Consider the following 57,671-nt stretch of genomic DNA (forward strand, 5'->3'; position numbering starts at 1 on the left):
GTCTGTTGGAGCGGTGCTTGCCCGCGAAGAACGATGACGCGGTGTGTCTGCCAGAGCGAGGCGCCTGATTCGCGGGCGAGCACCGCTCCCACAGGTACCGGGATCGTCTGTTTGAGCCGGGCTTGCCCGCGAAGAAAGATGACGCGGTCTATCTGTAATATCGAGGCCCCAGATTCGCGGGCAAGCCTCGCTCCAACGGGACCGGTGATCGTCTGTTGGAGCCGGGCTTGCTCGCGAAGAACGATGACGCGGTGTGTCTGCCAGAGCGAGATGCCTGATTTGCGGGCAAGCACCGCTCCAACGGAATCGGTGATCGCCTGTGGGAGTCAAGCTTGCCCGCGAAGAACGATGACGCGGTGTGTCTGCCAGAGCGAGATGCCTGATTTGCGGGCAAGCACCGCTCCAACGGAATCGGTGATCGCCTGTGGGAGTCAAGCTTGCCCGCGAAGAACGATGACGCGGTGTGTCTGCCAGAGCGAGATGCCTGATTTGCGGGCAAGCACTGCTCCCACAGGTACCGGGATCGTCTGTTGGAGCCGGGCTTGCCCGCGAAGAACGATGACGCGGTGTGTCTGCCAGAGCGAGGCGCCTGATTCGCGGGCAAGCCTCGCTCCAACGGGACCGGTGATCTTCTGTGGGAGCGGTGCTTGCCCGCGATAAACGATGACGCGGTGTGTGTGTGGGTGTGTGTGGGTGTGTGTGGTGAACCGGGGTTGCGGGTTCGCGAACAAGTTGAATGCCGCCCCACGACAGGTTCAGCAGTCCTACAGGCAGGTTGCGCAGTTCCGCTCATGGTTGTACGATGACTGTCAACATAGTTGAGTTTAATGACTCACTTCACCGTAAGCCAACGGTGGGCAGATCTCTAAGACAGGCAACAGCCTGATTAAACCCGCAAATAAAAACAGGAGACACAGATGCCTAATGTTCTCGGCCACAACTTCATTGCAGGCGCGCGCAGCGCCCTTGGCGAGCCGCAACACAAAAGTCTCGACGCCACCACTGGTGAAGCGCTGCCTTACAGCTTCTACCAGGCAACTGACGCGGAAATCGATGCAGCAGCCCTGGCTGCCAAAAGCGCATTTGCTGAATATCGCCAACTGAGCCCGGCCCGCCGTGCAGAATTCCTTGATGCAATCGCTGACGAGCTGGACCAGCTCGGTGACGATTTCGTCGCTATTGTTTGCCAGGAAACCGCCCTGCCGACCGCCCGTATTCAGGGCGAGCGTGGGCGTACCAGCGGCCAGATGCGTCTGTTCGCCAAAGTGCTGCGTCGCGGTGATTACCTGGGCGCGCGCATTGACCTGGCCTTGCCGGATCGCAAGCCAATGCCTCGCGTCGACTTGCGTCAGTACCGCATCGGCGTAGGCCCGGTTGCCGTTTTCGGCGCCAGCAACTTCCCGCTGGCGTTCTCCACTGCAGGTGGTGATACCGCAGCAGCATTGGCTGCTGGTTGCCCGGTAGTGTTCAAGGCACACAGCGGTCACATGGCGACTGCCGATCTGGTAGGCACCGCGATCATCCGTGCAGCAGAAAAAACCAACATGCCTAAGGGCGTGTTCAACATGATCTTCGGCAGCGGTGTCGGCGAAGGCCTGGTCAAGCACCCGGCGATCCAGGCCGTTGGCTTCACTGGCTCGCTGAGCGGTGGCGATGCGCTGTGCAAGATGGCAGCCGAGCGTCCTCAGCCAATCCCGGTGTTTGCAGAAATGTCGAGCATCAACCCGGTCGTCCTGCTGCCTGATGCTCTGGCAACTCGCGGCGAGACCGTGGCCAAGGATCTCGCGGCTTCCGTGGTGATGGGCGCTGGCCAGTTCTGCACCAACCCAGGCGTAGTGATCGGCATCAGCTCGCCGACGTTCACCAAGTTCCTTGAGCAACTTCAGGAGCACATGGGCGGCCAGGCACCCCAGACCATGCTCAATGCGGGCGGTCTGCGCAGCTACAGCAAAGGCGTTGAGCACTTGCTGTCGCACCCGGGCGTAACTCATCTGGCGGGCAAACCGCAAGAAGGCAAGCAGGCTCAGGCTCAGCTGTTCAAGGCTGACGTGAGCTTGCTGATCAATGGCGATCCGCTGTTGCAGGAAGAAGTTTTCGGCCCGACTACTCTGGTAATCGAAGTCGCTGACGACGCGCAATTGAAAAGCGCCTTGCAAGCCCTGCGCGGCCAGTTGACTGCCACCTTGATTGGCGAGCAGAGCGACCTGCAGAAGTACCAATGGCTGGTGCCGGTGCTGGAAGAGAAAGTCGGCCGCATCCTGGTCAACGGTTACCCGACCGGTGTTGAAGTCTGCGAAGCCATGGTTCACGGCGGTCCATACCCGGCGACCTCCGACGCACGCGGCACTTCGGTGGGCACCCTGGCCATCGACCGCTTCCTGCGCCCGGTCTGCTACCAGAACTACCCGGATGCGCTGTTGCCGCAAGCGCTGCAAAACGCTAACCCACTGGGCTTGAAGCGCCTGGTGAACAGCGAGTGGAGCGATCAGCCAATCGCTTGAAACTGAGTCTGCTCAGCTAAAACGGCGCGGCCCAAAAGCCGCGCCGTTTTTGTTGGACCCCGGCTTGGAATGCATGATTGCCGGCGGCTGGAAGCCCGGCGTTGTTTATCAGGTGGAAAGCCATGAATCCCACCCCTGTTTTGAACGCAGAACCCGAATCCTCTGTCCGGCGCCCGCGTAATCTCGCCCTGGCGCTGGCCAATATCCTGACCAACATTATTGCCGATGGGCAGCTCAAGGTCGGTGACAAACTGCCTGCGGAAAAACACATCACCCAGGAACACGGCGTCAGCCGCACAGTGGTACGTGAGGCCATTTCACAGCTGCAATCCCACGGCCTGGTGGAAACCCACCACGGTATCGGTACATTCGTCGTCAGGCAACGCGCTGATCCCGTCGACCCACGAGCAGACCGCACGCTGAGCGATGTGTTAGCGGTGATTGAACTGCGCATCGGCATTGAAGTGGACTCGGCAGGTCTTGCTGCGATGCGCCGCAGCGAAGACCAATTGCTTCGCATGCAGCAGGCGCTTGCCGTGCTGGATGATCCGGCGTCCAGTCGTGATGACGCCGCAGCCGCTGATTATGAATTCCACCAGCAAATCGCTCTGGCGACCGACAACCGCTACTTTGCCGACATCACCGAACACCTTGGCATGACCCTGATCCCGCGTACGCGCCTGAATTCCGCGGCGCTGGCTCACATTGCCGTGGAGGACTACAGCATCCAGTTGCGCCAGGAACACCGTGACATCTACGCAACCATCGCCGATCGTGACGCCGACGGTGCCAAAGCCGCCATGCGTCGCCACTTGAACAATATCCGCGAACGGTTGCGCCTGGCGTATCAGCGGCGTGGGCGTTAATCGGAATTTACTGCAACACCGCGACATACCCTGAATCAACGCAGAACCTGTAGGAGCCGCCGGAGGTTACGACAGCCGCGAAGGCGGGCTGTCAGGCAAACCGCGATTCGCAGCCTGCGGCAGCTCCTGCAGGGACAGTGGTAGCCAGTCACCCATCGCCTGGCCTTTCACAACATTGAACTCGCGCCCCCAGCCCCTCTCGAAAACAGACAGGCAGGCCATCGCCCGCCACACATTCGGAAGGTGCAGTCATGGAGTTGAGTAAATTGGCCAGTCACGTGAAGGCGGGTGATGTCGAAGAAATCGATCTGGTGGCGATGGAGGGCGGTTCGTTCGTGATGCACGTGCTGGTTGCAGGCAAGTCCCAGCGAGTCATCAACGCCAAAGGTGGAACGTTACATGTCGCATCCATTGAGGAAGCGCGCAAAAATCTGGCTGGTGTACCGGAAGTCCCACTCTTTCTGGTCCAGCCTGCGGTACATGAAGAAATGGTCGGGCTGGACGACACGGACAAACAACCCAGCCGCGAACCTATCCCCTTCCGTTCAAGCCTGTGACGAGGGTTGCAACTCGGGACGGTTGACGCTGACGGTCGCCAGCTCATCGCGTAACTCTTCGACGAGGACAGCAACGTCCTCAACCGTTTTGACCTTGGACAAGGCGATGCCAGTGACCATCAAGTCTACTCGTCCCGTCGTGTCATCAAAGATACGCACAGTCAACGAGCCGTCGGCGCAAACGACACATTCACAAGCCAACGGTTTGAAGCTGTTTTCCACCATTTGGCGGACATGCACCAGCCAGCTCACTAGCACCTTCCTTTTGATCTGTCGTATTGAAGTTCGGCACCGACCCCTTTGAAGAGCTCAGGAACGGTCCGGAAAATTGGACCGTCAGGTTAGTAACTTCATGGTAGGCAGGACAGATCAATTTGCACTGGTTCAACTGGTGCATTTGCACTCGAAACGCGTCGTACTAGCTTTTTCCACGCCTGTCAGTGGTAAACAACGCACGTTCGCGCGCCCACACAATTGCCTCCGCCCGGCTGTGCAGGCCTAGCTTGGAATACATGGTGGCGACGTGATTGCGCACGGTATTGGGGGCCAGTTTTAGTCGAGCGGCGATTTCCTTGTCAGCCAGGCCTTCGCAGATCAAGCCGAGCACATCCCTCTCCCGAGCCGTCAGATCGGTCAAGGAAAGACCGGGCAGTTCCGCGGTTTTGACTTTCTTAACATTGGCCAGTTTTTCGATCAGGCTGCGGGTAAACCACGACGCGTCCTGCATGACCTCCTCGATAGCATCCACCAGCTCAAGCTCGGATCGCTTGCGCTCGGAAATATCCATCAGCACTAGCAGATAACAGGAAACATCCTGGATGCTTACCGTGTCGGCAGAAATCGCGCCGTCGATCAATTCATCACCGCGCTTGCGCACCTTGACTTCCATGGACTCCAGATGGCCGGTTCTGCGTAACCGGTCAAAGAGTTGCGCGCAATTGTGCGCACCGTCGATGAAGCCGATCTCATCCACGGATCGACCGGTCAGCTCTTGGGCGGTATAGCCAGTTGCATTGACGAATGCTTCATTGACTTCCACCACATGCCGCGACTCGGCGTTGCACACCAACGTGGGTACGGGGGTCAGGCGGAAGGCCTTCGCAAAGCGCTCTTCACTTTGACGCAACGCCGCCTCGACCTTGCGCCGGGGCTCCATGTCCATGAAGGAAAACAACATGCAGTCTGCGTCGTCGACGTCCAGTGGCTGGCCCGCGACGATCACCAGCTTGCTGCCACCGTCGGGCAACTTCAGCTCAGCCTGCATCTGAGGAATGGTTCCGCCATCGTTGAGGCGCTCGATGGCCAGTTCCTTGCGATCGGCATTTTCCAGCACGTCTACTTCATAGACGGAGCGGCCAATCACCTGTTCCCGGCTGTAGCCGGTCATCTCCAGGAAGCCCTGATTGACCTTGATGTAACGCAGGTCACTCAGACGGCAGATCACCGCCGGTGCCGGGTTGGCTGCGAATGCGCGCTCGAAGCGCTGCTGGGCACTGGCCCATTCCGTGGCGTCGCTCATGATCAGCACCAGCAATTGCGGCTCGCCGCCGCTGTCATCAAGGATCAGGCTGCGAACGCGGTGAACCCAGCAGGTTTCGTCATCCTTGGCAGGCCGGACTTCCACCACCAGATCACTAAATGTCTCCCCGGCGGCCACCCGGCTGATGGGATAGTTTTCGGGCGCGAGGACGTGATTGTTGCGATACCGCAAACTGAAACGCGAGGCGTACTCCTTCGCATTGCGTCCCAACTGCCTGACGCTCTTGACCCCGTGCATGGTGAGCGCGGCCTCGTTGGCCCAAAGGATGCTTTGATCCAGCTCGATCAGTATCACCCCATCCGACAGGCCGGCGATGATCTCCTGCAACTGTCGACGATTGGTTTCGTTTTCAAGAACTGCGCGACTCATTCTCTCTCCGTTTACCTGGCCAAGAGCGCTCTGGTGCTCGTCAGAATATTGCTCAACGCCGTTTGGACAGTCGGGTTGTGCGTTGAATTCCAACGAATTTACCAGGCTCGCAAATCTTCTCCCTGGCTAGGCGCCGCAACGTGCTGATTTCTCGTGCAGTCGGCATCAAACCTTTCACTCGGCCAGCGCTCAAACGCTCCGGTGACCCAGTCGTTGTTCCCAGCAGCCTGAATTCGAGAAGCCCATTTGGACGCCCATACCCAACGCCGTAATACTCGCTCACTCGACGGGCTAAATTTTTTCCTGGCTGATGTTCGCGACGGACTAGGGCCGTATCTCGCGATTTATCTGCTGGCCGTGCATCACTGGGATCCAGCCAGCATCGGCATCGTCATGACCGTCGCGGCGCTGGCTGGTTTGGTGACACAGGGACCGGCCGGGGCGTTGATCGATCGCACGCATTACAAACGGGCGGTGATTGCCTTGGCGGCGCTGCTGGTGACGGCCAGTTGTCTGGTACTGCCCTTTACATCGTCATTGAGTCTGATTGCAATCACCCAGGCCGTGAGCGGCGTGGCGGCGTCGGTTTTCGCGCCGGCCATCGCGGCCATTTCCCTGGGTATCACCGGCCCTAAAGCATTTACCCGGCGTACCGGACGCAACGAAACGTTCAACCATGCCGGGAATGCCTGCGCCGCCCTGCTCGCCGGCGGCTTTGCCTACCTGTTCGGGCCCATCGCGGTGTTCTACCTGATGGCGGCGATGGCACTGGCCAGCGTGGTTGCCGTCAGCTGCGTGTCGGCGGCAGCCATCGATCATGACGTCGCTCGCGGCCTGGATGCCGGGCATGCACCGCACGCCAACTCACCGTCGGGCCTCAAGGTTTTGATGGGCAACAAGACCCTTCTGCTGTTTGCCGCCTGTTGCGCCCTCTTTCACCTGGCCAATGCCGCGATGCTGCCTCTGGTCAGCCAGAAGCTGGCTCAGGTCAATCTGCAACTGGCAACGCCGCTGACCTCTGCCTGCATCGTCGCAGCCCAGTTGGTGATGGTGCCCGTTGCGTTGCTGGTGGGTGCCAAGGCTGACGTTTGGGGACGCAAGCCGTTGCTGCTTGCGGGCTTTCTGATCCTGCCCATCCGCGGCGTGCTGTATGTCCTGTCGGACAACCCCTGGTGGCTAGTGGGCGTGCAGTTGCTCGACGGCATCGGCGCAGGCTTGTTCGGGGCGTTGTTTCCACTGGTGGTCAAGGACCTGACCCAGGGTACCGGACGATTTAACGTCAGCCTCGGGGTGATCTCGACGATCTTCGGCCTCGGCGCGGCCTTGAGTAACAGCCTGGCGGGACTGGTGGTGCAGAGTGCGGGTTACAACGCCGCCTTTCTGACCCTTGCCGGTGTCGCAACCGCTGCCTTGCTGCTACTGCTGGCGATGCCGGAAACCCTGCTGGTTCAACAGCGGCCGGGGGAAGTCACAGACACGCCTGTCCCGGCCGCTTGAGTGGCGGGCTTGTCAGCTGCGGGTCGAGCGTTCACTGCGCACCCAGTCGGTCAACAGGCTGTAGGCCACGGCCAGCAGCGTCGGACCAATGAACAAGCCGATAAAGCCGAATGCCAGCAGGCCACCGAAAACCCCCAGTAGCACGATCACCAACGGCAGATTGCCGCCGCGACTGATCAGGTACGGCTTGAGTACGTTGTCTACACCACTGATTACAAAAGTGCCCCAGATGCCAAGGAAAATCGCCATGCCATAATCGCCATTCCACACCAGCCAGGCAGTAGCGGGGATCCAGATAAGGGGTGGCCCCATGGGAATCAGGCTGAACATGAAAGTCAGAATACCCAGCACCAGCGCGCCCGGCACTCCGGCAATCAGGAAGCCGATCAAGGCCAGCACAGCCTGAGCCGCCGCCGTCCCGATCACGCCGTTGACCACGCGCTGCACGGTGCCCGCCACCAGATCCAGATAATACTGGGCTTTCTCGCCAATCAGACGCTCCAGCAAGCTCAGCACAAAGGCCGCCAGCCGTGGACCATCGCGGTAGAAAAAGAACGCAAATACCAGGCTCAGGGTCAGTTCGAGAATACCGCCGCCGATCTGCGCGCTGCGCGCCAACAAAAAGTTACCCACCTGGCCCAGATATGGCTTGATGTTAGCCATCAGGGCCGCGCCCTGCTGGTCAATGCTGGTCCAGAAACCCACCAGCCGCTCGCCTACCAAGGGAATGCCCGCCAGCCAAGAGGGAGGATCAGGCAAACCGTCGACTTGTACGTCCTTAATGAACAGCGTGACATCGCGCACATGGTCGGCCAGGTTAAACCCCAGCCACACCAGCGGTGCGGCGACCAGCACCATCCAGCCTAGAGTCAGCACCAGCGCCGCCAGAGACTCGCGGCCTTTGAACCAGCGGGTCAGCAAGCGCATCAGCGGCCAACTGGCAAAGGCCAGCACCGCGCCCCAGAACAACGCCGACCAGAACGGCGCCATCACCCAGACACAAGCACCGAGCAGCGCCAGGAGCAGAATCTGCACCAACAGGCGATCGTTATTGAACATGGTCTATCCAGTAGTAAGCAGCCCAGGAGTCGGGCTCAGAAGCGAAGCATAACGGCGAACGAGGTTAACGTCGTGTTCGCCGTGTTTTATGTGCAGATAAGAGGCGGCTAATTATCGAATGACTTCGATCAGCAAACCCGAGCTGTCGGCGCTACCCGCCTCCAGCCGCGCCGCACGCACACCCTTGGCAATCAGCGCTTCACGCCAGGCTTCGCGGTCCGGCCCCGAGACCGTCGCGCGCAGGCTGCTGTCCAGATTCAGGCCGCGAGACAACAAGGTCACCCACTCGGCGGGTGGTGTACCCTTCAATCGTGGCAATGCCAGTTTGCCGGTGCTTTTCAACTGGCGAACCAGCGTGGCAGAGGTCGGCATCAATTCCCCCAACGGAGTGGCCGCCTCGAACTGCTCGACATGCAAGTAGGCCCGGCGGTTGCCTCGGGTGATGCCGTACAGCGCTACCAGCGTGTCGCTTTTCGGTTCCGCTAGACGCAACAGCAAATAGGCTTGTTGCTCGTCGGCGCCATACAGCTTGGCATTGCCGAACACTTCGTTGGCCCACAGACTGCTTTCGCCGCAATCCCGTGCCTGACACCAGAACAACAATTCGGCGCCCTGTGCCTGTAACGCTTCCCGAGCCGCAGTAAACGCCTCAGCTGAAGTCCGTTCGGACGGCAACTGGTAAGTTACGCCGGTGACAGTGCCCCGTGCGCTGACCTGCCCGTCAAAACGCAGTTGGCCGCTGATCTTGCGAACCGAACCCATGGGGTAGATACGCTCCAGCTCGGAGGCAGGCCGATAATCGACGATCTCGGCATCGGTGAGCCTCGGTACGATTTGCAGATCGCTACTGCCATCCACATCAGCCGCCATCACCGCAGTGCTCAGCAGGGAGACGCACAGTGTCGCCGTGAGCGCGCGAGTGAAACGGCGAGGCGTGCTGATAGCAGCGCATTCTTCAGAATGAGGGGCTTGGGCATGCAAGGCGGTCATTTGAACAAGATCGGCAGGTTGCCGACCAGGTAGTACCGGGGTTAGGTCCGTCATGATTGATTCCTGTTTCAACCCGCCCAGCCTCGGCAGTTGACTGCCGCAAGTCAAGGCATGGCGAAGAAGCGATTGAAACAGTCTGCAACAGCCCACGCCCCCGTTTCATCATCCAGATGCAGATGATGGCTACCTGACAGGCTTGTGACGGCAAAAGGCAGGCTCGACAGCAGTGTCTGGTTCTGCGCCAGCAAGCCTTGGGAAGCTACTACCAAATGTGTCGGACAACCAATCGCGGCGACGAATGCCATCGCCTGAGCCTGACTGATGCGGATTGCCGAAGGCAAAGTCAGGCGGTTGTCACTGCGCCACGTGTAACCGCCGGGTACTGGCATCAAGCCACGCTGTGCGAGAAATTCGGCCGCTTCACGCGTCACCGCCACCGCGCCCTTCATGCGCGCTTCAACGGCCTGGTCTTGATCGGCATAAACCGGTTTGCGTTTGCCGCTCAACCGCAGCTGCGCCAGTAAGGACCTGCCCAGTTGCTCCGGTGCGTTGTCGGCCTGGCCGGTGGGCGGAATCAGCCCATCGATCAGCGCCAGCCGCTCGACACGCTGCGGCAAAGCCCCGGCCAGAAACACCGAAATGATTGCGCCCAGCGAGTGCCCCAGCAGCGAAAATCGCTCCCAGCCCAGCTGTTCTGCTACCTGCAGCACATCATGGACATATTCAGGCAGCGTATACGCAGCCCCTGCCGGACGATGGTTCGAATGACCATGACCCGCCAGATCCAGGGCCACAATACGCAAGCCCTCCAGTTTCGGCGCCAGGCGGGCGAAGCTGTTGGCGTTGTCGAGCCAGCCGTGCAAGGCGATCACCGGTTGGCCGTCTTCAGGGCCGAACAGATGCGCGGCCAACTCGATATGCGGCAGGCTCAGGCGCACTTCCTCGACCGCATGGGTCATGGCCTGACACCCTCGGACCAGCGCCCCAACAAGGTTTTCAGCAGCAACGCCGTGGCATCCGGCTGTTCAAGGGGGAACATGTGTCCACCGGGCACTGAAAGGTATTCGCCTCGGGGCATGCGCCGCACCGAACGTGCATGGTGAGGCATCACCACCCGGCTTTGCTCACCGCGCACTACCGCCAACGGCACCTTGAGCAGGCGAGAGCTGCCGGGGCTGGTGTGGGGAACGCTACGGTAGATGCTGATCTCGGTCGCTGGATCGAAACGCAGGCGCAGCTGTTCGCCGTCGGCTTGCAGACCGTGCTGTAAATAAGCATCGAAGCATTCGGGATCGAAACGACGAAACAAGGTCTTATCGGCGAAATAAACTCGCGCGCAATCCAGATCGGCAAACGCCTCGCGCCGCCCGAGGGTGCGACCGGCCGGGGTAATCCGGTCAATGAAGCCAAAGCGTTTGGCGGCGCGGATCATCCACTGATCAGCAAGGGTCAGGACCGGCGAATCGAGCATCACCACACCGCGATACAACTCAGGGCAGCGCAACGCTGCATGGAAATGCAGCACACCGCCCAGAGAATGGCCCACGCCCCAGACCGGGCCGTCTTGCTCGCGCAAATGATGAATCAGCTCGTCCACCAGGTTCAGCCAGTTGTCGTCCACCGGGAAACGCGGATCATGGGCATGCTGCTCTAGATGACTCACGACATAATCCGGCGCCAGGGCCGTGAATAACTTGCCGTAAGTGGCCGACGGAAAACCGTTGGCGTGAGCGAAGAACACCTGTTGCGACATGCCGAAGACCCAATAAGCAAACCAGTGGCGATTGTGCGCACCGACTGGCTATCCGGCAATGACTGTAAGTGCCATCGAGCATGACACTCTGGTCATTTGTTGTGAGCCCTGCACAAACCTGTGGGAGCCGGGCTTGCCCGCGAATCAGACGCCTCGGTCTGCCTGATACACCGCGTTATCGTTCATCGCGAGCAAGGTGGAGCGCCACCCCGGTCGATCCTACAGAGATCTCGGTCGTCCGTTGGAGCCGGGCTTGCCCTCGAACCAGGCGACGCGGATTACCAGACATACCGCGTTTACGTTCATCGCGGGCAAGCGCGCTCCTACAGACGAGCGCCGAAACCTGTGGGAGCGGTGCTTGCCCGCGATTTGGGCGACTCGGTTCTTCAGACAAACCGCGTTATCGTTCATCACGAGCAAGCTCGGCTCCTACAGGTTCGGCGTTCTTGCGTTGGGGCGAGTGGGCGGCAGGCACAAGCAGGTCGGCTGTCAGGCCGCCTCGCGCGCTTTTGATCTTCAGCGCCCCGTCAAAACACGCTGGCCGGGAGCCGATATTGATTCGGCGGGCAAACCGGCATGGATGCCGGTTTAGCCGCGCTGGGCCAGGGATGGCCCTTCGCGCCGGCCTCCCGAATCAATGTCGGATTACGGGCATGCCGAGCCTCGGCGAGGGACCGAGTGGTGGGGCAAGAGCCTTTTGCTGGGCCGGCATTCCGGCTCCTTTCAAAAGTGAGGCGCCGTAAGGGCGCAACCCTAAGGAGCCGTTACCGCAGAAACGGATATACACACTAATCTGAATCCGAAGATAGTCATTTCAGCAGAAGAGAAGTATCACCTCACCGAGCCGGCGGTTCCTGCCCCAATGGCACAATCGCCACCGTCAGCCGCGAAATGCAACTGGCTTTCCCCTCGTCGCTGGTCAGGCGAATGTCCCATACATGAGTGGTACGCCCGATATGCACCGGGTGCGCTACCGCCGTCACCCGACCACTGCGCAAGCCGCGCAAGTGGTTGGCGTTGACCTCGATGCCGACGCAAAAAAACTTGCTGGTATCAATGCACAGATAACTGGCCGAAGAACCCACAGACTCGGCCAGCACTACCGAGGCCCCGCCATGCAACAAACCATAAGGCTGATGAGTACGATGATCGACCACCATGCTGGCAGTGAGCGAATCCTCGGTAAAAGCCTCGAAGCGGATGTCGAGCAGTTCGAGGATGGTGTTCTTACTATTGGCGTTAAGCTGTTCCAGATTGGGCGTTGCGTACCACAGGCTCATTTTCAGTCCTTGTCATGAAGCGCTCACTGGCTGAGCGCTGGAAATACGTTGACTCATTCTTGCCACGGTAATGCGTAGCTGACCGTCGGCATCCTGTTCCCCTTTGTCCCCGGTGCGTAAAAAGCCGTCGGAGGTGATCGCTTCTGCTGTTTTCAACGGTTCCTTGAAATAGCCGAGCATAGTCGCCCCGCTGCGCACCTGCACTTCCCCGTCCTCGGCAATGCGCACCTCAACCTGCGGACAAGGCTGACCAATCCTGCCACGTTTATGCCGCCCCGGACGACCGGCATGAGAATAGCCGCAGCTTTCAGTCATGCCATAAACTTCCAGCACTTCCAGGCCAAGCCGCCGATACCAGGTCAACAAGGATTCCGGTGCCGGGGCTGCGCCGATCAATGCAACCTTCAACGCATCGATGCCAAGCCAGCGTAGCAACTTGCGCCGGATATATTGGCCAACCAGCGGCAGCCTCAACAGAAAGTCCAGGCGCGCCGGTGGCACCTTGCTGTGAGCCCCAGCCTGTAATCCCGTCCAGACCCGTGGCAGACCAAATAACGCTGTGGGGCGTGCGCGCTTGAGATCATCAAGGAACGTTTCCCGGCCCTGGGCAAAAAACACGCTTTGTCCACAATAGATCGAACCCATCTCGACAAACATGCGCTCGGCGACATGACACAGTGGCAAGTAAGAAAACAGCCGGTCCTTTTCGCCGAGACCAAACAAACGGCTGCCGTGGGTGGCGGCGAATCCCAATGCGCCGAAGCTGTGCATCACGCCTTTGGGTGTTCCGGTAGTGCCAGAGGTGTAGACGATGGTCGCCAACTGATCTCGCTGACCGCAGGGGTTGTCCTGGATCGGCGTCCAGGCCTGCAAGTCCCCCCAACGGAAGTCGAATTGCCAGTCGGCTTGGCAACCGGGTAGACCGATGGTGGGTATGCCAACTCGAACGACGCGACTCATGGCTGGCCAGTCATCGACCTTGCCAACGAATACCAGCGCAGCCTCGGAGTGCTCCAGAATCCGCGCTGCGGACTCGGCACTGAGATTTGCACACACGGGCACAGAAACATGGCCAGCCATCCAGATCGCCAGATCAGCAATGATCCAGTGCGCACAGTTTCTGGAAATGATCGCGACGCTGCTGCCCTGTCGCAGTCCGCAACGCCGCAACCAGTGCGCCGCGCGGCGCGCCTGATCCGCAACATCAGCCCAACTCAACGACAACACCTTCCCGCCTGCCACTGGCTGGAGCATGTAGCACTTGTCTGGGTGACGAGCCTCACGGTCATAGAAGCGGCTCAAAGGTAACGCTACGGCGATAGTCATTGCGACTCACTCCTTTTTGTTTTTATAGGAGCAAGCGTAGTTCGGGCAGGCAGTGGCCTGGCTGCCGGTTATCTGAAAGGGGTGGCGAGTCGATCCCAGCAGGAGCTCACGAGCACCGCGAGGCAGCGATTGCGTTGTCTGAAAAACCGCCATCGCGGCCTCGCGGTGCTCGTGCGCGCCTACAGAAAAGCATTCCAGGCAGTTATTTCGTCTGTGAAATGGATTTCAAACGTGCCGCACGCTCAACAGATCCATCCCGCCCGCCAGCGGTAGCTCGGCCTCAAGCTCCGCGAGGCTGGCGGTGCTCATGGATTGGGGTTGCTGGTAATTACCGTGCAAGGCCAAGCCGATCAAAGCACCTACCAGAGGCTGATGGCTGACCAGCAGAATGTCCTCGCCTGCGTATGAGTCCAGCCGGGCCAGGACCTGCTTCGGATCGCTGTCCGGGGTCAGCCAGGACACAGTCGCAACCTGTTCGCTGAAACCCAGGGTCTGACGTACCAGATCTGCGGTCTGCCGCGCACGTACATACGGACTGGCAATGATGCGGGTCAAAGGCTTGCCCAGCAAATGCGCGGCACTTTGCAGTACCTCGTCGCGACCACGGGAGGTCAACTCGCGCTCGGCATCGCTGCGGGCATGGGCCTGGGCCTCCCCGTGCCGCAGGATCCAGACTTTCATAGCTTCGGTTCTTCGTCGCGCACCGGATGGGCAGCAGGCGGAACGCTGTGCGCTGCTTCGCCATCAGGTGCGCGGGGCGTTGGCCAGTCGGCAAACGGCCAAGGCTTGTGATCGGTATGGAAAGTGCCGAAGCGACCAATCTGCGCGAGATATTGGCTCAGGCTGTCGCCGAAGTTCATCAGGCTGGCACTGGGTGCACCGTAGATCAGGCGATAACCCAATTGCACCAGCACCACACCGGCGAGCACCAACTCAGCCAGTTGCCAGACCACTACAAACAACAGCATCCAGAGGATGCGCAGCAAAATGGATTCGTTCTGCTTGAATTTCGACTCGCTCAAGACCTTCTCCCTGCTTGATGTGATTCAGTTGAAGTCCGTGGTGGAAATGAAATCGACGTCCGTCTTCGGCTCGGCGCGCATCAACTGCCCGATCACCTGCTCAAGGGTACGACCCTCGAAAAGAATTGCATGCAGACCCGCGACCAGCGGCATGTAGACCTGCAGTTCCTGGGCCTTGACCTTGAGCACTTTGAGGGTATTGACCCCCTCCGCCACTTCGCCCAGCCGATTGACGGCTTCTTCCAGACTCAATCCCTGACCCAAGGCAAAACCCACCTGATAATTGCGGCTCTTGGGTGATGAACAGGTGACGATCAAGTCCCCGACCCCGGCCAGACCGAGAAAGGTCATGGGGTTGGCGCCCTGGCTCACCGCAAAGCGGGTCATTTCCGCCAATGCGCGGGTGATCAGCATACTTTTGGTGTTCTCCCCCATGCCCAGCGCTACCGCCATACCGGCAATAATGGCGTAGACGTTTTTCAGTGCCCCGCCCAGCTCGACACCAAAACGATCGGCACTGGCGTAGACCCGGAATGTCTTGCCATGCAGCACTTCCTGGACCCGCTGGCACAACTCCTCATCTTCACTGGCAACCACTGTAGCGGTCAGCGCATGCTCGGCGATTTCCCGGGCAAGGTTGGGACCTGACAGTACGCCAATACGTGCCTGGGGGGCGATCTCTTCGAGGATCTGACTCATCAACTTGAATGTATCAGCCTCAATGCCTTTGGTCAGGCTGACCAACATCTTGCCGGACAAGCGCGGCACATGAGGCGCCAGTACATTGCGCAGGGCACTGGACGGCAAGGCCACGAAGACCAGCGAGCAGGCTTCAAGGGTCGCAGTCAGGTCAGTCACTGGCTCCACTTGCGGCAGTACTTTGATGCCCTTGAGGTAACGGGGGTTTTCCCGGTTGACCCGGATAGCCTCGGCCTGCGCAGCGTCGCGCATCCACAGGCGCACTGAATGGCCGTTTTCCGCCAGCAGATTCGCCACGGCGGTACCGAAGCTGCCGCCACCAAGAACCGCAACAGGCTGCTGTGTGGTCATAAAAAAATCCATCTGGAGCCATCTGATCTGGCGATGCCGCATTATACGGAGCATGGCGGCGGCGGCCAGTGACAAACCGCGTGTGAAAACGGCTTGTTCACCCTCAGACCCGTGCCGTGGGCCGGTAGGCTGCCCGCCAGTAACATGGAAATAAGCTGCGTGTCGGTTAACATGCACCACCTCCGCATGAACTATCGTAATGACAGGACGAATGAATATGGACTTGGCTGCGGGCATCCCGGCCAGACAAATGTGCAGCATCATGGGGGTATTTTTGCCGATTGAAACCTGTGTTCCCGGGTTAACTGCGCAGGTTTTGCCGAATTTGAGCGATGCAGAGCGTCGGTCATGAAGATCAGACGCCACTGGGATATCAACACCCGCACGCAAATGATCAGCCTCGGCCCGGCCCTGCTGATCACATTGCTATTGATCGGTTTTTTCACTTTCGTGCGCATTCAGGATTTGCGGCAGGAGCTCAACCATACCGGCCAGCTGATCGCCAACCAACTGGCACCCGCCTCCGAATACGGGGTGATTGTCGGCAACGATGACGCACTCAAGGGACTGATGCGCGCCACGCTGTCGACCCCTCATGTGCACTTCATTGAGGTCCAGGACAGTCTCAATAAGGTATTGGTGTACGTCGAGCAACCCGGGGAAATAGGCTCTCACCCCAAGCAGGTGGAAATCTTTCAGGCCCCCATCCGTTCGCAGCGGATCAAGTTGGGCAAAGGTTTCCTGGGTAACCACGATGAAACCGTGAGTACCGCAGAGGACTATCTGGGGCGCGTGCTGGTGGGTATGTCCAACGACGCATTCAGCGAGCGACAGCAGGAAATCCTGCTCAAGGCCGGGGTCCTGGCGCTGTTCGCGCTGTTGTTCACTTTTATTCTCGCCCGACGCCTCGCGTCCAGCCTCTCGCGCCCGATCAGCGCAATGGGCGACGCCGTGAAAGCGATCCAGTCCGGCGATTACCGGACCCCGCTGCCAGTGCCTGACGATGCCGAACTGGGCGATCTGGCCAGGCACATCAACAACCTGGCCTCGAATCTGGAAAAAGCCAGCCGCGAACAACAGCGCTCCATTGATGAGCTGATCCAGGCTCGTGAGGAAGCCGAGCGTGCCAACCGGGCCAAATCCGACTTTCTGGCAATGATGAGCCATGAGTTGCGTACGCCGATGAACGGAGTACTGGGTATGCTGCAATTGCTCGAAACCACAGCCATGACTGAAGAGCAGACTGAATATTCAACACTGGCCACCGAGTCCACTGAGCATTTGTTACGGGTCATCAATGACATTCTCGATTTCTCGCGCTTTGAACGTCAGGCGCTGGAGATGGAGAGCATCCCGTTCAATCTGGCGGAATTGGTCGCCACCTCGAGCCAGGCATTCCACCACGATGCACAGCAACGCAATCTGGCGCTTCGACTGCAAGTGCAGCCTGGGCTGGAGTCTTTCAAGGTCCACGGCGACCCGACTCGCACCCGGCAGATCCTCGTCAATCTGATTGGCAACGCCTTGAAGTTCACAGAGACCGGCAGCGTCAGCATCGAGGCGGGCTGGACAGAGCAGCAGCCGGGTCAGATCCTATTCATTTGTAGCGTTCGGGATAGCGGAATCGGCATTTCCGCCGATCGGCTGGAGTCCATGTTCGATGCTTTTCAACAAGCCGACAGCTCGATTTCCCGGCGCTACGGCGGTACGGGTCTGGGACTGCCCATTGCCCGCACGCTGGCGGAACGCATGGGTGGAACGCTGCGGGCCCAGAGCAATGAGGGACGCGGCTCGGTATTTACGCTGGAAATCCCTTTAACCGTGGTGGCCGATACATTGTCGGACCCGCCTGACACCTCAGCACCCGGCCATGATCAAGGTGCGGGTCGAAGCGTTCTGCTGGTCGAAGACAACGAAGTGAACTGCACTGTGATTCGCGCATTGCTGCAAAACCTGGGGTTTGAAGTCAGCGTGGCAACAGACGGCGCACAAGCCGTCAGCATGGCCGGCAGTTCCAGCTATGCGGCAATATTCATGGACTGCCGTCTGCCGTTGATGGACGGTTACGAAGCCACCCGCCTGATTCGCAAATTGCCTGGGCTGGATCGGATACCGATCATCGCCCTGACCGCCAATGCATTACAGGGTGACAGGGACGCCTGTTTACAGGCGGGCATGACCGACTACCTCGCAAAACCCTTCAAACGTGCTGATTTACAGCAGGTTTTACAGCGCTGGCTACCCTTTCGGACATCTGCGACTGGCGATAAATGATAAATTACGGCAGTCTTGTTCGCTAAATCGTCCACTGGCCTCGGCTGGGTGGCAAATTTCAGTGCACAAGTGTACTTTCATTTCCCTTGTGCTGTGACTTTCACTACAACGCAATAGTCTATGGGTAGGCTGCCGGTCAGAACACTGGCGAGTCAGCCGGCCAGGACTGGCTTCTGGGGCAAGCAACGCCCCTACCTGCCGCACAAGATTATTGAGGAGCTCGCATGACCAAACAAAACGCCTTTACCCGGGAAGACCTGCTGCGCTGCAGTCGCGGCGAGCTGTTCGGCCCAGGTAACGCGCAACTGCCCGCCCCTAACATGCTGATGGTCGATCGGATCACTCATATCAGCGAAGAGGGTGGCAAGTACGGCAAGGGTGAATTGGTCGCTGAGCTGGATATCAATCCAGACCTGTGGTTCTTTGCCTGTCACTTCGAAGGCGACCCGGTTATGCCCGGCTGCCTGGGTCTGGACGCCATGTGGCAACTGGTCGGTTTCTTCCTGGGCTGGCAAGGCCTGCCAGGTCGCGGCCGTGCACTGGGTTCGGGCGAAGTGAAATTCTTCGGCCAGGTTCTTCCTACTGCAAAGAAAGTTACCTATAACATCCAGATCAAACGCGTCCTCAGAGGCAAACTGAACCTGGCCATTGCCGACGGTTCGGTGACTGTCGACGGTCGCGAGATCTACACCGCCGAAGGCCTTCGGGTCGGCGTCTTCACCTCCACTGACAACTTCTAAGGGTTATCCGCATGCGCCGCGTCGTTATCACTGGTCTTGGCATCGTATCGTGCCTGGGCAATGACAAAGAGACCGTCTCCGCCAACCTGCGTGCAAGCCGCCCTGGCATCCGATTCAATCCGGAATATGCCGAAATGGGTCTGCGTAGCCAGGTTTCCGGCTCCATCGACCTCAACCTCGAAGAGCTGATCGATCGCAAGATCTATCGCTTCGTTGGCCACGCGGCAGCTTATGCCTATCTGGCCATGAAAGACGCCATCGCTGATTCGGGCCTGACCGAGGAGCAAGTCTCCAACCCGCGCACCGGCCTTATCGCCGGCAGCGGCGGCGCGTCGACCCTGAACCAGATGGAAGCGCTGGACATCCTGCGCGAAAAAGGCGTCAAGCGTGTTGGCCCGTACCGTGTAACGCGGACCATGAGCAGCACGGTTTCTGCCTGTCTGGCGACCCCGTTCAAGATCAAGGGCCTGAACTACTCCATCGCTTCTGCCTGCGCCACCAGTGCTCACTGCATCGGTACTGCCATGGAACAGATCCAGATGGGCAAGCAGGACATCGTTTTCGCCGGTGGCGGTGAAGAAGAGCACTGGAGCCAGTCGTTCCTGTTCGACGCCATGGGCGCATTGTCCAGCAAGCGCAACGACACCCCGGAACAGGCTTCCCGCGCCTACGATGCAGACCGTGATGGCTTCGTCATCGCTGGCGGCGGCGGCATGGTCGTGGTCGAAGAGCTGGAGCACGCCCTGGCGCGCGGCGCGAAGATCTACGCCGAGATCGTTGGCTACGGCGCGACCTCCGACGGCTACGACATGGTCGCCCCAAGTGGCGAGGGTGCCATCCGCTGCATGCAGATGGCCCTGTCTACTACTGAAGGTCCGATCGACTACATCAACACCCACGGCACCTCGACCCCGGTCGGCGACGCCAAAGAGATGGAAGGCGTGCGCGAAGTATTCGGCGCCAACGCCCCGGCCATCAGCTCCACCAAGAGCCTGTCGGGTCACTCCCTGGGCGCCGCAGGCGTTCACGAAGCGATTTACTGCATGCTGATGATGGAAGGCAACTTCATCGCCGGTTCAGCCAACATCGACGAACTGGACCCCGTGGTCGCTGACATGCCGATCCTGCTCAAGACCCAGGAAAACGCAAAAATCGACCAGGTCATGAGCAACAGCTTCGGCTTCGGCGGCACCAATGCCACGCTGGTCATGAAGCGCTGGCAGGGTAAGTAATCTGCCTGGCAGATAGTTGGTATTGAAAAAGGCGCCTTTCGAGGCGCCTTTTTTATGGCTAGGCTATGGCTTTCCTATCTGGCACCCGAGGCTTTCATGTCCGTCATCGTCAGCACCCTGGCACCCCAAGGTTTTCGCCACGCAGTCAGTATCAACGCCGAGCATGAGCTGTTCACCGATCTACCGGTGGCGCTGGGCGGCGAGAATTCCGCGCCCTCCCCCCATGATTACTTCGATGCTGCGCTGGCCTCCTGCAAGACACTGACGGTCAAGCTGTACGCCCAGCAGCACGACATTCCCCTGACTGGGATCACCGTCAACGTCTCCCGAGACGACAGTGAGGAACGACAGGGCAAATACCGTCTCAACGTGCAACTGACCCTCGAAGGCGCCCTGAGCGAGCAGCAGCGCACTGTGTTGCACCGCATCGCTGACCGCTGCCCGGTCCATAAACTGATGACCAGCGCTAAAATCAGTATTGAGACGACACTGGCCTGAGACATCCAGAACACCGGGATAATCACGATGCTCATCATCAAACCACGCGCCGAAGACGTAGAAGGCCAGCCCATCCTGCGCCCACTGCCTTCGGCCAAATGCCGCAACGTCGGTCCCTTCGTGTTTTTCGATCACATGCTGGAGACTGACTACGCGCCGGGCAAAGGCATCGATATTCGCCAGCACCCGCACATCGGCCTGTCGACCCTGACCTACCTGTTTGAAGGCCAGCTGCTACACCGAGACAGCCTGGGCAGCGACCAATTGGTCAACCCGGGCGAGGTCAGCTGGATGACTTCCGGCGCGGCCATCGCCCATATCGAGCGCACTCCGGATGATTTGCTGACCAGCGGCTCGCGAATGCACGGCCTGCAAGTCTGGCTGGCGTCGCCCATGAGCCACGAGTTGGGTCACGGCCACTACAGCCACCATCCCGCGCAAAGCCTGCCGTTCAGTGACAACCTGGGCATCCATATCCGGATGATCGCGGGCAATGGCTTCTGCCTGACATCACCGGTTCCGGTACTTTCGCCGACGGTCTATGCCGAACTGCGTTTGCAGACGGCAACGACCCTGCTGATCCCTGCGGAGCATCAAGAGCGGGCGTTATATGTGCTCGAAGGCGAAGCATCAATAGATGGGCAACCCGTCGAATCCCGCACGCTACTGGTGCTGGAGCCTGGTCAGGAAGTGAATCTGTGTGCGGAAAGTGATTGCCACGCTGTACTCATAGGCGGCGCGTCACTGGACGGGCCACGACGCATGAACTGGAACTTCGTAGCTAGCGATCCGGCATTGATAGAACAGGCAAGAACCCGCTGGGCAGCTGGGGATTGGCCGACAGTGCCGGGGGAAGTGGGCAGGATTGAGTTACCTTGAGAAGGCCAGACAAACTTACATTTGTGGGAGCGAGCTTGCTCGCGAAAGCGTCATTTGAACCGACACATTTGTCGGGTTACTAATATCGCTTTCGCAAGCAAGCTTGCTCCCATAGAAAACAATGCAGTCCGTGGGGCCGCATCAGTCCTTGAAGACTTCATCCAGCAAGTTATGCATCGACACGAAGGCGCGTTTGGCGGTCTTTTCGTCGTACTGCATCATGCCCGGAGTCTGCGCGTGCGGGTCGGTGAACGAGTGCACGGCTCCGCCGTAGCTGAGCAACTGCCAATCAACGCCGGCAGCGTTCATTTCATCTTCGAAGGCCGGCAGTTGCTCTTTTGGCACTAGCGGGTCGGACGCGCCGTGCAATACGAGCACCGCGCCTTTGATATTTTGGGCATCTGCAGGGTTTGGCGTATCCAGCGTGCCGTGGAACGATACGGCGGCCTTCAGGTTCGCGCCTGTACGCGCCAGCTCCAATGAACAGCAACCGCCGAAGCAGAAACCAAAGGTGGCGACCTTATCAGCATCAACCGGAGCATCGGTCTGGATCAGCAATTGATCCAGTGCCGCCTGCATGCGTTTGCGCAACAGGGCACGGTCATCCTTGAGCGGCATCATGGCTGCGCCAGCCTGATCATTGTTCTGCGGACGGGTTCCTTGCCCGTAAAGGTCGGCCAGGAACACCACATAACCCTGTTCGGCCACAGCCTGGGCGATTTTCTCGGCACCTTCGCTGACACCCATCCAGTTTGGAGCCATCAGCAGACCAGGACGCGACGAAGCGTCACCGGAGTCGAACACCAGGCGGCTTTCGTAAGGCTGTCCATCAATCTGGTAAACCACTGAACGCACGGTAACGTTGCTGCTCATTGTTGACTCCTCAATCAGGTAAGAAAAAAGGTAAGCCCTAATCAGAAAAACCCGCCGAAGCGGGTTTTCTGTAACTCGGGTATTAAACCGACAGCTCGACCAACAGCTTGTTCAAGCGGCGCACATAAGCCGCCGGATCCTTGAGGCTGTCACCTGCTGCCAACGCAGCCTGATCGAACAGGATGTGCGACAGATCGCCAAAGCGCTCTTCGCTCTGCTCGGCATCCAGCTTGCCGATCAGCGGGTGAGCCGGGTTGAATTCGAAGATTGGCTTGGAGTCCGGTACCTTCTGCCCGCTGGCTTCCAGGATCTGACGCATCTGCAGACCGAGATCGGCCTCACCAATTGCCAGGATCGCCGGCGAGTCAGTCAGACGGTGGGAAACCCGTACTTCGCTGACAGCATCACCCAGCGCAGCTTTCAAACGCTCGATAAGACCCTCTTTATCCTTGGCGATTTCTTCCTGAGCTTTCTTGTCCTCTTCGGAATCAAGCTTGCCCAGATCCAGATCACCACGGGCCACATCGACGAAACCCTTGCCGTCAAAATCGCTAAGGTAGCTCATCAGCCACTCGTCGATACGGTCAGTCAGCAGCAGCACTTCGATGCCTTTCTTGCGGAAGACTTCAAGGTGCGGGCTGTTTTTGACCTGAGCGTAGGTTTCACCGGTCAGGTAGTAAATCTTGTCCTGACCCTCCTTGGCGCGGGACAGGTATTCGGACAGGGCTACGACCTGCTCGCCACCCTCTTCGTGCGTCGAAGCGAAGCGCAGCAGACCTGCGATTTTTTCTTTGTTGGCGAAGTCTTCTGCCGGGCCTTCTTTCATGACCTGACCGAAGTTCTTCCAGAAGCCTTTGTATTGCTCAGGCTCGTTTTTCGCCAATTTTTCCAGCATGTCGAGGACACGCTTGGTCAGCGCCGACTTCATCGAATCGATGATCGGATCTTTCTGCAGAATCTCGCGGGATACGTTCAGGGACAGGTCATTGGAATCGACCACACCCTTGATGAAGCGCATGTAGAGGGGCAGGAACGACTCAGCCTGGTCCATGACGAACACACGCTGCACGTACAGCTTCAGGCCACGCGGTGCTTCACGCTGATACAGATCGAACGGTGCACGGGCTGGCACATATAGCAGCGAAGTGTATTCCAGCTTGCCTTCGACCTTGTTATGGCTCCAGCTCAGCGGGTTTTCGAAATCGTGGGCGACGTGCTTGTAGAACTCCTGATACTCCTCATCCTTCACTTCCGTGCGAGGACGGGTCCAGAGGGCGCTGGCGCGGTTAACGGTTTCCCACTCTACAGCCGGGGCCTCTTCACCTTCGGCAGCGACCTGTTCTTTTGGCAACTCGATGGGCAACGCGATGTGATCGGAGTATTTCTTGATGATGTTGCGCAGACGGTAACCGTCAGCGAACTCATCTTCACCGCTCTTGAGGTGCAGCACGATGCGTGTACCGCGCTCGGCTTTCTCGACGGTGGCGACTTCGAACTCGCCTTCGCCTTTGGAAGACCAGTGCACGCCTTCGCTGGCAGGAAGGCCGGCACGACGGCTAAACACCTCAACCTGGTCGGCAACGATGAAGGCCGAATAGAAGCCCACACCGAACTGACCGATCAGGTGTGAATCCTTCTTCTGATCGCCTGACAGGTTTTTCATGAAATCGGCAGTGCCGGACTTGGCGATGGTACCCAGATGGGTGATCACATCTTCACGGCTCATGCCGATACCGTTGTCTTCAAGCGTGACGGTTTTCGCTTCCTTGTCGAAGCTCACGCGAATTTTCAGCTCGGCACCGCCTTCGAGCAGGTCCGGTTTGGACAATGCTTCGAAGCGCAGTTTGTCAACGGCGTCAGAGGCGTTAGAGATCAACTCGCGAAGGAAAATTTCCTTGTTGGAATACAGCGAGTGGATCATGAGGTGCAGCAGCTGCTTTACCTCGGTCTGGAAGCCCAGGGTTTCCTTTTGAGTTTCCACACTCATGGTCATCAAACTCCAATCAGATGGCATAAGCCGCCAGATCCAGGCTTGAACCTGTACCTGACAGCGGGTTGTCATCAAAGTGGGGGCTGGGTGAGAGATTTCAAGGGCTTGCTTGCAGCAAAACCGGATCTGTCCTCTTGCAACGGTATGTGAGGCACTGTAATCAGGACTTCTGCAGCCCAAAACACCAATGATTTCTTGTAATAAGGCGCGCCAGAGGTAATGCCATTTGTATTGGAGCTGGCAACTCTCTATGGCGCCAACTGGCAACGCTCGAGCCTCCCAACCAAAAACTGCAGCGCTCAAGACCGCGGTTTACACCCCGCACGCTGCCCATGTAGCCGTTTCACGATAAACATGAATCCTCTGCCCTCCGCTGGACAGCCGAGCGCCAAGCCTGGAATAAAGAAATTCACCTGCCGCATGATTGGTTGGAACTTAATGAAAAGCCCGAGGCTCTTAGGCTCGTAGATATTCAATAAGGAGAAACACCCCATGCGTAATACTTTTGCTTATGCCTTGATGCTTGCCGCCACCCTTGGTCTTGCCGCTTGCGACAAGAAATCCGAGAACACCCAACAAGACGCCAACAAGGCTGCGGAACAATCCCAGGAGTCCATGAAAAAGGCTCAAGAAAAAGTGAATGACGCCGCCAAAGAGAGCCAGGAAGCCGCTCAGAAAGATGCGGAAGCCGCAGCGCAGCGCTCACAGGAAGCTGCTGGCAAGACTCAAGAGCCTGCCACGACTACCAAATAAGCTGAGAAGTTTTCAGACAATAAAGCCCGCTATATGCGGGCTTTATTAGTTGCAACTTATTAAGCGTTAGCGTTGACTCGATGTTTATCGCAACGCATTGGCTTTTCAAACATCAAATCGTGAGATCAGGCCAGCGCCTCGCTGCGCTTGCCAAGTACCCGATCACAGACGAACGCCACGAACAGCACGACAACCGAGGGCACCAGCCACGCCAGCCCCTGTTCGCTCAGTGGCAGATCTGCAACTGCACGCGGCATGTACTCCGTGAAACCGGCACCTTTGAGCGCATCGATCAGACCGAAGATAAACGCCACCAACATCACTGGGGCAACAATCCGGCTCTGGGAATGCCAGAAGCCTTTGCAGAAACTCAATGCGACGAGAACGATGCAAGGCGGATAGATCGCGGTCAGGACCGGGATCGAAAACAGGATCAGTTTGGTCAGCCCCAGATTCGATACCAGCAGGGAAAAAGCGGCCAGCATCACCACAAGGGTTTTGTACGACAGCGGCAATACCTTCGCGAAGTATTCGGCGCAAGCGCAGGTCAGGCCCACGGCTGTCACGAGGCAGGCCAACGAAATCAACACAGCGAGAAAACCACTGCCCAGCGAGCCAAAGGTATGTTGAACATATGCATGCAGCACCGCTGCGCCATTACTCGCACCGGCTGCTACCGCATGGCTACCAGAGCCTAGACGGAACAGGCTGACATACACCAACGCAAGGCCAACACCTGCAATCAACCCGGCAATGATCGCGTAGCGAGTGATCAAACGCGGTGACTCAACGCCACGTGAGCGAATGGCATTGACGATAACAATCCCGAACACCAGGGCACCCAGAGTATCCATAGTCAGGTAGCCATTGATGAAACCCTGGGAAAACGGTGCAGCAGCGTAAGCAGGTTCTGCTACGCCGATGTCACCGGCAGGCAGTGCGAACGCAGCGATACCCAGAACCGCCAGGGCAATGATCTTTAGCGGCGCGAGGAAGCGCCCTACTGTGTCCAACAGGCGACCGGGATACAGGGAAACCCAGAACACCACCAGGAAGTACATCAGACTATAAAGAAACAGCGCCAGCGGGCTGTCGCCGGTCAACGGAGCCAGACCCACCTCGAAAGACACCGTAGCCGTGCGCGGCGTAGCGAACAGCGGCCCGACTGCCAGATAACAGACCGCTGCGAGAATACCGCCAGCCACCTTGCCAATCGGACTGCTGAGCGCATCCATCGCCCCGCCGACCTTCGCCAGAGCAATGACGGTAACCACTGGCAAACCTACTGCCGTAACGAGGAAGCCCAACGCGGCGATCCACACGTTCGGTCCAGCCTGCAACCCCACGATGGGCGGGAAGATGATATTGCCAGCCCCGACGAACAGGGCAAACGTCATAAAACCAAGTGCCAGGATGTCCTGACCTTTCAACACTTTCATCGAGAAAACCACACTTCAGAATCGGAATTGGAGAGCGATTTCCCGGTGGATTAGGGAAATCCGTGCGCATCCTTTTAGGACGTGCCGGCTGCGCAACAGCTCCTTGTGAGAGCCGCAATGCACGAAATGGCGGCTAGCCTACCGAATTTGCGGGTTTATTGCACTTATAGAGGGCGAATCGGCCGATGAACGCACCGTTACAGGACGTTACCGGCAAATAAATTTAGGCGCTGCCAAACGCACAAAGGCCACCCGAAGGTGGCCTTTGCAGGTCAATCAAATAAGCAAATGCTTATTTTTTGACTTCCCAACCAGTCAGCTCAGCCAGGGCTTTGCCGATGTCAGCCAGGGAACGCACGGTTTTAACGCCTGCGTCTTGCAGAGCAGCGAATTTCTCGTCTGCAGTGCCTTTGCCGCCAGAAATGATTGCGCCAGCATGGCCCATGCGCTTGCCCGGAGGAGCAGTCACACCAGCGATGTAGGAAACAACTGGCTTGGTCACGTGTGCCTTGATGTAGGCAGCCGCCTCTTCTTCAGCCGAACCGCCGATCTCACCGATCATGACGATCGCTTCGGTCTTCGGGTCTTCCTGGAACAGCTTCAGGATGTCGATGAAGTTGGAGCCCGGGATCGGGTCACCACCGATACCAACACAGGTCGACTGACCGAAACCGGCGTCAGTTGTCTGCTTCACAGCTTCGTAAGTCAGGGTGCCGGAACGCGACACGATGCCTACTTTGCCTGGCAAGTGAATGTGACCTGGCATGATGCCGATCTTGCATTCGCCCGGAGTGATAACGCCTGGGCAGTTAGGACCGATCAGGACCACACCCAGCTCGTCGCACTTGACCTTGGCTTCCAGCATGTCGATGGTCGGGATGCCTTCGGTGATGCAGACGATCAGCTTGATGCCGCCGAAAGCTGCTTCAAGGATGGAATCCTTGCAGAAAGGAGCTGGAACGTAGATCACGCTGGCAGTAGCGCCAGTTTTTTCTACAGCTTCTTGCACCGTGTTGAACACTGGCAGGTTAAGGTGCGTAGTGCCGCCTTTACCTGGAGTCACGCCGCCAACCATTTTGGTGCCGTAGGCAATGGCTTGCTCGGAGTGGAAAGTACCCTGCGAACCAGTAAAGCCCTGGCAGATTACTTTGGTGTCTTTATTGATCAGGACGCTCATTACTTGCCCTCCGCAGCTTTGACAACTTGTTGAGCAGCGTCGGTCAGGCTGGTAGCAGCGATGATGTTCAAACCGCTTTCTGCCAGTACTTTAGCGCCCAGTTCAGCGTTGTTACCTTCAAGGCGAACAACAACCGGGATTTTAACGCCGACTTCTTTCACTGCACCGATGATGCCTTCGGCAATCATGTCGCAACGAACGATGCCGCCGAAGATGTTGACCAGTACTGCGGCGACATTGGTGTCGGACAGAATGATCTTGAACGCTTCGGTAACGCGCTCCTTGGTTGCACCACCACCTACGTCGAGGAAGTTGGCTGGCTTGCCGCCATGCAGATTGACGATGTCCATGGTACCCATGGCCAGGCCAGCACCGTTGACCATGCAGCCGATGTTGCCTTCCAGTGCCACGTAGTTCAGTTCGAACTTGGCAGCGTGAGCTTCGCGCGGATCATCTTGCGATGGATCGTGGAAAGCCTTCAGCTTTGGCTGACGGTACATGGCGTTGGCATCGATGTTGATCTTGGCGTCCAGGCAGTGCAGATCGCCGTCAGCCTTGATTACCAGCGGGTTCACTTCCAGCAGAGCCAGGTCGTGGTCCTGGAACAGTTTGGCAAGACCAGTGAAGATCTTGGCGAACTGGGAAACCTGCTTGCCTTCCAGACCCAACTGGAATGCCAGATCGCGACCCTGGAATGGCTGAGCGCCTACCAGTGGATCGATCGTGGCCTTGAGGATTTTCTCAGGAGTGTCGTGAGCGATTTTCTCGATGTCCACGCCACCTTCGGTGGAAGCCATGAACACGATACGACGGCTCGAACGATCCACTACAGCGCCGAGATACAGCTCTTTAGCGATGTCGGTGCAGGACTCAACCAGGATCTTGGTCACTGGCTGACCGTTGGCGTCGGTCTGGTAAGTTACCAGACGCTTGCCCAACCACTGCTGGGCGAACGCTGCAGCGTCTTCTTTGCTGCGAACCAGCTTAACGCCGCCCGCTTTACCGCGACCACCAGCGTGAACCTGAGCTTTGACAACCCATTCAGTCCCGCCAATCTTGTCGCAAGCTTCTGCTGCTGCTTCCGGGGTGTCTACTGCGTAGCCTTTGGATACTGGCAGGCCGTACTCAGCGAACAGCTGCTTACCCTGATACTCGTGAAGATTCATGCTTATTACCGTCTTCGTTAGGTACTGCGCATTCGGTGCTGCACGTCTGGCGTGCCGCACCACCTGTGACCGCTACTCCGGCCCTACCCTTCAGGGAAGAGTCCGGAGGTCGAGTCCGGCGGACATTCCGCGGTGAGACTTGCTCGCAAGGCTCACGACGGGCAGTCCGTCGTGGTTTCTCTTGTTGTCTTAACGCTTCTTGCGGTTCTGGATGTGAATGGCACCGCCATTCACGGCCAAAGCAGCCTCATGCAATGCTTCAGACAGGGTCGGATGGGAGAAGACCATCATGCCGATGTCTTCGGCACTGCTGCCAAATTCCATCGCGATTGCACCCTGCTGTACCAATTCCGCAGCGCTAGGACCAATGACGTGAACGCCCAATACGCGATCAGTCTTGGCGTCAGCGATGATTTTGACAAAACCACCGGTATCGTTTGCTGCCATCGCGCGGCCGCTGGCTGCGAATGGGAAGGTGCCGACGTTAACCTCAACGCCTTCAGCCTTCAAGGTCTGCTCGGTTTTACCAACCCAAGCGATCTCCGGGTGGGTGTAGATAACCGAAGGAATCAGATTGTAGTTCATCTGAGCCTTGTGGCCCTTGATGCGTTCAACAACCATGATGCCTTCTTCCGAAGCCTTGTGGGCCAGCATCAGACCACGAACCACGTCGCCGATGGCATAAACGCCAGGCACGCTGGTGGTGCAGTAGTCATCAACGTAGATGAAACCACGCTCATCCAGGTCCACACCGCTGTCAGCCGCCAACAGGTCAGTGGTCACTGGGCGACGACCAACGGCAACGATCAGACGATCAAAAGTGATCGACTGCTCGCCAGCTGCGTCGGTGTAACTGACAACGACTTCTTCGCCTTCAACCTTGGAGCCGGTCACGCGGGCGCCCAGTTTGATGTCCAGACCTTGCTTGGTGAAAGTCTTCAGCGCCTCTTTGGAGACTGCTTCGTCAGCGGCCGGGATGAACTTATCCAGCGCTTCCAGAACAGTGACCTGAGCACCCAGGCGAGCCCATACCGAACCCAGTTCCAGCCCAATCACGCCAGCGCCGATAACGCCCAGACGCTGTGGAACCTGTTGGAATTCCAGAGCACCGGTGGAGTCAACGATGACCTTCTGATCAACCGGAGCGGGTGGAATGTCGATCGGACGCGAACCGGAAGCCAGGATCACGTGATCCGCTTCGATGATTTCCACGGTGCCGTCAGCAGCGGTCAGCTCGACTTTCTTGCCAGCCAGCAGCTTGCCGTGGCCTTGCAGAGTGGTCACGCCGTTGGCTTTGAACAGGCTGGCAACGCCGCCGGTCAGGCCTTTGACGATGTTAGCCTTGCGACCAACCATGGCCGGCACGTCCATGCTGACTTCGGAAGTCGAAATGCCATGGATCGAGAAGCCGTTCTTGGCTTCGTAGAATTTCCAGGAGCTGTCCAGCAGAGCCTTGGAAGGAATGCAGCCCACGTTCAGGCAAGTACCACCAAGGGCCAGCTTGCCCTCCTTGTCCTGATACTTCTCGATGCAGGCAGTCTTGAGACCAAGTTGCGCAGCCTTGATGGCGGCAACATAACCGCCAGGGCCTGCGCCAATCACTACCACGTCGAATTTCTGGGACATAAAAAAGAGTTCCTCTTTAGCTGCGAGCTTAAAGCTGCAAGCTGCAAGCTGGCCTGTGATTTATTACAGACGAGCGCTGCAACCTGTTCATTAGGATGTTGCTACGGCCAAAGCTTCAGCGTCATGCTGCGTTTACTTGCAGCTTGACGCTTGCGGCTTGCAGCTGTCGTGAATCAGATATCCAGCAGCAGACGAGCCGGATCTTCCAGCAAGTTCTTGATGGTCACCAGGAAGGTCACAGCTTCTTTACCATCGATCAAACGGTGATCGTAGGACAGAGCCAGGTACATCATCGGACGGATTACGACCTGACCGTTGACCGCCATCGGACGCTGGATGATGTTGTGCATACCCAGAATGGCCGCTTGAGGCGGGTTGACGATCGGGGTCGACATCATCGAACCGAAGGTACCACCGTTGGTGATGGTGAAGGTACCACCAGTCATCTCGTCGATGGACAGCTTGCCGTCACGGGCTTTCTTGCCGAATGCAGCGATGCCGCCTTCGATTTCAGCCAGGCTCATCTGCTCTGCGTTACGCAGCACCGGAACTACCAGACCACGGTCGCTGGAAACAGCGACGCCAACGTCTGCGTAACCGTGGTAAACGATGTCGGAGCCGTCGATCGAAGCGTTGACTGCCGGGAAACGCTTCAGCGCTTCGGTAGTAGCCTTGACGAAGAACGACATGAAGCCCAGGCGAACGCCGTTGTTGGACTTCTCGAACAGGTCCTTGTACTTCGAGCGCAGCGCCATGACTTCGGTCATGTCCACTTCGTTGAACGTGGTCAGCATCGCCATGTTCGACTGAGCTTCAACCAGACGCTTGGCCACGGTGGCACGTACACGAGTCATCGGTACGCGCTTCTCGGTGCGATCGCCAACAGCGACAACAGGAGCAGCGGCAGCAGCAGGCTTGGCAGCAGGAGCAGCGGCTGGAGCGGATTTCTTCGCTTCAACAGCAGCAACCACGTCTTCCTTGGTCACACGGCCATCTTTGCCAGTGCCTTTGACGCTGGCCAGGTTGATGCCGTTTTCTTCAGCCAGCTTGCGGGCAGCTGGAGCGGCAACCGAATCTTCGTCACCTGCAGCGGCAGCGGCAGGAGCAGCCGCCTGAGCCGGGGCAGCAGTTGGGGCTGCAGCGGCAGCCGGGGCAGCAGAAGCAGTCCCGCCTGCATCCAGCGTTGCGATCAGCTCGTTGGACAGGACGATTTCGCCCTCGCCTTTGACGATCGATGCCAGCACGCCGTCAGCTTCAGCCAGCACTTCGAGCACTACTTTGTCAGTTTCGATGTCAACCAGCAGCTCGTCACGTTTGACCGCCTCGCCCGGCTGTTTGTGCCACTTGGAAATGGTGCCGTCGGCAACTGATTCCGGGAAAGAGGGGGCTTTGATCTCGATAGCCATTATCTGTAATTCCTTAATTCGGTTTCTAATGCGCGAAGGCGTTAAACAGTGAAGGCATCTTGCAGCAGTTTTTCCTGCTGTTCAGCGTGCATCGAAGCGTACCCACAAGCAGGCGCGGCAGAGGCGTCACGACCGGCGTACTCGAGAACGAGGTTGCGGTTGTGATTGCCTACGCTGCGACGCAAGTGATGCTGACTGCTGTACCAGGCACCCTGGTTCATCGGTTCTTCCTGGCACCACACTACATTCTGCAGGTTGGTGTAAGGCGCGATCGCCTCCATCAGGTCATCTTCCGGGAACGGATACAGCTGTTCGATACGCACGATGGCAATATCTTCACGGCCTTCGGCACGGCGTTTTTCCAGCAAGTCGTAGTAAACCTTGCCGCTGCACAGAACCAGACGCGTCACCTTGGCGGCATCGAGGGTATCGATTTCCGGGATAACGGTCTGGAACGAACCTTCAGCGAGGTCTTCCAAAGTCGAAACGGCCAGCTTGTGACGCAACAACGATTTAGGGGTCAGCACGATCAGCGGCTTGCGCAGCGGACGAATAACCTGACGACGCAGCAAGTGGTAAATCTGCGACGGCGTGGTCGGTACACAAACCTGAATGTTGTGCTCGGCGCAGCCCTGAAGGTAACGCTCAAGACGTGCAGACGAGTGCTCTGGGCCCTGCCCTTCATAACCGTGAGGCAGCAACATGGTCAGACCGCACAGACGGCCCCACTTGTGCTCGCCGCTGGTGATGAACTGGTCGATAACCACTTGCGCACCGTTGGCGAAGTCGCCGAACTGGGCTTCCCAGATAACCAGCGCATCTGGCTGAGTCGTCGAGTAACCGTATTCAAACGCCAGCACGGCCTCTTCCGACAGGAACGAATCGTACAGATCGAAACGTGGCTGACCGGCGTACAGATTCTGCAACGGGATGTAAGTCCCGGCGTCTTTCTGATTGTGCAGCACAGCGTGACGGTGCGAGAACGTGCCGCGACCGATGTCTTGACCTGTCATGCGGATCGGGTGACCTTCGAACGCCAGGGTCGCGTACGCCATGGTTTCTGCGTAACCCCAGTTGATCGGCAGGCCGCCGGCTTGCATTTTCTGACGGTCTTCGTAAATTTTCTGCACCTGACGCTGAACCACGAAGCCTTCAGGCAGCTCCATCAGTTTGGCGGACAGTTCCTGCAGAGTCTTCAGATCGAAGCGAGTGTCGTGACGCGCTGTCCAGGCGTGGCCCAGATACGGACGCCAGTCCACGAACAGTTCTTTATTCGGCTCTTTGACCAGACTTTTTACAACGTGCAGACCGTTGTCCAGCGCATTGCGATAGTCATCGATCTTGCCTTGTACGCGCGCATCATCCAGCACACCGGCCTTGGTCAACTTCTCCGCATACAGCTCACGAGTCGTGCGCTGCTTGGTGATCTGCTGATACATCAACGGCTGGGTGCCACTTGGCTCATCAGCTTCGTTGTGACCTCGACGGCGATAGCAGACCAGATCAATCACCACGTCACGCTTGAACTGCATGCGGTAGTCAATGGCCAGCTGGGTGACGAACAGGACAGCTTCAGGGTCATCGCCATTCACATGGAGAATCGGCGCCTGGATCATCTTGGCAACGTCGGTCGCGTACTCGGTGGAGCGGGAGTCTTCCGGGTTGCTGATGGTGAAGCCAACCTGGTTATTGATGACGATGTGGACGGTACCGCCAGTCTTGAAGCCGCGAGTCTGCGACATCTGGAAAGTTTCCATGACCACGCCCTGCCCTGCGAAAGCAGCATCACCGTGGAGGGAAATCGGCAGAACCTTGTCGCCATTAGGATCATTACGACGATCCTGACGAGCACGAACGGACCCTTCAACCACTGGAGAAACGATTTCCAGGTGGGACGGGTTGAATGCCATGGCCAAGTGAACTTCACCGCCAGTGGTCATCACGTTCGAAGAGAAACCCTGGTGATACTTCACGTCACCGGACCCCAGCTCGACCTTTTTCTTGCCCTCGAACTCATCAAACAGTTCGCGAGGATTCTTGCCGAAGGTGTTGACCAGCACGTTCAGACGGCCACGGTGGGCCATGCCGATAACGATTTCCTTGGTGCCGTAGGAACCCGAGCGCTGGATCAACTCGTCCAGCATCGGGATCAGGCTCTCGCCACCTTCCAGACCGAAACGCTTGGTGCCAGGGTACTTGGTGCCCAGGTACTTCTCCAGGCCCTCTGCTGCGGTTACGCGCTCAAGCAAGTGGCTCTGGATTTCAGCGGAAAACGCAGGACGACCACGAACGCTTTCCAGACGTTGCATGAACCAGTTGCGCTGCTCGGAATCGACGATGTGCGTAAATTCGGCGCCAATGGTGCGGCAATATGTCTGCTGTAAGGTCTCGTGGATTTCACGTAGGCTCGCTTCCTCTTTGCCAATGAACAAGTCACCAGCGCGGAAGGTGGTGTCGAGGTCAGCGTTGGTCAACCCGTAGTGGTTGATCGACAGGTCAGCTGGCCCAGTACGTTGCCACAACCCCAGCGGATCGAGCTGTGCTGCCTGATGGCCGCGCATACGATAAGCCTGGATGAGCCGCAGTACTTCGACTTGCTTCTTCTCATGCTCACTGCTCACGCTTCCGGCAGACACCGGTTGGGCGCGGCGCTGGTTTTTGGCCAGCAGCACGAAATGATCGCGAATCGTCGAATGCGATACATCGGTGGCAGCGTTGCCGTCAGCGGGCAACTTCTGAAAGTAGGTGCGCCATTCCTCTGGCACAGCGTTAGGGTCGTGCAGGTAGAGCTCATAGAGCTCTTCCACATAGGCAGCGTTACCACCGGAAAGGTGGGCACTGTTCCACATGCGCTGCATCACGCTTTCTTGCATGCTTGGTCACCCTCGGTAAGGGGACACCACCGGCGAAGACACCACAGCAAACCTGAGATAGTCATGTGCAGCGACTGTATCAAGCCACTTAGGATCACGCAGATAGTCCGGGTACCAGCCCGGATGCCCCTGCTGGTCTCATTTCTTCAAAATAAGAGCCGCAGACATAGCTGCTGCTCAGGTTAAAACTACGGCGCCGGTTGAAGCCTGCGCCGCAGCGGTTACTACGGTATTACGGTGTAACAGTCAAATCAGACGCCGTTTTGCAGGAGCATGTTGCGAACGTGACCGATAGCCTTGGTTGGGTTAAGGCCCTTCGGACAAACGTTTACGCAGTTCATGATCCCGCGGCAGCGGAATACGCTGAACGGATCATCAAGGGAAGCCAGACGCTCGGCGGTCTTGTTGTCACGGCTGTCAGCCAGGAAGCGGTAGGCTTGCAACAGTGCAGCTGGACCGAGGAATTTGTCAGGATTCCACCAGAAGGACGGGCAGGAAGTCGAACAGCAAGCGCACAGGATGCACTCGTACAGACCGTCCAGCTTTTCACGCTCTTCAGGAGTTTGCAGACGCTCGATGGCCGGAGCCGGAGTGTCGTTGAGCAGATAGGGCTTAACCTTCTCGTACTGCTTGTAGAAGATGCTCATATCGACGACCAGGTCACGTATAACCGGCAAACCAGGCAGCGGACGAACCACCAGCTTGTTGCCCTTGACCACAGCGGACAAAGGCGTGATGCACGCCAGGCCGTTCTTGCCGTTGATATTCATACCGTCCGAACCGCAAACACCCTCGCGGCACGAACGACGATAGGAGAAGCCTTCATCCTGTTCTTTGATCAGAGCCAGCACGTCCAGGACCATGATGTCCTTGCCGTCTGTATTGACCTGGAACTCCTGCATGAACGGCGCAGCGTCCTGATCAGGGTTGTAGCGATAAACACTGACTTGCAACATATCGGCCACCCTTAATAAGTCCGAATCTTAGGTTCAAAAGTCGGGACGGTTTTCGGCGAGAAGTTCACGGCACGCTTGGTTACGCGCTTGTCACCCGGGAAATACAGGGTGTGGCACAACCAGTTTTCGTCGTCGCGATCTTCGAAGTCTTCACGGGCATGAGCACCACGGGACTCTTTACGATGTTCTGCGGCAATCGCTGTTGCTTCGGCGACTTCCAGCAGGTTTTGCAATTCCAGCGCTTCGATACGGGCGGTGTTGAACGCCTGGCTCTTGTCGTTGATCTTGACGTTGGCGATGCGCTCACGCAGACCGGCCAACTGGGCAATGCCCTTCTGCATGTATTCGCCAGTACGGAATACACCGAAGTAGTTCTGCATGCAGCTTTGCAGCTCTTTACGCAGCGTGGCGACATCTTCGCCTTCAGTACGCTCGTTCAAACCACTCAGACGTGCCAGCGCAGCATCGATGTCAGTCTCGGAAGCGCGACGGTAATCCACGCCTTCATTGAGCGCTTGCTCCAGGTGCAGACCCGCAGCACGACCGAATACCACCAGGTCCAGCAGCGAGTTGCCACCCAGACGGTTGGCACCGTGAACCGATACGCAAGCCACTTCGCCTACCGCGAACAGACCAGGAATGATCTGATCCACGCCTGCCGCGTCTTGCGTAATCGCCTGACCGTGAATGTTGGTGGCAACGCCGCCCATCATGTAGTGGCAGGTCGGAACAACCGGAATAGGCGCGACAGCCGGGTCAACGTGAGCAAAGGTCTTGGACAGCTCCATGATCCCTGGCAGACGGCTGTGAAGCACTTCTTCACCGAGGTGATCAAGTTTGAGCATTACGTGGTCGCCATCTGGACCACAGCCGTTACCGGCAATGATTTCCTTGACCATGGAACGTGCAACAACGTCACGACCGGCAAGGTCTTTGGCGTTCGGAGCGTAACGCTCCATGAAACGCTCGCCATGCTTGTTGATCAGGTAACCGCCTTCACCACGGCAACCTTCGGTAACCAGTACACCTGCGCCAGCGATACCGGTCGGGTGGAACTGCCACATCTCGATGTCCTGGACCGGAACACCTGCACGCAATGCCATGCCCACGCCGTCGCCAGTGTTGATCAGGGCGTTGGTGGTGGAGGAATAGATGCGACCTGCGCCGCCGGTGGCCAGTACAGTCGCATTGGAGCGAATGTAGGAGGTTTCACCGGTTTCGATGCAGATGGCGATGATGCCGACAAAGGCGCCATCCTGGTTCTTCACCAGATCCACTGCGTAGTATTCGTTGAGGAATACGGTGCCAGCCTTCAGGTTGGCCTGGTACAGGGTGTGCAGCAAAGCGTGACCGGTACGGTCCGCAGCGGCGCAGGTACGAGCAGCCTGGCCACCTTTACCGAAGTCCTTGGACTGACCACCGAACGGACGCTGATAGATACGGCCCTGCTCGGTACGCGAGAACGGCAGACCCATGTGCTCCAGCTCGAAAACGGCTTCAGGGCCTACGGAACACATGTACTCGATCGCGTCCTGGTCACCGATATAGTCGGAACCCTTGACGGTGTCGTACATGTGCCAGCGCCAGTCATCATTTGGATCGGCAGAAGCAATGGCGCAGGTGATGCCACCTTGAGCGGAAACGGTGTGGGAACGCGTCGGGAAAACCTTGGTGACTACGGCGGTCTTGTGGCCACCTTGAGCCAGCTGCAACGCAGCGCGCATGCCTGCACCGCCGCCACCGATGATGATGGCGTCGAATGAAAGTGTATTTATGTTAGCCATGAATCAGATACCCCAAAGAATCTGCACACCCCAGACAAAGTAAGCGAACATCGCAACGCCGCAGACTGCCTGGAAAAGGAAACGCACAGTCGTCGCCGACTTGCCCAGCGCCATTGGCGTCAGGTAGTCAGTGGCGATGGTCCACATGCCGACCCAGGCGTGAGCGCCAAGGGCAACCAGGGCCAACAGACTGAAGATACGCATCCCGTTGTGCGAGAACAGCGCATGCCAGGTGGCATAGTCGAGGCCAGGATGGGCCACGAGGTATCCGATCAGAAAAATGAAATAAGCCGCGAGCACGACCGCAGATACGCGCTGCGCCATCCAGTCATAGAGGCCCGAACGCGACAGGTTAGTGACGTTGGTTACCATATCCATACTCCTGCCAGAACGATTATCACCACGGACACGACGATAACGATTTTGGAGCCCCGCTTGCCGCCTTCCAGCGTCTCGCCGATGCCCGCATCCATGACCAGGTGACGGATGCCCGCCACGAGGTGATAAAGCAGGGCAGACAACAGGGCCCAGATCACAAGCTTGGCCAGCGGACTGGTCAGATACGCTTTCACTTCACCGAACCCTTCTTCTGAGCTCAGCGACTTGTCCAATGCATAAAGCATGATGACAAGGCCGACAAAGAGGATGACGCCGGATACACGGTGAAGGATGGACGTGTAAGCAGTGACTGGGAGTTTGATGGTCCTTAGGTCTAGGTTTACAGGTCGTTGGCTTTTCACGGCTTTTTTCACACTGAAGAGCCCCTAACAATCAGGGCAAATTATTGGGAAGTGCACTGGTCAGGTACCCACCACCCAGGGAGTGACGACCTCCGGTAAAACAGGCCCTAAAAGCCCCTGGCGGTCGGACGCCGAGTATAGACAGTTAGGCCACTAATGACAACGCGCATACTCGCCAAAATGGTGGATTGCGCTGGCCTGAAAAAAAGCGTAAGTGGACAAAATGTCGCACCCAGTGACAAGCCTCAAAGCCTTCTGAAACACGACTTTAGGCAAATTGACTTTAGAATTTATCTATCTATAGTGGTGCGGGCCCTGCGTGGGGGGCCTGTCTGATGATTTGAAGCATAAATAGGAGGCCACATGGCTGACAATAAAGCGCAGTTGATCATCGAGGGCGCAGCCCCCGTCGAGCTGCCCATTCTGACCGGCACCGTAGGTCCCGACGTCATCGACGTACGCGGCCTGACAGCCACCGGCCGCTTCACATTCGACCCAGGCTTCATGTCGACCGCGTCTTGCGAGTCGAAGATCACCTACATTGACGGTGACAACGGGATCCTGCTGCATCGCGGCTATCCGATCGAGCAATTGGCCGAGCAGTCGGACTATCTCGAAACCTGCTACCTGCTGCTCAACGGTGAACTGCCAACCGCTGAACAGAAAGCCCAGTTCGTGGTTGTGGTCAAGAACCACACAATGGTTCACGAACAGCTGAAGACTTTCTTCAACGGCTTCCGCCGTGACGCTCACCCGATGGCGGTGATGTGCGGCGTAGTCGGAGCCTTGTCGGCGTTTTATCACGACTCCCTGGATATCAATAATCCTCAGCATCGTGAAATCTCGGCCATTCGCCTCGTGGCGAAGATGCCGACCCTGGCAGCAATGGTCTACAAGTACTCCATGGGCCAGCCTATGATGTACCCGCGTAACGACCTGAGCTATGCCGAGAACTTCCTGCACATGATGTTCAACACGCCGTGCGAGATCAAACCGATCAGCCCGGTTCTGGCCAAGGCGATGGACAAGATCTTCATCTTGCACGCCGACCATGAACAGAACGCATCGACCTCCACCGTTCGAATGGCTGGCTCCTCAGGTGCCAATCCATTCGCGTGCATCGCTGCCGGTATCGCTGCACTATGGGGCCCTGCTCACGGCGGCGCGAACGAAGCTGTATTGTCCATGCTTGATGAAATCGGCGATGTCTCGAACATCGACAAATTCATCGCCAAGGCCAAGGACAAGAACGACCCATTCAAGCTGATGGGCTTCGGTCACCGGGTCTACAAGAACCGCGACCCACGCGCCACCGTGATGAAGCAGACCTGCGATGAAGTACTCAAGGAACTGGGCATCACCAATGACCCGCAACTTGAACTGGCCATGCGACTCGAAGAGATCGCACTGACCGATCCGTACTTCATCGAGCGCTCGCTGTACCCGAACGTCGACTTCTATTCGGGTATCATCCTCAAGGCTATCGGTATTCCGACCAGCATGTTCACCGTGATCTTCGCCCTGGCGCGGACTGTCGGCTGGATTTCCCACTGGAAAGAAATGCTGTCCAGCCCGTACAAGATTGGCCGCCCACGCCAGCTGTACACTGGCTACGTAGCACGCGACATCGTGCCACTGGAAGATCGCAAGTAGGTTTCACGCTACAAACAAAAAGGGCTGCCATTGGCAGCCCTTTTTTGTGTCGATGACATGGCACTTCGAATGAATATATCTGCGTGACACAACCAGCGGGCGCTCTGCAGGAGGGCACGAGCACCGCTAGGCCGCGATAGCGGTGTATCAGAAAGGCCGCCATCGTGGCCTCGCGGTGCTGAGCGCCTACAGGAAATTTATTCCGCCCCCACTACGCCAGCGTTTACTTCTCAGCCTTTTCCTTCAACGCTTTCAAAGTATTGAACGGCGCATCAACCACGAATTTATTCGCCAGCCAGGAAGGCACGCTACCACCAGGCTCGGTATGCACCTGGTAAGTTACCTGAGTCTTGCCTGCCCCCTGCGGAACGAACTTCCAATAGCCGTCGACCTGCGCTACCCGAACAAAACCCTTTTCTTCAGGGATGTATTTGGGTTGCCCTTCCAACTTGCGCGTCAGGCTGCCGTCCGAGCCTTCCTGAGTGGTGACCAGCAGTACCGAATCACGGGGCGTCACCGGCCATGGCGTATTGAATTGGGTGTAGGTCCATACCTTCCCGCCCTCATTCTTGAGCAGTTTCTGCGACTTGCACTCGTGAATCCACGCACAGGCACCCGCGACGTCCTCCTGAAGGGCACGCAGCTTGCCAAGACTGGCGTTGATCACCGTTTCCCCACGGTAGGCCTTGTACTTGGAGCCCGCCACTTCACTCAACGAAACCTTTATTCCGCCCTCCTCCTTCGCCACCTGCCAGTCTTCGGCGTGAGCAGCGGCGGAAATGAATACCGCCAACCCACAGATAACAGCCATCGAATGCAACGAACTCATTGTTTTATTCCTTATTGTTTAAAGTCCCGGCGAATCAATTCGGTCACACGAGAAAGATCATGCAACTGCCGTAGCGACCTCCCACCAGGTAATCAGGCGTATCGCATCAGCCTGATCGACACCGCAGACATCCGGCTCAGCCTTGAACTGGCTGCACACTGGCGGCCGCTCAGGCTTGCCGAACAGCGCGCACAGTGATTCGACTGAAAGATGCACGCAACGTTCGCCAGCGGGCTTGCCGTGGGGCATACCAGGGATTGGAGACGTAATGGAAGGCGCGATGCAGCAAGCACCACAACTCGAGCGGCAGTCCATGACCAGCACCCTTGGAAGCGAATTGAGGAGGAGATGATAACGGCTGAAACAACCGTTTGAAATGCTTTGTCGCTATTGCTTGAACTTGAAGTCCAGCGCCGCGCCTTCCACATCTCGCCGATTGTCGTTGCGCATCTGCAGCTGCATCTCGTTGCTCAGCAGGCGACCATTCAGCTCAAAAGGCCCTTGGCCTGAAGAATCGTCCTTGCCACCGAACATCTGCGGCAGGATCGGCTTGCGAGCCGAAGACCGGGTATTGCCCTTGGACTTTTTCTCTCTGACCACCTCTTGGGCAAGCTCTGGAGGCAGGCTCAGGTCCAGCTTGGCGTTGTTCAAACTGGTTTCCTTCACAACTTTTTTGCTGGCGGCCACGGATTTCTTTGCTGCAGCTTCCCGCTTGGTATCTGCTGCAGACTTCGGGACTGCCTTCGCCTGAGCCCTCGCGGACGCCGCAGACTTTGCGGCAGCAGCTTCGCCCCCGGCAGTCACCGGCACCACAGACACATTGGGCGAAAGGTCATGCACCGGGGGCTTGGCAGGCTCTACAGCTGCGCTCTTGGCCTCGGCCGGTGGCGGAGCAGCAATCGGTGCCTGCGCCTTGATTTGCGGGGCATCTGCAGCCACCTGAGGCTTCGGCGCAGGCGGATCCTGAGCATCACAGGCACTCAGCAGAACGACTAGCAACAATCCAACGCAACGATGAGCTTTCATGGACATAGAGGACAAAGGCAGAAAACCCTATGCTGGCCTGTTGAGAGCATTCTGACAAGGCGATAGCGCCAACCCTCTGATAATTGGCACTATTGGCAGCACCTCTGATTGTGCGCAGCCACGAATCAGTAGCTGACAACCGCCTCCTGACACAGTTGCTTGGCGAGCATTCCCAATGTCATGAGCGCTCTCTCCGCCTCGCGATTCCAAGGGATGCCACAGTTCAGGCGAATGCAATGATTGAACTGTTCTGTATTGCTGAAAATCAGACCTGGCGCGATGCTAATGCCCTGCTCTAGAGCACGAATGTGTAGATCCTGAGTGTTTACCCGCCCAGGCAAACTGACCCACAGAATAAACCCGCCCAAAGGGCGACTCATCTGCGTGCCCTCCGGGAAAAACTGTTGCACGGCCAGCTGAAAGGCACTGAGATTCTTCCGATACTCCAGGCGAATGAAACGCAAATGTCGGTCATAGCCGCCATTTTCCAGATACGCAGCCACTCCCATCTGGGTAACACTGCACGCCGAATGAGTGCTGAACGTCTGCAAACGCTGGATCTCCGCCTGATACTTGCCCGCAATCATCCAGCCAATACGCACACCCGGGGAAAGGGTTTTGGAAAAACTCGAGCAATATATGACCCTGCCCAAACGATCAAACGCCTTCAGGGCCTTGGTTCGACCCTGTTCAAACATCAGCTCGCCATAGATATCGTCTTCAACAATCTGAATATCAAAATCCGAGGCCAGGCGCAGCAGATGCTTCTGCCGATCTTCGGGAATTGTGCCGCCCAAAGGGTTGCTGAGCCGGGAAGTCAGTACCAGCGCCTTGATTGACCACTGATTGGCCGCCAGCTGGAGGGCTTCGAGGCTTATCCCTGTCGCCGGATCACTGGGAATCTCGATGACCTTGAGCCCCAACAAGTCGGCCAGTTGTAATAGCCCGTAGTAAGCCGGGGACTCGGCGGCAATCAGATCCCCAGGGCGAGTCAGCACCCTGAGCGACATCTGCAACGCATCGACACAGCCGTGAGTGATGACGATTTCGGACGGATCAACCACGACCCCCGCATCGCGCATGCGAATGGCCACTTGGCGGCGCAGCGGCTCAAAACCCGGGCTGAACATGTAGCTGAACGCCCGCGGGCTATGGAAGCGCGTGACCTTGGCGATCTGCTGGTGCAAGGCGCGCACCGGCAAATAGTCAACATGCGGCACGGCGGCACCCAACGGGAATACGCCATCACGACGGGATTCGACCAATACTTGCTGAATGATGCTGCTGCGCGTAACCAGGCTAGGCCGCTCAACCCGGGCGATATCAGGGGTCGAGGCAGTCAGCGCGGGCGTCTGGTGTACGTAGTAACCAGACTGTGGCCGGGCACGAATAAGCCCTTGATCTTCAAGATTGGCGTAAGCCTGCAAGACAGTGGCATGGCTGACATTGAGCTGCGAACTCATCTTGCGCACTGAGGGCACACGCTCACCCGGCTGATAAACGCCGCGACGAATATCTTCAGCCAGCTGCTGAGCAATTTTTTGATAAAGAAGAAGATTGGTCATCACGCCGCCTCGATATTGTCCTGGACCTGTTTTTTATGAATTCGTCACCAGCACAGTTAAGAAGTGTACTGGGACAGTTTCGAGGTGCGCCAGCATAAAGTGCAGCTGAATTATTTTTTTAGAGGCCATAACTGCCAAGCCTCAGGCTTTTTTGGCCAAAAAAAATCGACATCCAGAATCGATGTCGATTTATTTTCAAACATTCTTAACGATTCGCGCCCAATTGCCCTTCAGCGTCAGAAAAAACGATTTCCACACGGCGATTTTGAGCACGGCCTCGCCCTGAAGCATTGGCGTCCACTGGAAACTGATCGCCATAACCCTGAACCTGGATGCGTTTATCATCGACCCCCAGATCAATCAGGACATCCGCCACTGACTGAGCCCTGTCCTTGGACAGCTGCAGATTCTCCAGCTTGTCTCCAACGTTGTCCGTGTACCCTTCAATGCGCACTACGCGCTTGGGATTGAGCTGGAGAAACTGGACAACCTTGAGCACCGTGCGGTTGGCCGAGCTCTTGAGCTCCGTATGACCGGTATCGAACAGCACATCCCCGAGCGTCATCACCAGCCCACGCTCGGTCTGAGTGGTGGCCAGACTGACAATCTGATCTTCCAGCCATCGGCCCTGCTGTTGGGCACTGGCCAGCTTGGCTTCGCGCAACGCCAATTGCAGGCGCTGACGCTCCATTTCCATTTTCGCCAGACGCTCGGTATTTAGCAGCAGATTGCTATGCTCCCGGGCGATCTCGCTGTAGCGACGACTCAGGTATGCATAATGAGCCACGTCGTTACCGGTCCCCAGATAACTCGACAGACGCTCGGCCTTGCCCAACAGCTCACCCGCCCGGATTACATCCTTGGGCGCGCTGCGCAGGACATCTGTGTCCTCTTTGACCTTCTGAAAATCGGCACTGGCTTGCTGCAAAGCATGATCGTTACTCTGCTGACCCGCACAGCCATACAGCCCTGCCGAACCCAACAACACGCACACGCCCAGTAAACGCGGAAGGCGGCTCATTGGCCTTCTCCCAGTTGCTTGCGCAGACGATTGAGACGAGTGTTGAGCTGGCTGATCTGCTCCTCGCTTTTCGCCGTCAGCACTTGAGCTTCAGCCAGCCGGGCATCTAGCTCGGCCTGCTCAGCCTGCATACGGGCAGCCTTGAAAGACTCACGAGCCATATCAGCCCGGGCCTCAGCGAGCTTTGACTGTGCGGCTTTCAGCTCAGCCTGGTCATCAGTGGCGCCCACAGCCTTTGCCTGTTCAATAGCCTTTTCGGTGAGCTTCATCTGCTCGATAGGCGCCGGATCGTTGGCACAGCCGACCAGGGTGGCGAGCACCACGGCGGCAAACAGGGGCCGGGCGTTAAAAAAAGAAGTCGCAAAAGAAATCACAAAAAATACATTCCTACTTGTTTGGGGCGCTAGCGCTCCTACTTGTTTGGGGCGCTAGCGCTGATCGGTTGCAGCAGTTGCGCCTTCCAGATGTCCAGATTGCGCTTGACTGCTTCGTCCGACAGGCCGGAGGCGGCCGATTCTGTCATCTTTTTCGCCAGCTGTCCGCGCAACCAACCATCGTTACAGGCCGAATTAAAGGAAAGGGCCAGATACAATCCCGGCCTGTCTACCGGCATCGGCCTGGGGAGCAGATCTTTTGCAAATCCTAGGGTCTGGACCATTGCCGTGCCCGGATACAGGCTGGCGAGCACATAATCAACCTCGCCGAGCATCAGCTTCTGGAAAGCTTCGGTCAGATTTGGCAAGCGCTCGACCGTCAATTGCGTTTTGACCTGTGATTCAAATTCCTGGGTCAGGCGGATTCTTTCGGACGCGGCGCCCTTATGGCCCTGGAGGTCAGCAACGCTGGCAAGCAGCAGCGGCTGAGCCTGGCGAGTCCAGACCATGATTTCATTCTGGATGAGCGGCGGATGGATGTAATCCAGCGCCTCAAGTTGCGCCAGACTCAGAGGCGCATCAATCAACATATCCATACGCCCGGTGCGCACTTCGTCCAGCGCCTGACTACGCTTGCCTGCGTACAGCACTTCGACCTTAACCCCTGACTCAGCCGCGACTTGCTTGATCAAGTCGGCGCTGGCGCCGATCAGATGCTTGGGGTCCTGCGGATCACGCCATAAGTAAGGAGGCGCATCGGGGCTGCCCGTGACGATCAAGCGCTCGCACTTGCTGGCGGCAAAAGCCAGGTTCGCGCCAATAAACGGCCCGGCGATGAGCCCAAGACCCAGCGCTGAAAGCAGGCGTTTCAGCTGAAACATGGTGTGCCCTTCACGTTCAAATAATGACCAATAAAAAACCCGTTCGCCCCGGTCGCCTGAACATGCAAAAAACCTGCAATGCTCAGTTCGACCAAACGAACGGGTTTGTTTATAAGCGAAGAGTCTGGATTAAACCAGCTTCTCCAGCTCAGGTATTGCTTCAAACAGATCAGCCACCAGACCGTAATCGGCCACCTGGAAGATTGGCGCTTCTTCATCCTTGTTGATCGCGACGATCACTTTGGAGTCCTTCATGCCGGCCAGATGCTGAATCGCGCCGGAAATACCGACCGCAATGTACAGCTGTGGAGCGACGATCTTGCCGGTCTGACCGACCTGCATATCGTTCGGCACAAAGCCTGCGTCCACGGCGGCACGGGAAGCGCCGACCGCAGCGCCCAGCTTGTCGGCCAGGGCATACAGGTGTTTGAAGTTGTCGCCGTTCTGCATGCCGCGGCCGCCGGAAACGACGATCTTGGCAGCGGTCAGTTCAGGACGGTCAGACTTGGCCAGCTCTTCACCGACAAAGCTGGATTTGCCCGCATCGTGAGCAGCCGAAACGGTTTCAACCGAAGCTGATCCACCTTCAGCAGCAGCCGGATCAAAACCAGTGGCACGCACAGTGATAACTTTGACCGAAGCCGAAGACTGCACGGTAGCGATGGCGTTACCGGCGTAGATCGGACGCTTGAAGGTATCAGCCGATTCAACCGAGATGATTTCGGAGATCTGGTCAACGTCCAGCAGCGCAGCAACGCGCGGCAGGATGTTTTTGCCGTTGGACGTCGCGGCAGCCAGGATGTGGCTGTAACCCGAAGCCAGCTCGACAACCAGCGGCGCGATGTTTTCCGGCAACTGATGGGCGTAGGCTGCGTTGTCGGCAGCCAGGACTTTGGACACGCCAGCGATTTTTGCGGCAGCGTCAGCCACGGCGCCAGCGCCCTGACCAGCAACCAGCACATGGACGTCGCCGCCGATTTTGGCAGCAGCAGCAACGGTGTTCAGCGTGGCTGGAGCCAGTGCTGCGTTGTCGTGTTCAGCGATTACCAAGATAGTCATAGTCAGATTACCTTCGCTTCGTTTTTCAGTTTCTCGACCAGTTCAGCCACCGACTTGACCTTGATGCCCGCGCTGCGAGCAGCCGGTGCTTCGACCTTGAGGGTCTTGGTCGTGGAAGCGGTGGAAACACCCAAAGCGTCAGGCGTCAGCACTTCAAGCGGCTTTTTCTTGGCTTTCATGATGTTTGGCAGCGACGCGTAGCGAGGCTCGTTCAAACGCAGGTCGGTGGTGACGATGGCCGGCAGACTCAACGAAACGGTCTGCAGACCGCCGTCGATTTCACGGGTCACGGCAACCTTGTCGCCGCTCACTTCAACTTTCGAAGCGAAGGTACCCTGAGCGTAGCCGCTCAGAGCCGCCAGCATCTGGCCAGTCTGGTTGTTGTCACTGTCGATCGCCTGCTTGCCGAGGATCACCAGCTGTGGCTGTTCCTTCGCTACGACTGCGTTAAGCAACTTGGCCACGGCCAAGGAGTTCAGCTCATCAGCGGACTCGACGAGGATGGCGCGGTCAGCCCCCAGAGCCAGCGCGGTGCGCAGTTGCTCCTGAGCGTTGGTCGGGCCGATGGAAACGACGACGATCTCGGTAGCTACGCCCTTCTCTTTAAGGCGTACAGCTTCTTCCACGGCGATTTCGCAGAAAGGGTTCATCGACATTTTGACGTTAGCGAGATCGACGCCGGAGTTGTCCGCTTTGACGCGAACCTTGACGTTGTAGTCGACCACTCGTTTGACAGCTACAAGAACCTTCATGGATTCCTCGTTTCTCTCCGGTGAAAAGAAGTCGCCGGGCGGGCCTGGCGATAGGTATACGTCAGCAATTAACAGCACCACCTCTGGAAACAGCCGTATTCGTACAGAACGAACAGTGGACTCGTTAAACAAGCCACCAAAACCAGGGATGAAGGCCAGAAGCCGTACATCTGGCGCAAACGGGCGTGTAAACTTCGCACCGCAGTATTCGTGACCTGGATTTTCTGTAGCGCGCTCGTGACGCAGCAGAGGTGCAGTTCAGGCAATGTTAAGCCCACGGCGAGCGCAAAACCGCCCGTATCTTGACCGCAACCTGTTTTGCGGTCAATACGACAAAACTGCCAGTCATGAGCCGCACCACTAGGATTTATCTGGGTTGCAGCCATTTCAAACAAACGTTTGTATTGGACCTGCCGGGTGGTGTAGATATAATGCGCCCCATTTGAACGCGCGAGGACAATGTCCCGCACGTCGGTTTGTACGCTGCCTATAAAAAATACTGTGAGCCTTGAGTAGGAGATAGCCTGTGGAACGCGAATTTATGGAATTCGACGTGGTCATCGTCGGTGCCGGCCCCGCCGGGCTGTCTGCCGCGTGCCGCCTTAAACAGAAGGCTGCTGAGGCCGGTCAGGAAATCAGCGTCTGCGTGGTGGAGAAAGGCTCCGAAGTTGGCGCACATATTCTTTCAGGTGCGGTGTTCGAGCCCCGCGCGCTGAACGAATTGTTCCCGGACTGGAAAGACCTCGGCGCACCACTGAACACTCCGGTCAAACGCGACGATATATACGTCCTGCGCAGTGCCGAGAAATCGGTAAAAGTGCCAGATATGTTTGTGCCAAAAACCATGCACAACGACGGCAACTACATCATATCCCTGGGCAATCTGTGCCGCTGGCTCGCCCAACAGGCCGAGAACCTGGGCGTGGAAATCTACCCTGGGTTCGCGGCCCAGGAAGCCTTGATTGACGAAAACGGTGTGGTTCGCGGCATTGTCACCGGCGATCTCGGTGTTGACCGCGAAGGCAAGCCCAAAGACGGCCTGTATACACCAGGCATGGAATTGCGCGGCAAATACACCCTGTTCGCGGAAGGCTGCCGTGGCCATATCGGCAAGCAGTTGATCAAACGCTTCAATCTGGACACCGAAGCCGACGCCCAACACTACGGCATCGGCCTGAAAGAAATCTGGGAAATCGATCCAGCCAAGCACGAGCAAGGCCTGGTGGTGCACACCGCGGGCTGGCCGCTGGATGATGACAACATGGGCGGCTCCTTCCTTTATCACCTGGAAAACAATCAGGTGGTGGTCGGCCTGATCATCGATCTTTCTTACGGCAACCCTTACCTGTCGCCGTTCGACGAATTCCAGCGCTACAAGCATCACCCGGTCGTTGCTCAGTACCTGGAAGGTGGCAAGCGCATCAGCTACGGCGCGCGCGCGATCTGCAAAGGCGGCCTGAACTCGCTGCCGAAGATGGTCTTCCCAGGGGGCGCGCTGATCGGTTGCGATCTGGGCACCCTGAACTTCGCCAAGATCAAGGGCAGTCACACCGCCATGAAGTCCGGCATGCTGGCGGCCGAGTCAGTCGCTGATTCGCTGTTCGCAGGCAAGGAAGGCGGCGATGAGCTGCACGCTTATGTAGAAGCCTTCAACGGCAGCTGGCTTCGAGAGGAACTGTTCGCCAGTCGCAACTTCGGCCCTGCGCTGCATAAATACGGCGCAATCATGGGCGGCGCGTTCAATTTTGTTGATCAGAATATCTTCGGCGGCAAGCTGCCGTTCACCCTGCACGACACCAAGCCGGATTACGCCTGCCTGAAGCTTGCGGCTGACTCGGCAAAAATCGACTACCCGAAACCCGACGGCAAGCTCAGCTTCGACAAACTCAGCTCGGTGTTCATCTCCGGCACCAACCATGAAGAAGAACAGCCCTGCCACCTGAAGCTGACCGACCCGAGCATTCCGATTGGCACCAACCTGCCACTGTATGACGAACCCGCACAGCGCTATTGCCCGGCAGGCGTTTACGAAGTGGTAACCAAGGAAGACGGCGAGAAGCGTTTCCAGATCAATGCCCAGAACTGCGTGCACTGCAAGACCTGTGACATCAAGGACCCTTCGCAGAATATCACCTGGGTAGCACCGGAAGGCGCAGGCGGCCCGACGTACCCCAACATGTAACAGTGCACCAAGGAGCGCACGAGCACCGCGAGTCCGCGATAGCATTTTGTCTGATACACCGCTATCGCTGCCTCGCGGTCCTCGTGAGCTCCTACAGATTCCTGGTTATTCAGGCCGGAATCCGCAGCTGCATGCCCTCCTCCCCGGGATTTCGATCAAAGTAACGTTTGTATTCGCGACTGAACTGCGACGTGCTCTGATAACCGACACAGTGCGCTACCTGCGCCACCCCCATGCCCTGGGCGATCAACATTTGCTGCGCCTTCAGCAATCGCAGCCGCTTGAGGTACTGCACCGGCGACAACAGCGTGCTGCGCTTGAAATGCTCGTGGAAGGTCGAGGCGCTCATGTTCGCCTGACGGGCCAAAGTCTCGACGTTCAGCGGCTCGGCGTAATGGCTGTGCAGATAAGCCAGCGATGCAGCTATCCGGGCGAAGTTACTTTGCTGAGCGACCAACGCGCGTAACACCCCGGCTTGAGGGCCGCGTAACGCCGCATACAGCACTTCCCGCAAACGCGACTGGCCCATCACCTGACAATCCAGCGGATCATGCAGGCAACGCAACAAACGCTCCACTGCCTCGCGCATCGACGCGTCAAGCACCACGGACGTCATGGACTCCGGCGTCTGCGCCTCAACGACCTGATTCGGCATCGGCCCCATGGTCTGCACCAGCTCCCCCAGCATCACCCGATCAATCGCTACCGACACGCCGAACAAAGGGGCCTCTGGCGTGGCGAACGTTTCGCACATGAACGGCACAGAGAGCGCCTGGACCAGGTAATGCCCCGCGCCATAGTCCAGGGTTCGTGCACCGAGGCTTGCCAGCTTGCCACCTTGGGCGATGATCATCAGGCTGGGCTCGTAGATCTGCGGACTGCTCGCTACGTAAGTCGAAAGCGACACGACATTGACCTCAGGCAACAGCGTCGGCACAAAACCCGGGCGAGTCGCCAGCGGCTTGATCAACTCAACCAGCGTGGCGTTGGCATCAGAGTGGTGGGGTAGCGACATGGAACACCGAACGGAGGATTAGACACCGGCATCATCGCAGAAATGCCCGATTGAGCAAGATTCCAGCATTCACAGCCGGAGGATTAGGCATGACTCACGGAGGAATGTTCATAGCCTTGAACCCGCGGCTCCCGGAGAATGGATCACCTCACTTTTGCACTCTCTCGCGAGGTTTCTCCATGTATACAGCTATCGGTTATGCGGCCCAATCATCGACCGCCCCCCTCGCCCCCATGAAATTCGAACGCCGTGATCCACGGCCGGATGACGTGGCCATCGAAATCATGTTCTGCGGCGTGTGCCACTCCGACATTCACCAGGCGCGTGACGAATGGGGCTTTGCATCCTACCCGCTGATGCCCGGCCATGAAATCGTCGGGAAGGTCACCGCCGTCGGCGCCGACGTAGGCAAATACAAAGTTGGCGATCTGGTCGGCGTGGGTTGCATGGTGGATTCCTGCCGCACTTGCGACGCCTGTAACGCCAATCTGGAGAACTACTGCCAGAACGGCATGACGCCAACCTATGCCGGCCACGATCGCATCGACGGCAGCCTGACCATGGGCGGCTACTCCGACAGCATCGTGGTCAGCGAGCGCTTCGTCGTCAGCATTCCGGAGAAGCTTAACCTGGCAAGCGCAGCACCGATTCTTTGCGCAGGCATCACCACCTACTCCCCGCTCAAGCACTATGGCGTTAAAGCTGGCCATAAAGTGGGCGTACTAGGCATGGGCGGCCTGGGTCACATGGGCATCAAGTTTGCCAAGGCCATGGGCGCTGAAGTGACGCTGTTCACTCGCTCAGCGAGCAAAGCCGAAGAAGGTCGCCGCCAGGGCGCTGATCATGTGGTCATCTCCACTGACGAGGCGCAGATGCAGGCCGTTGCCGGGACCTTCGACTTCCTGCTGGACACCATTCCCGTGCAGCACGACCTGAACCCGTACCTGCAAACCCTGCGTTTTGACGGCGTACATATCCTGGTTGGCCTGATCGAGCCGATCAATCCACCGGTGAATGCGGTCAATCTGGTGATGACTCGCAAGGTACTGGCCGGCTCGATGATCGGCGGCATGGCGGAAACTCAGGAAGTACTGGATTTCTGCGCCGAACACGACATCACCTGCGATATCGAAATGCTCGACATCCGCAATATCAACGAAGCATTTGAGCGCGTGGTGAAAGGCGACGTGAAATACCGCTTTGTGATCGACATGGCGACGTTGAAGGCTTAATACAGCTACAGCGCGTCGAAATTGTGGGAGCAAGCTTGCTTGCGAAGACGGTGTTCCAGACCCGGGAAATGTTGGGAATGTACTGGCCCCTTCGCGAGCAAGCTCGCTCCCACAGATCCCGCGTTTATTCAGACGCGCCGTGATTCTGTGTTTACCCCCCCAATTCAGCCGACAACCTGGCCGCCGTCTGCTTGATCAACGGCACCAGCTCGGCCATTTTCTCCAGCGGCATGTAGGGCACGGTACTGGCGATGCTGATACCGGCAATAATTTGCTTGCTGGCATCGCGAATCGGTGCGGCTACGCAGCGGATCGACGGCTCGTTGTCTTCGAGATCGAACGCATACCCACCCTCAACATACTCATGCATGCGCTGACAGACCTGTTCCCAGGTTTGCTCCTGATGCGCTGGCCATAACGGGTTGGGTGTCACTTGCGGCAGGCTGATGTCATACAAACGCCGCCACTCTTTTTCCGGACTGTCCAATAGCAGCGCCTTGCCGATCCCGGTGCGCGCCAGCGGCATGCGATGCCCCACACGGGAACGCATTTCGGGCCCGTTGCGACCCGGATTCTTGTGCAGGTAGAGCACCTCGTCGCCATCGCGGATCGCCAGGTGCACCGTATCACCAGTTAGCTGCGACAGTTCATCGAGGTAGGGCCGGGCCAGCATCGCCAAAGGGACCTCTTCACGGGCCTGAAAACCCAGCTCAATCAGCTTGGGCCCCAGCAGATAGCCGACTTGCGGTAACACCCGCAGGTAGCGCTCATCCACCAGACAACTGACAAGTCGATGGGTAGTACTGCGAGTAGTACCGATCCGCAGCGCGATTTCCTTGAGGTCACGGGCACCATTGGCCACGGCCTGAACAACCCCAAGGCCGCGTAACAGGGTTTGGGTGCCGGTGGGTGCAGTCTCTTTGGAAGCACTGCCTGGAGTATCGGGAGCTTGCGACATATCAGGCTTTTTCCAATCAAAATGCTGGCGGCATTATCGCCGCCAGCCAGTCTGCATGCCAGCCGCTACAACTCGATACGCTCGACCTTACCTACCAACAGGATGTAGGAAAGTGCACCAATCAACGCCAGCACGGCGATGTAGGTGATGGCAGGAGCAAAGGAATCCCCGGTGGCCAGGAAGCCGATCACAATCGGTGTGGCGATCGCCGACAGATTGCCAATGAAGTTGAAGGTGCCACCCGTCAGCCCCAGCAAGCGAGCTGGAGCCAGGGTGGAGACCAGCGACCAGGTGATCGAGGCCAGACCGTTACCGAAGAAGGCCAATGCCAGGAAAGCGATGACCAGCGGCGTCGACTCGACGAAATTGGCACCGATGATGGACGTCGAAATCAACAGCCCGGCAATGATCGGCAGCTTGCGGGCAAAGCCGACCGTATAGCCACGGCGGATCAGCCAGTCTGAGAAGAAACCGGAACACAGCACGCCGACGAAGGCCGCGAGAAACGGCAGCGAAGCCAGCAAGCCGGACTTGATGAAATCCATACCGCGATATTTCACCAGATAAGTCGGAAACCAGGTCAGGAAGAACCACAGCGTCGAGTTAAGGCAGAACTGCCCCAGATAAATGCCCCAAAGCTTGCGCTTGCTAAGCACGATCCCCAGATCGAGCCAACTGAAACCGCGTTTTTCCTTGGCAGTATCAGTCTGGATGTCCACCAGCCCACCGCCCTCGCGGATCAGTTCGATTTCAGCCTCGTTCACACCTTTGAAATCACGGGGCTCGCGATACACCATGTACCAGATCGCCGCCCAGACCACGCCCACCGCACCGGTGCTGACGAACACCATGTGCCAGCCATAATGGGCTTGCAGCCAGGCCAGGACCGGGGTCAGAAATGCCAGACCCACGAACTGCCCCGAGGTATAGAAACCAATCGCCGTCGCCCGTTCGCGCTCAGGGAACCAGGTGGTCACCACACGGCTATTGATGGGATACGCAGGTGCTTCAAGTGCACCCACCGCCATGCGCAGTACGAACAGCGCAATGAAGCTGGCAGCAAAGCCGAGCATGATGGTGGCCAGCGACCAGAGCAACAACGCGGCGGTGTACAGGATACGCGGCGGCACCCGATCTACCAGCCAGCCGCCCGGCAATTGCATGGCGGCGTAAGTCCAGCCGAACGCCGAGAAAATCAATCCGACATGAATAGGGTCGATACCCAATTCAGTAGTCAACGCCGGTGCGGCAATCGAGAGGTTGCTGCGGTCCAGGTAGTTGATCACCACCGTGATGAACAGCAGGACCATGATGAAATAGCGCTTTCGAGTCGGCGTCACTAAAGATGCCGCGCCTTCGAGGGTGCGGGTTTGCATAAGAAGTGCCTCTTTTTATGTTTATTGAGGTCTGGAACGGTTAGAGCAACTTTGGCGGGCGCAATCCTTGTGGGAGCGGTGCTTGCCCGCGATGAGAGCGACACGGTATTGATTTAGATCGCCTAAACCTTATCGCGGGCAAGCACCGCTCCCACAGGACCTCATTCCAATCCGAAGGCAGAGCGAATCACCACTCCGCAAAACTGCCATCGGCATGGCGCCAGATAGGGTTGCGCCAGCGGTGGCCGATGGCGGCGCGCTCCTTGACGTACTCCTCGTTGATCTCGATACCCAGGCCCGGCCCGTTGGGTATTTTCACCATGCCCTTGTCGTAGTCGAACACCTGGGGATTCTTGATGTAATCCAGCAGGTCGTTGCTCTCGTTGTAATGGATACCCAGGCTTTGCTCCTGAATGAATGCGTTGTAGCAAACCGCATCCAGCTGCAGGCACGCCGCCAATGCGATGGGCCCGAGCGGGCAATGCAACGCCAGCGCCACGTCGTAGGCTTCGGCCATGTTGGCGATCTTGCGGGTTTCAGTGATCCCGCCCGCGTGAGAGGCATCGGGCTGGATGATGTCGACATAACCTTCGCTCAGCACCCGTTTGAAATCCCAGCGAGAGAACAAGCGTTCGCCCAGAGCAATCGGCGTGCTGGTCAGGGGCGCCAACTCTTTCAATGCCTCATAGTTTTCGCTGAGCACCGGTTCCTCGATGAACATCAGCTTGTACGGGTCCAGTTCTTTCATCAGCACCTTGGCCATGGGTTTGTGTACCCGGCCATGAAAGTCGACGCCGATCCCCACATTCGGGCCCACTGCGTCGCGCACTGCTGCGACATTGGCCAGTGCCAGATCGACCTTGTCGAAGGTGTCGAGGAACTGCAGTTCTTCGGTGCCATTCATCTTCACTGCCGTGAAGCCTCGCTCCACTGCTTCTTTCGCGGCGCGGGCGGTGTCGGCCGGGCGGTCGCCGCCAATCCAGGAATACACGCGGATCTTGTCGCGCACTTGCCCGCCCAAAAGGTCGCTAACCGAGACGCCCAGGTGCTTGCCCTTGATATCCCATAGCGCCTGATCGATCCCGGCCAAGGCACTCATATGTACCGCACCGCCGCGATAGAAACCGCCACGGTAGAGCACGGTCCAGATATCTTCGATGTTGCGCGGGTCTTTGCCGATCAGATAATCGGAGAGCTCTTCAACTGCCGCAGCGACCGTGTGGGCGCGACCCTCAACCACGGGTTCACCCCAGCCGGTAATGCCCTGATCAGTCTCGACCTTCAGGAAGCACCAGCGCGGCGGAACGATGAAAGTCGTGAGTTTGGTGATTTTCATGTGTGCAATTCTCTTATTGGATGTGGCGCCTGGAGCGCTCTGTTTGTCTCGAACTGTCTTTCTTAAAAGCTTTCGGTCAGCTGTTTCCAGGCACGCACATAAGCGTCGGCGCGCTCGGCGACATCAGCTGCACTCATTCCGGGCTTGAACAGCCCGGAGCCCAGACCAAAGCCCTTTACACCGGCATCAAGGAAAACCTTCATGTTGTCCGGCGTGATGCCGCCCACCGGGATTAGCACGGTGCCAACCGGCAGCACAGCGAGCCAGGCCTTGACCACTGCCGGACTCATTTGCTCGGCCGGGAACAGCTTGAGCACGTCAGCACCTTCATCGAGGGCAGCGAAAGCTTCGGTCGGGGTCGCCACGCCGGGGGAGAGGAACAAGCCCGCCACCTTGCCCGCACGCAGCACCTTGGGGTCGCTGTGGGGCATGACGATGACCTGGCCGCCCGCCTCCTTGACCAGGTTCACTTGCTGGGCCGTCAGCACCGTTCCCGCGCCAATCAGGCAATCGGCGGGCAGGCTCTGACGCAGCAGGCGAATGCTGTCGTAAGGCTGTGGGGAATTGAGCGGTACTTCGATCACCCTGAAGCCGGCCTTGTACAGGGCATCGCCAATGGCGGGCGCCTCTTCCGGGCGCAAACCACGCAGGATGGCAATCAAACCGTTTTGAACCAGCGCTTGCTTGAGCATTTCAGACCTCTTTTTCAGTGGATGCGAGCAAGCCGGCATTGCTTGCCACTTGCCATAAACCGCGCTCGGTCGCCTGCTCGGCCACCTTCACCTCAGTAAATCCGCAGGCCTTGAGCCCACGGGTATAACGTAGACACAGCTGTTCGCCACCCAGCAGAATCACGGCGGGCAGGTGCGAATGAAGGGAGAGTTGCAGGGTTGCCAGGGACGCCAGCTCATGACCAATCAGCAGCCCGGACAAGTAATCAGGCTGGGCGCTGGCTGCCAGCTGACCGGTGAGGCCCAAGGTCCGGCAGCTGAAGATCGTCGATAACGGTCCCGCCGCGCCATCGGCGGACAAGGCCACCGCGAGCCCACGATCGAAGGCCATTTCGTCGAAGCTCTCGCTGCGCTCCATGGTTCTTCCAAGAATCGTGTGGTTGCTCAAGGCTGCGAACACTTCGCCGGTCATAAAAGTTTCGAAATGAACGATGCAGCCCTCGGCGGCCTGAACCCATTTCGAGTGACTGCCGGGCAAGCCGATCAGCACAGACTTGAGCGCATCGGCGGCAGGCAGCCCGGCGAGCACACCCAACACCTGGGTTTCTTCACCACGCATCACGTTGGGCAGCGCCGAGCGCTGAAGCACGCCGGGGATGATGTGGACGACGACACCGCGCTGGCTACGTACGGTCTGCAGTGCCGCCCCAAGGCCTGCAACGTTGGCCGGGGTCTCGCGATACGCCGCTTCACGCCAGCCTTGGGCGCTACCAACCATGCCGCACGCTATGACCGGCAGATCAGGCTGAGCATCAAGCCAGTCGCCACAGGCCTCGTCGAACGCCAGTTCAAAACCGTCGCTGCACAGTGCGTTGCCGATCATTCTGGGCGTGGTGGGCAATTGCATGATGCCCGCGCTCAAGGAGCGTTGTTCCAGAACCCGGCCTCGTTCGCCGAGTCGATAAGCCCGAAGTGAGGTTGTCCCCCAATCGAGCGCGATCAATTGCGCCTGCATCGCTTCACCTATTATTTTTTGAACAGTGAGTGCGAGGCAGACTATAAGCCCAAAAATTAAGAAATCTCAATATGTAATTTGATATCCCACATATAGGGACATAGAACACGCTGGCATTTCATTTGTAACCTGTCGCATACTGCAAGTCCTCCCGTTTCTCCCCTCCCTCGGCTTAATCGCCGTGGTGGTAACGTGCCCCATCAGATGTCGTTCAACTTCCCGTCATGGAGCATCAGCGTCGAGTTCTATCTGTACCTGATATTCGCCTTGATCGCAGCAGGCCTGCCCGGCCCGTCCCGGCAGATCTTCGCCGGAATTGCGGTGGTGGCCTTTCTGGCGTTGTACTTCAAGAGCGGCCTTTTCAGCGAAGGGGCACTGATCGGTCCGGGCTGTTTCTTCAGCGGGATCATGACGTACCGGTTGTACGACCGATTCAAGGGTGCGCAAATAGACGCGCGTTGGGCCACAGCGCTCGAAGCGCTAGGCCTGTTGACGGTGTATCTGGCTGTG

General features: G+C 57.9%; 50 protein-coding genes and 2 pseudogenes (1 of these 52 running past the window's edge). 14 read left to right on the forward strand and 38 right to left on the reverse strand.

Annotated features, from left to right (window positions below; genetic code table 11):
* The first annotated feature begins 917 nt into the window (after positions 1 to 917).
* The 3 genes from IV01_RS11015 (at position 918) to IV01_RS11005 (ending at position 3,924) form a co-directional block, all read left to right on the forward strand.
* Complete coding sequence (locus IV01_RS11015; protein WP_032629134.1) at positions 918 to 2,501, forward strand: aldehyde dehydrogenase (NADP(+)); 1,584 nt, start codon at positions 918 to 920, stop codon at positions 2,499 to 2,501.
* 122 nt (positions 2,502 to 2,623) lie between these two features.
* A complete protein-coding gene (locus tag IV01_RS11010; protein ID WP_050507663.1) occupies positions 2,624 to 3,367 on the forward strand; it encodes a FadR/GntR family transcriptional regulator in 744 nt (247 codons plus the stop codon).
* Between the two features lie 251 nt (positions 3,368 to 3,618).
* The gene (locus IV01_RS11005; protein ID WP_032629136.1) at positions 3,619 to 3,924 is read left to right on the forward strand and encodes a DUF6482 family protein; all 306 of its coding nucleotides are present in this window, start codon (positions 3,619 to 3,621) and stop codon (positions 3,922 to 3,924) included.
* Here the strand turns inward: IV01_RS11005 and IV01_RS11000 are convergent.
* Together IV01_RS11000 and IV01_RS10995 are read right to left on the reverse strand one after the other, a co-directional pair.
* A complete protein-coding gene (locus IV01_RS11000; RefSeq protein ID WP_195758792.1) occupies positions 3,913 to 4,176 on the reverse strand; it encodes a DUF1652 domain-containing protein in 264 nt (87 codons plus the stop codon). The genes IV01_RS11005 and IV01_RS11000 overlap by 12 nt on opposite strands.
* A gap of 166 nt (positions 4,177 to 4,342) precedes the next feature.
* The gene (locus IV01_RS10995) at positions 4,343 to 5,833 is read right to left on the reverse strand and encodes a helix-turn-helix transcriptional regulator (RefSeq protein WP_032629137.1); all 1,491 of its coding nucleotides are present in this window, start codon (positions 5,831 to 5,833) and stop codon (positions 4,343 to 4,345) included.
* 246 nt (positions 5,834 to 6,079) lie between these two features.
* Between IV01_RS10995 and IV01_RS10990 the strand changes: the two genes are divergently transcribed.
* Positions 6,080 to 7,330: an MFS transporter gene (locus IV01_RS10990; protein ID WP_032629139.1), complete on the forward strand. Its 1,251-nt coding sequence runs from the start codon at positions 6,080 to 6,082 to the stop codon at positions 7,328 to 7,330.
* 12 nt (positions 7,331 to 7,342) lie between these two features.
* Here the strand turns inward: IV01_RS10990 and IV01_RS10985 are convergent, their stop codons facing one another.
* The 9 genes and pseudogenes from IV01_RS10985 to IV01_RS10945 form a co-directional block, all read right to left on the reverse strand.
* Positions 7,343 to 8,389 carry an AI-2E family transporter gene (locus IV01_RS10985; protein ID WP_032629140.1) on the reverse strand — a complete coding sequence of 349 codons (1,047 nt, stop codon included), beginning with the start codon at positions 8,387 to 8,389 and terminating at the stop codon, positions 7,343 to 7,345.
* 111 nt (positions 8,390 to 8,500) lie between these two features.
* Entirely contained in the window at positions 8,501 to 9,259 is a 759-nt protein-coding gene (locus IV01_RS10980; RefSeq protein ID WP_080290324.1) for a DUF4892 domain-containing protein, read from the reverse strand.
* Between the two features lie 224 nt (positions 9,260 to 9,483).
* Positions 9,484 to 10,338, reverse strand: a complete 855-nt coding sequence (locus IV01_RS10975) for an alpha/beta fold hydrolase (protein ID WP_032629141.1) — start codon at positions 10,336 to 10,338, stop codon at positions 9,484 to 9,486.
* Positions 10,335 to 11,132: an alpha/beta fold hydrolase gene (locus IV01_RS10970; RefSeq protein ID WP_032629142.1), complete on the reverse strand. Its 798-nt coding sequence runs from the start codon at positions 11,130 to 11,132 to the stop codon at positions 10,335 to 10,337. Before IV01_RS10970 ends, IV01_RS10975 begins: the two co-directional genes overlap by 4 nt.
* An 831-nt stretch (positions 11,133 to 11,963) precedes the next feature.
* Positions 11,964 to 12,412: pseudogene (locus IV01_RS10960) on the reverse strand (hotdog fold thioesterase).
* A 66-nt stretch (positions 12,413 to 12,478) separates the two neighbouring features.
* Positions 12,479 to 13,738 (reverse strand): annotated as a pseudogene (locus IV01_RS0125160) (AMP-binding protein); the annotation flags it as partial.
* Between the two features lie 225 nt (positions 13,739 to 13,963).
* Entirely contained in the window at positions 13,964 to 14,419 is a 456-nt protein-coding gene (sixA, locus tag IV01_RS10955) for a phosphohistidine phosphatase SixA (RefSeq protein ID WP_032629147.1), read from the reverse strand.
* On the reverse strand, positions 14,416 to 14,706 hold the full coding sequence (locus IV01_RS10950; protein WP_229636129.1) for a DUF4389 domain-containing protein: 291 nt from the start codon (positions 14,704 to 14,706) through the stop codon (positions 14,416 to 14,418). Before IV01_RS10950 ends, sixA begins: the two co-directional genes overlap by 4 nt.
* A gap of 78 nt (positions 14,707 to 14,784) precedes the next feature.
* Positions 14,785 to 15,810, reverse strand: a complete 1,026-nt coding sequence (locus IV01_RS10945; protein ID WP_032629150.1) for an NAD(P)H-dependent glycerol-3-phosphate dehydrogenase — start codon at positions 15,808 to 15,810, stop codon at positions 14,785 to 14,787.
* A 348-nt stretch (positions 15,811 to 16,158) separates the two neighbouring features.
* Here IV01_RS10945 and IV01_RS10940 point away from each other — a divergent pair, with 348 nt between their 5' ends.
* The 5 genes from IV01_RS10940 (at position 16,159) to IV01_RS10920 (ending at position 21,433) form a co-directional block, all read left to right on the forward strand.
* A complete protein-coding gene (locus tag IV01_RS10940; protein ID WP_032629151.1) occupies positions 16,159 to 18,084 on the forward strand; it encodes an ATP-binding protein in 1,926 nt (641 codons plus the stop codon).
* 224 nt (positions 18,085 to 18,308) lie between these two features.
* Positions 18,309 to 18,824 carry a 3-hydroxyacyl-[acyl-carrier-protein] dehydratase FabA gene (gene fabA, locus IV01_RS10935; protein ID WP_032629152.1) on the forward strand — a complete coding sequence of 172 codons (516 nt, stop codon included), beginning with the start codon at positions 18,309 to 18,311 and terminating at the stop codon, positions 18,822 to 18,824.
* A gap of 11 nt (positions 18,825 to 18,835) precedes the next feature.
* Positions 18,836 to 20,056 (forward strand): beta-ketoacyl-ACP synthase I, encoded by a 1,221-nt coding sequence (fabB, locus tag IV01_RS10930; RefSeq protein ID WP_032629153.1) that lies wholly within the window; start codon positions 18,836 to 18,838, stop codon positions 20,054 to 20,056.
* Positions 20,057 to 20,152: 96 nt separating this feature from the next.
* Positions 20,153 to 20,554 carry an OsmC family protein gene (locus IV01_RS10925; RefSeq protein ID WP_032629154.1) on the forward strand — a complete coding sequence of 134 codons (402 nt, stop codon included), beginning with the start codon at positions 20,153 to 20,155 and terminating at the stop codon, positions 20,552 to 20,554.
* 18 nt (positions 20,555 to 20,572) lie between these two features.
* Positions 20,573 to 21,433: a pirin family protein gene (locus IV01_RS10920; RefSeq protein WP_032629155.1), complete on the forward strand. Its 861-nt coding sequence runs from the start codon at positions 20,573 to 20,575 to the stop codon at positions 21,431 to 21,433.
* Between the two features lie 141 nt (positions 21,434 to 21,574).
* Here IV01_RS10920 and IV01_RS10915 read toward each other — a convergent pair whose 3' ends face one another.
* The gene (locus IV01_RS10915; RefSeq protein ID WP_032629156.1) at positions 21,575 to 22,306 is read right to left on the reverse strand and encodes a dienelactone hydrolase family protein; all 732 of its coding nucleotides are present in this window, start codon (positions 22,304 to 22,306) and stop codon (positions 21,575 to 21,577) included.
* Positions 22,307 to 22,388: 82 nt separating this feature from the next.
* Positions 22,389 to 24,293, reverse strand: a complete 1,905-nt coding sequence (gene htpG, locus IV01_RS10910) for a molecular chaperone HtpG (protein WP_032629239.1) — start codon at positions 24,291 to 24,293, stop codon at positions 22,389 to 22,391.
* A gap of 495 nt (positions 24,294 to 24,788) precedes the next feature.
* Between htpG and IV01_RS10900 the strand changes: the two genes are divergently transcribed.
* Positions 24,789 to 25,049: a lipoprotein gene (locus tag IV01_RS10900; RefSeq protein ID WP_032629158.1), complete on the forward strand. Its 261-nt coding sequence runs from the start codon at positions 24,789 to 24,791 to the stop codon at positions 25,047 to 25,049.
* Between the two features lie 125 nt (positions 25,050 to 25,174).
* Here IV01_RS10900 and brnQ read toward each other — a convergent pair whose 3' ends face one another.
* The 10 genes from brnQ to sdhC form a co-directional block, all read right to left on the reverse strand.
* On the reverse strand, positions 25,175 to 26,488 hold the full coding sequence (gene brnQ / locus IV01_RS10895) for a branched-chain amino acid transport system II carrier protein (protein ID WP_032629160.1): 1,314 nt from the start codon (positions 26,486 to 26,488) through the stop codon (positions 25,175 to 25,177).
* A 292-nt stretch (positions 26,489 to 26,780) separates the two neighbouring features.
* Entirely contained in the window at positions 26,781 to 27,665 is an 885-nt protein-coding gene (gene sucD, locus IV01_RS10890) for a succinate--CoA ligase subunit alpha (protein ID WP_032629162.1), read from the reverse strand.
* Entirely contained in the window at positions 27,665 to 28,831 is a 1,167-nt protein-coding gene (sucC, locus tag IV01_RS10885) for an ADP-forming succinate--CoA ligase subunit beta (RefSeq protein WP_032629164.1), read from the reverse strand. Before sucC ends, sucD begins: the two co-directional genes overlap by 1 nt.
* Before the next feature lie 189 nt (positions 28,832 to 29,020).
* Entirely contained in the window at positions 29,021 to 30,457 is a 1,437-nt protein-coding gene (lpdA, locus tag IV01_RS10880) for a dihydrolipoyl dehydrogenase (protein ID WP_032629166.1), read from the reverse strand.
* A 173-nt stretch (positions 30,458 to 30,630) separates the two neighbouring features.
* Positions 30,631 to 31,863, reverse strand: a complete 1,233-nt coding sequence (odhB, locus tag IV01_RS10875; protein WP_032629168.1) for a 2-oxoglutarate dehydrogenase complex dihydrolipoyllysine-residue succinyltransferase — start codon at positions 31,861 to 31,863, stop codon at positions 30,631 to 30,633.
* Positions 31,864 to 31,904: 41 nt separating this feature from the next.
* A complete protein-coding gene (locus IV01_RS10870; RefSeq protein WP_032629170.1) occupies positions 31,905 to 34,736 on the reverse strand; it encodes a 2-oxoglutarate dehydrogenase E1 component in 2,832 nt (943 codons plus the stop codon).
* A 251-nt stretch (positions 34,737 to 34,987) separates the two neighbouring features.
* Positions 34,988 to 35,692, reverse strand: coding sequence for a succinate dehydrogenase iron-sulfur subunit (locus tag IV01_RS10865; RefSeq protein WP_032629172.1), 705 nt, complete (start codon positions 35,690 to 35,692; stop codon positions 34,988 to 34,990).
* 11 nt (positions 35,693 to 35,703) lie between these two features.
* Positions 35,704 to 37,476 carry a succinate dehydrogenase flavoprotein subunit gene (sdhA, locus tag IV01_RS10860; protein ID WP_032629173.1) on the reverse strand — a complete coding sequence of 591 codons (1,773 nt, stop codon included), beginning with the start codon at positions 37,474 to 37,476 and terminating at the stop codon, positions 35,704 to 35,706.
* Positions 37,477 to 37,479: 3 nt separating this feature from the next.
* The gene (gene sdhD, locus IV01_RS10855; protein ID WP_032629175.1) at positions 37,480 to 37,848 is read right to left on the reverse strand and encodes a succinate dehydrogenase, hydrophobic membrane anchor protein; all 369 of its coding nucleotides are present in this window, start codon (positions 37,846 to 37,848) and stop codon (positions 37,480 to 37,482) included.
* The gene (gene sdhC, locus IV01_RS10850) at positions 37,842 to 38,228 is read right to left on the reverse strand and encodes a succinate dehydrogenase, cytochrome b556 subunit (RefSeq protein ID WP_195758793.1); all 387 of its coding nucleotides are present in this window, start codon (positions 38,226 to 38,228) and stop codon (positions 37,842 to 37,844) included. Before sdhC ends, sdhD begins: the two co-directional genes overlap by 7 nt.
* A 351-nt stretch (positions 38,229 to 38,579) precedes the next feature.
* On the opposite strand from sdhC, the gene gltA reads away from it, so the two are divergent.
* Positions 38,580 to 39,869 (forward strand): citrate synthase, encoded by a 1,290-nt coding sequence (gltA, locus tag IV01_RS10845; RefSeq protein WP_032629178.1) that lies wholly within the window; start codon positions 38,580 to 38,582, stop codon positions 39,867 to 39,869.
* 223 nt (positions 39,870 to 40,092) lie between these two features.
* On the opposite strand, the gene IV01_RS10840 is transcribed toward gltA, so the two are convergent.
* The 9 genes from IV01_RS10840 to IV01_RS10800 form a co-directional block, all read right to left on the reverse strand.
* Positions 40,093 to 40,698: an START domain-containing protein gene (locus tag IV01_RS10840; RefSeq protein WP_032629179.1), complete on the reverse strand. Its 606-nt coding sequence runs from the start codon at positions 40,696 to 40,698 to the stop codon at positions 40,093 to 40,095.
* Positions 40,699 to 40,755: 57 nt separating this feature from the next.
* On the reverse strand, positions 40,756 to 41,013 hold the full coding sequence (locus IV01_RS10835) for a YkgJ family cysteine cluster protein (protein ID WP_032629181.1): 258 nt from the start codon (positions 41,011 to 41,013) through the stop codon (positions 40,756 to 40,758).
* Between the two features lie 72 nt (positions 41,014 to 41,085).
* Positions 41,086 to 41,724, reverse strand: coding sequence for a hypothetical protein (locus IV01_RS10830; protein ID WP_032629183.1), 639 nt, complete (start codon positions 41,722 to 41,724; stop codon positions 41,086 to 41,088).
* 125 nt (positions 41,725 to 41,849) lie between these two features.
* A complete protein-coding gene (locus tag IV01_RS10825; RefSeq protein WP_032629184.1) occupies positions 41,850 to 43,289 on the reverse strand; it encodes a PLP-dependent aminotransferase family protein in 1,440 nt (479 codons plus the stop codon).
* A gap of 205 nt (positions 43,290 to 43,494) precedes the next feature.
* Positions 43,495 to 44,310 carry an OmpA family protein gene (locus tag IV01_RS10820; protein WP_032629186.1) on the reverse strand — a complete coding sequence of 272 codons (816 nt, stop codon included), beginning with the start codon at positions 44,308 to 44,310 and terminating at the stop codon, positions 43,495 to 43,497.
* Positions 44,307 to 44,681, reverse strand: coding sequence for a DUF4398 domain-containing protein (locus IV01_RS10815; RefSeq protein ID WP_050507675.1), 375 nt, complete (start codon positions 44,679 to 44,681; stop codon positions 44,307 to 44,309). The genes IV01_RS10820 and IV01_RS10815 overlap by 4 nt, the downstream gene beginning before the upstream one ends.
* A 41-nt stretch (positions 44,682 to 44,722) precedes the next feature.
* Positions 44,723 to 45,565, reverse strand: a complete 843-nt coding sequence (locus IV01_RS10810) for a substrate-binding periplasmic protein (protein WP_032629188.1) — start codon at positions 45,563 to 45,565, stop codon at positions 44,723 to 44,725.
* Between the two features lie 129 nt (positions 45,566 to 45,694).
* Positions 45,695 to 46,624 (reverse strand): electron transfer flavoprotein subunit alpha/FixB family protein, encoded by a 930-nt coding sequence (locus IV01_RS10805; RefSeq protein ID WP_032629190.1) that lies wholly within the window; start codon positions 46,622 to 46,624, stop codon positions 45,695 to 45,697.
* Positions 46,625 to 46,626: 2 nt separating this feature from the next.
* On the reverse strand, positions 46,627 to 47,376 hold the full coding sequence (locus tag IV01_RS10800) for an electron transfer flavoprotein subunit beta/FixA family protein (protein WP_032629192.1): 750 nt from the start codon (positions 47,374 to 47,376) through the stop codon (positions 46,627 to 46,629).
* Positions 47,377 to 47,902: 526 nt separating this feature from the next.
* Between IV01_RS10800 and IV01_RS10795 the strand changes: the two genes are divergently transcribed.
* Positions 47,903 to 49,558, forward strand: a complete 1,656-nt coding sequence (locus tag IV01_RS10795) for an electron transfer flavoprotein-ubiquinone oxidoreductase (RefSeq protein WP_032629194.1) — start codon at positions 47,903 to 47,905, stop codon at positions 49,556 to 49,558.
* Positions 49,559 to 49,667: 109 nt separating this feature from the next.
* On the opposite strand, the gene IV01_RS10790 is transcribed toward IV01_RS10795, so the two are convergent.
* A complete protein-coding gene (locus IV01_RS10790; protein WP_032629196.1) occupies positions 49,668 to 50,573 on the reverse strand; it encodes an AraC family transcriptional regulator in 906 nt (301 codons plus the stop codon).
* 179 nt (positions 50,574 to 50,752) lie between these two features.
* Here IV01_RS10790 and IV01_RS10785 point away from each other — a divergent pair, with 179 nt between their 5' ends.
* Entirely contained in the window at positions 50,753 to 51,805 is a 1,053-nt protein-coding gene (locus tag IV01_RS10785; protein ID WP_032629198.1) for an NAD(P)-dependent alcohol dehydrogenase, read from the forward strand.
* Positions 51,806 to 51,956: 151 nt separating this feature from the next.
* Here IV01_RS10785 and IV01_RS10780 read toward each other — a convergent pair whose 3' ends face one another.
* The 5 genes from IV01_RS10780 to IV01_RS10760 form a co-directional block, all read right to left on the reverse strand.
* A complete protein-coding gene (locus IV01_RS10780) occupies positions 51,957 to 52,763 on the reverse strand; it encodes an IclR family transcriptional regulator (protein ID WP_032629200.1) in 807 nt (268 codons plus the stop codon).
* 65 nt (positions 52,764 to 52,828) lie between these two features.
* Complete coding sequence (locus IV01_RS10775) at positions 52,829 to 54,139, reverse strand: MFS transporter (RefSeq protein WP_032629201.1); 1,311 nt, start codon at positions 54,137 to 54,139, stop codon at positions 52,829 to 52,831.
* A 187-nt stretch (positions 54,140 to 54,326) separates the two neighbouring features.
* Positions 54,327 to 55,475, reverse strand: coding sequence for a galactonate dehydratase (gene dgoD, locus IV01_RS10770; protein ID WP_032629203.1), 1,149 nt, complete (start codon positions 55,473 to 55,475; stop codon positions 54,327 to 54,329).
* Positions 55,476 to 55,537: 62 nt separating this feature from the next.
* Positions 55,538 to 56,167 carry a 2-dehydro-3-deoxy-6-phosphogalactonate aldolase gene (locus IV01_RS10765; protein WP_032629205.1) on the reverse strand — a complete coding sequence of 210 codons (630 nt, stop codon included), beginning with the start codon at positions 56,165 to 56,167 and terminating at the stop codon, positions 55,538 to 55,540.
* A 1-nt stretch (position 56,168) separates the two neighbouring features.
* Positions 56,169 to 57,161, reverse strand: a complete 993-nt coding sequence (locus IV01_RS10760; protein WP_032629207.1) for a 2-dehydro-3-deoxygalactonokinase — start codon at positions 57,159 to 57,161, stop codon at positions 56,169 to 56,171.
* 192 nt (positions 57,162 to 57,353) lie between these two features.
* Between IV01_RS10760 and IV01_RS0125165 the strand changes: the two genes are divergently transcribed.
* Positions 57,354 to 57,671, forward strand: the 5' end (the start) of a protein-coding gene (locus tag IV01_RS0125165; RefSeq protein WP_154232229.1) for an acyltransferase family protein. The gene runs 453 nt beyond the window's last position; the window shows 318 of its 771 coding nt (coding positions 1-318); the start codon lies at positions 57,354 to 57,356; the stop codon falls past the right edge of the window.

This window comes from Pseudomonas syringae (assembly GCF_000737245.1).
In the GTDB taxonomy this organism is placed as follows: domain Bacteria; phylum Pseudomonadota; class Gammaproteobacteria; order Pseudomonadales; family Pseudomonadaceae; genus Aquipseudomonas; species Aquipseudomonas syringae_J.

Excerpts from the sequence above, each read along its gene's own strand:
- IV01_RS11015 (WP_032629134.1), top strand. The coding sequence starts at position 918 with ATGCCTAATGTTCTCGGCCACAACTTCATTGCAGGCGCGCGCAGCGCC.
- IV01_RS11010 (WP_050507663.1), top strand. The coding sequence starts at position 2,624 with ATGAATCCCACCCCTGTTTTGAACGCAGAACCCGAATCCTCTGTCCGG.
- IV01_RS11005 (WP_032629136.1), top strand. The coding sequence starts at position 3,619 with ATGGAGTTGAGTAAATTGGCCAGTCACGTGAAGGCGGGTGATGTCGAA.
- IV01_RS10995 (WP_032629137.1), bottom strand. The coding sequence starts at position 5,833 with ATGAGTCGCGCAGTTCTTGAAAACGAAACCAATCGTCGACAGTTGCAG.
- IV01_RS10985 (WP_032629140.1), bottom strand. The coding sequence starts at position 8,389 with ATGTTCAATAACGATCGCCTGTTGGTGCAGATTCTGCTCCTGGCGCTG.
- IV01_RS10980 (WP_080290324.1), bottom strand. The coding sequence starts at position 9,259 with ATGGCGGCTGATGTGGATGGCAGTAGCGATCTGCAAATCGTACCGAGG.
- IV01_RS10975 (WP_032629141.1), bottom strand. The coding sequence starts at position 10,338 with ATGACCCATGCGGTCGAGGAAGTGCGCCTGAGCCTGCCGCATATCGAG.
- IV01_RS10970 (WP_032629142.1), bottom strand. The coding sequence starts at position 11,132 with ATGTCGCAACAGGTGTTCTTCGCTCACGCCAACGGTTTTCCGTCGGCC.
- sixA (WP_032629147.1), bottom strand. The coding sequence starts at position 14,419 with ATGAAAGTCTGGATCCTGCGGCACGGGGAGGCCCAGGCCCATGCCCGC.
- IV01_RS10950 (WP_229636129.1), bottom strand. The coding sequence starts at position 14,706 with ATGCTGTTGTTTGTAGTGGTCTGGCAACTGGCTGAGTTGGTGCTCGCC.
- IV01_RS10945 (WP_032629150.1), bottom strand. The coding sequence starts at position 15,810 with ATGACCACACAGCAGCCTGTTGCGGTTCTTGGTGGCGGCAGCTTCGGT.
- IV01_RS10940 (WP_032629151.1), top strand. The coding sequence starts at position 16,159 with ATGAAGATCAGACGCCACTGGGATATCAACACCCGCACGCAAATGATC.
- fabA (WP_032629152.1), top strand. The coding sequence starts at position 18,309 with ATGACCAAACAAAACGCCTTTACCCGGGAAGACCTGCTGCGCTGCAGT.
- fabB (WP_032629153.1), top strand. The coding sequence starts at position 18,836 with ATGCGCCGCGTCGTTATCACTGGTCTTGGCATCGTATCGTGCCTGGGC.
- IV01_RS10925 (WP_032629154.1), top strand. The coding sequence starts at position 20,153 with ATGTCCGTCATCGTCAGCACCCTGGCACCCCAAGGTTTTCGCCACGCA.
- IV01_RS10915 (WP_032629156.1), bottom strand. The coding sequence starts at position 22,306 with ATGAGCAGCAACGTTACCGTGCGTTCAGTGGTTTACCAGATTGATGGA.
- htpG (WP_032629239.1), bottom strand. The coding sequence starts at position 24,293 with ATGAGTGTGGAAACTCAAAAGGAAACCCTGGGCTTCCAGACCGAGGTA.
- IV01_RS10900 (WP_032629158.1), top strand. The coding sequence starts at position 24,789 with ATGCGTAATACTTTTGCTTATGCCTTGATGCTTGCCGCCACCCTTGGT.
- brnQ (WP_032629160.1), bottom strand. The coding sequence starts at position 26,488 with ATGAAAGTGTTGAAAGGTCAGGACATCCTGGCACTTGGTTTTATGACG.
- sucD (WP_032629162.1), bottom strand. The coding sequence starts at position 27,665 with ATGAGCGTCCTGATCAATAAAGACACCAAAGTAATCTGCCAGGGCTTT.
- sucC (WP_032629164.1), bottom strand. The coding sequence starts at position 28,831 with ATGAATCTTCACGAGTATCAGGGTAAGCAGCTGTTCGCTGAGTACGGC.
- lpdA (WP_032629166.1), bottom strand. The coding sequence starts at position 30,457 with ATGTCCCAGAAATTCGACGTGGTAGTGATTGGCGCAGGCCCTGGCGGT.
- odhB (WP_032629168.1), bottom strand. The coding sequence starts at position 31,863 with ATGGCTATCGAGATCAAAGCCCCCTCTTTCCCGGAATCAGTTGCCGAC.
- IV01_RS10870 (WP_032629170.1), bottom strand. The coding sequence starts at position 34,736 with ATGCAAGAAAGCGTGATGCAGCGCATGTGGAACAGTGCCCACCTTTCC.
- IV01_RS10865 (WP_032629172.1), bottom strand. The coding sequence starts at position 35,692 with ATGTTGCAAGTCAGTGTTTATCGCTACAACCCTGATCAGGACGCTGCG.
- sdhA (WP_032629173.1), bottom strand. The coding sequence starts at position 37,476 with ATGGCTAACATAAATACACTTTCATTCGACGCCATCATCATCGGTGGC.
- sdhD (WP_032629175.1), bottom strand. The coding sequence starts at position 37,848 with ATGGTAACCAACGTCACTAACCTGTCGCGTTCGGGCCTCTATGACTGG.
- gltA (WP_032629178.1), top strand. The coding sequence starts at position 38,580 with ATGGCTGACAATAAAGCGCAGTTGATCATCGAGGGCGCAGCCCCCGTC.
- IV01_RS10840 (WP_032629179.1), bottom strand. The coding sequence starts at position 40,698 with ATGAGTTCGTTGCATTCGATGGCTGTTATCTGTGGGTTGGCGGTATTC.
- IV01_RS10835 (WP_032629181.1), bottom strand. The coding sequence starts at position 41,013 with ATGGACTGCCGCTCGAGTTGTGGTGCTTGCTGCATCGCGCCTTCCATT.
- IV01_RS10830 (WP_032629183.1), bottom strand. The coding sequence starts at position 41,724 with ATGAAAGCTCATCGTTGCGTTGGATTGTTGCTAGTCGTTCTGCTGAGT.
- IV01_RS10825 (WP_032629184.1), bottom strand. The coding sequence starts at position 43,289 with ATGACCAATCTTCTTCTTTATCAAAAAATTGCTCAGCAGCTGGCTGAA.
- IV01_RS10820 (WP_032629186.1), bottom strand. The coding sequence starts at position 44,310 with ATGAGCCGCCTTCCGCGTTTACTGGGCGTGTGCGTGTTGTTGGGTTCG.
- IV01_RS10810 (WP_032629188.1), bottom strand. The coding sequence starts at position 45,565 with ATGTTTCAGCTGAAACGCCTGCTTTCAGCGCTGGGTCTTGGGCTCATC.
- IV01_RS10805 (WP_032629190.1), bottom strand. The coding sequence starts at position 46,624 with ATGACTATCTTGGTAATCGCTGAACACGACAACGCAGCACTGGCTCCA.
- IV01_RS10800 (WP_032629192.1), bottom strand. The coding sequence starts at position 47,376 with ATGAAGGTTCTTGTAGCTGTCAAACGAGTGGTCGACTACAACGTCAAG.
- IV01_RS10790 (WP_032629196.1), bottom strand. The coding sequence starts at position 50,573 with ATGTCGCTACCCCACCACTCTGATGCCAACGCCACGCTGGTTGAGTTG.
- IV01_RS10785 (WP_032629198.1), top strand. The coding sequence starts at position 50,753 with ATGTATACAGCTATCGGTTATGCGGCCCAATCATCGACCGCCCCCCTC.
- IV01_RS10780 (WP_032629200.1), bottom strand. The coding sequence starts at position 52,763 with ATGTCGCAAGCTCCCGATACTCCAGGCAGTGCTTCCAAAGAGACTGCA.
- IV01_RS10775 (WP_032629201.1), bottom strand. The coding sequence starts at position 54,139 with ATGCAAACCCGCACCCTCGAAGGCGCGGCATCTTTAGTGACGCCGACT.
- dgoD (WP_032629203.1), bottom strand. The coding sequence starts at position 55,475 with ATGAAAATCACCAAACTCACGACTTTCATCGTTCCGCCGCGCTGGTGC.
- IV01_RS10765 (WP_032629205.1), bottom strand. The coding sequence starts at position 56,167 with ATGCTCAAGCAAGCGCTGGTTCAAAACGGTTTGATTGCCATCCTGCGT.
- IV01_RS10760 (WP_032629207.1), bottom strand. The coding sequence starts at position 57,161 with ATGCAGGCGCAATTGATCGCGCTCGATTGGGGGACAACCTCACTTCGG.